Source organism: Pilimelia columellifera subsp. columellifera, assembly GCF_039532605.1.
Classification (GTDB): Bacteria; Actinomycetota; Actinomycetes; order Mycobacteriales; family Micromonosporaceae; genus Pilimelia; species Pilimelia columellifera.
Genome location: NZ_BAAARY010000017.1, coordinates 1 through 45924, shown reverse-complemented (window position 1 = coordinate 45924; position 45924 = coordinate 1). Strand labels below are relative to the sequence as shown.

The window sequence follows — 45924 nt, the reverse complement described above, 5'->3', positions numbered from 1 at the left end:
CTCCTGGACCACCCAGACCGACGTCAACAGACTACGATCCGGCACCCGCTACCAATTCAAAGTCCGCGCCAAGAACTCCGGCGGCTGGGGCGCCTGGTCAAAGGGCGTCTACGCCACCACCTCCTGGTGATCGTAAATCCGCCGACCACCGGCTGGCTCCGGGTCAGTCCGAGCCGAGGACAGCGCCGTTGTCGGCGTCGACATCGACTTCCCGTTCGCGTCCGCCGAGATCGAACTTCATCTCCCAGATCGGCCCGTCGCCACGTTCGTCGAGTTCGGCCTCGGTCACCCTGGCGCAGGGAAAGGCGTCGGCCACGATCGCCGTGGCCTGCGCGGCGTTGACCGCCGTGGACCGAACTCGGCATCGAGTTCTGGATCGATCTCCAGCTCGAACGACGCTCCGCCCCGCTGCCCGGTGACGGTAGACCGCCGGTCGTCGCGGTCATCATCCCGGTCCCCGGCGTTGGCCACTGCCGTCCCGGCGAGAAGAACCAGGCTGCTGGCCGCTATCACCATGAGTACAAACGGACGGACGCGCGAGGCGAGCCCGCCCCGGACCGGGCTCGACGTCCCCTACCGCGTCACGAACTGCTCCCGGAACGCGGTGACCTGGCGGTCCGGGAGCGGCGTCCTGTCCCTGGCCGACGCCCGTTGCCAGACCGGCGCCGGGGCCGCGGCCAGCTTGGCCAGCGCGGCGATGAGATCCTCGGTCGGCCCGTCGGGATCGAGGGTGTGTGCCTCCGCGGGGTCGAGCGCGGGCACCGCGACCTGCGAGATGAGCGGGTGCGCCGGGCGCTCGTCGACCTCGTCGACGCCGAACAGGTCCTCGTGCAGCTTCTCGCCGGGCCGGAGGCCGGTGAACGCGATCTCCACCGGTCGCTCGGCGGTGGCGGCGAGCCGGCGCGCCACGTCGGCGATCCGCACCGGGGCGCCCATGTCCAGCACCAGGGCCTGCCCGTCGCGGCCCACCAGGCTCGCCTGGATCACCAGCTGCACGGCCTCCTGAACGGTCATGAAGTAGCGGGTGATGTCCGGATGGGTGACCGTGATCGGCCCACCGGCGGCGACCTGCGCGGCGAATGCGGTGAGCACCGAGCCGCGGCTGCCGAGCACGTTGCCGAACCGCACGTTGAGGAACTGGCCGGGATTGACCAGCCCCGCGTGGGCGGTCAGCCGCTCGGTGATCCGTTTGCTGTAGCCGAGCACGTTGACCGGGTTGGCCGCCTTGTCGGTGGAGATGTTGACGAATCGCTCGACGCCGGCGCACGCGTCCAGGACTGCCAGCGTGCCCCAGACGTTGGTCTTGACCGCTTCGCCGGGCGAGCGCTGGAGCATCGGCAGGTGCTTGAGCGCGGCGGCGTGGAATACCACCTGGGGGCGCCGGTCGGCGACGATCGCGCGGATCCGGGCCACGTCCCGGATGTCGGCCAGGATCGTGTCGGGGGAGTCGAGCATGGCCCGGCCATGCAGCGCGAGCTGGACGGCGTGCAGCGCCGACTCATCCCGGTCGAGCAGCATCAACTCGGCTGGCCGCAACGCGTGCAGCTGGCGGCACAGCTCGGCGCCGATGGAGCCGCCGGCGCCGAGCACGAGGATGCGCTTGCCGGTGAGGTGGCGGTGGGCGGCCGCCAGGTCGGTCTCGATCCGCCGCCGGCCGAGCACCTCGTCGAGGTCGATGTCGGTGACGTCGCGGATGCGGCCGCGTCGGTCGAGCAGATCGTGGATCGACGGCACGGTGGTGAGGGCGGCCCCGGCGGCACGGGCGTGGGCCCGGACGTCGGCGAGCAGCATCGGGTCGAGCGCCTCGGCGGTGACCGCGATGGCCCGGGCGCCGGTGGCGGCCACGGCGGCCCCGATCTGGTCGCGACCTCCGATGACCGGCACGCCACGGATCCGGAGCCGGCGCTTTTCTGGGTCGTCGTCGAGCAGGCCCACCGGCCGGTACCGGGCCTGCGGGTCGTCGAGCATCGCGTTGAGGGTGGCCTGGCCGACCCGGCCGGCGCCGTAGAGCAGGATCGGATCGGCGGCGGTGAGCCGGGCGTGGTCGCGTTGTTCCCGTCGGGCCCGCCAGGCGCTGCGGGCCGCGCACATGAGGACCAGGGCGCAGGCGCCGCCGAGGGCCGGGGTGCTGATCGGGACCGGGCGGGGCTCCACTGTCGCGGTCGCGACGGTAAGAGCGGCGGCGGTGAGAAGGACGGCCAGGGTGATCGTCCTCGCCTCGGCGAAGCTGGCCGGTCGGTGCCGACCGCGGTACAGGCACAGCGCGTGGCCGGCGCCGACGTGCAGCAGGCCGGCGGCGGGCGCGGCGAACGCCAGCGGGCTGAGATGGGCGCTGGTGAGCGACAGTTCGTAGCGTGCGATGACGGCGGCGCTGAGCCCGGCCGCCCAGGCGGCCAGATCGACGAGCGCCCACCAGGACCAGTATCGCGTCTTGCCCTGCTTCATCCTGTTTATCCGCCAATACGCTATATCGCGCTCTGCGCGTTAGTGAGTCGGGACCTGGCCGGTCACGCGCCCGAAGCGCGACGCGGCGCCTTCCCGAGACTAAATCGATCTTTTCGGAGAATAGGTAGGAAACTGCTTTCACCTGCTTCGCGGTCTCTCCAGCCATATAGTTGTTCTGTCGTTCTATGGGGGATTTGGGGGCTGAGCTGTGGAGCTGCCGGACCTGCTACGAGCCGTCCGTAAACGCTGGTGGTGGGTTCTGGGCGCGCTATCGGCGACGCTGTCCCTGGCCGCCGTCGTCACGGTGAACACCACCCCCCGCTATGCCACCTCGCTCACCTTCTTCGTCAGCACTCCCAACAGCGGCGTCGGCGCGGCGTACGAGGGCGGGCTGTTCACCCAGCAGCGGGTGAAGTCCTACGCCAGCCTCCTCGCCAGCGACCGGCTCGCCCGTCTCGTCGCCGGGACAGCCGGCGCGGGCCTGGACGCCGAGCGGGTCCGCCAGCGGATCACCGCCACCGCCAAGCCCGAGACCGTGCTGCTCGACGCCGTCGTCGTCGACGAGTCCAGGCAACGATCGCTGGCCCTGGCTACCTCGTTGGCCCGCCACTTCAGCACCCTGGTCGAGGAGCTGGAGACACCGCCGGGGCAGAGCCGCTCGGCCGTCAAGGTCGAGCTGGTCGTCGGGCCGGCCCTGGACCCGACGCCGGTCGCGCCCCGGCGGGTCCGCAATCTGGCCCTCGCCGCGCTGCTCGGCGTCCTCATCGGGGCCGGCTGCGCGGCGCTCCGGGAGATCCTCGACACCACCATCAAGACCAGCGACGGCCTGCGGGACCTCGTCGGGGCCCCGGTGCTGGCCAGCGTGCCGTTCGACCAGGCCGCCCGGGACACCCCGCAACGACTGGTCACCCACGCCGGACACTCGCCCCGGGCCGAGGCGCTCCGGCAGCTGCGCACCAACCTGCAGTTCGTCGACATCGACCGTCCGGTCCGGACGCTGGCGGTCACCAGCGCCGTCTCCGGCGAGGGCAAGTCCTCCACCGCCTGCAACCTGGCGATCCTGTTCACCGAGGCCGGCAAACGGGTGCTGCTCATCGACGCGGACCTGCGCCGGCCTCGGATCGCCGAATACCTGGGCATCGAGGGCGCCGTCGGCCTCACCACCGTCCTGGCCGGGCAGGCTGAGCTGGGCGACGTCCTCCAACCGTGGGGGGCCGGTCTGTGGGTGCTGCCCAGCGGGTTCCTGCCGCCCAACCCCAGCGAGCTCCTCGGCTCGGAGCACATGTCCGACCTGCTGCGTCACTTCCGGGACCAGTTCGACATGGTCATCGTGGACTGTCCGCCGCTGTTGCCGGTCACCGACGGCGCGATCGCGGCGGCCCGCGCCGACGGCGCGCTGCTGGTCACCCGGGCCCGTAGGACCACCGCGGCCCAGGTGGCCGCCGCGGCCGCCGCGGTCCGCTCGGTCGACGCCCGGCTGCTGGGCTGTGTGCTCAACATGGTCACGCCCGGTGATGGCGACCCGTACCAGTACTACGGCTATGACGCCGGCGCGCCGGATCGGCGGAAGGGCCACCACCGATCCGGCGCCGGGCCCGCCGACCGGTTCGGGGCGCGTCCCGAACCGGTGAGCGCGGGGCAGGACCGGTGACCCCCGCCCAGCGGCGGGCCAAACGGGCGATGGATCTGGCGCTGCTGCTGCTGGTAGCGCCGGTCGCCGTCCTGCTGGTCGCGGTCACCGCGATCGTGGTCGCGGCCACGATCGGCCGTCCGGTGCTCTTCGTCCAGCACCGGCCCGGCCGCCACGGCGTCGGCTTCCCGCTGGTCAAGTTCCGGACCATGCGGCCGGTGGACCCAGCCGGAGCGCTGGTCGCGGACGAGCAGCGGCTGACGCCGGCCGGACGGCGGCTGCGGGCGTCGAGTCTGGACGAGTTGCCGTCGCTGTGGAACATCGCCCGCGGCCAGATGAGCTTCGTCGGACCTCGCCCGCTGCTCATGTCATATCTGGACCGGTACACCGCCCGGCAGGCCCGCCGGCATGAGGTGCTGCCGGGCCTGACCGGCCTGGCGCAGGTCCAGGGTCGAAACGCCGTGCCGTGGGACGAGCGCCTGGAGTGGGACGTCCGTTACGTCGAGGGGCGCAGCCTGCGCGGCGATCTGTGGATCCTGGCGGCGACGATCGGCGTGCTCCTGAGCCGCCGCGGCGTCACGGCCCCTGGCGCGGCGACGATGCCGGAGTTCGTCGGCGCCGGGGACCGGTCCGGTGCGCAGACGGCCCGTTGACCTCCTGGCCAGTCAGGGATGTATGGACTGTTTTAGCCGTTGTTTTCCCTGGTCGTGCGGTACCGGCGCGGTAGCGTTCAACTATGCGAATTACCTATATTGTGCCGTATTTCCGTGACGCCACGACGGGTGGCGGGGACCGCGCACAGGAATTCGCCCGCCGTCTGGTCCAACGCGGCCACCAGGTCCGCCTCGTCGCCGACGCCGCGCCGGCGGCCGCTCGCCAACCTGCTGACCTTGTCGTTGCCACGGGTCCGCTACGCGCCGCCACCGTCCGCGGCGCCCTGGCTGGCTACCGATCCCGCACGCCCCTGGTCGTCGAGGCCCCGGACCTGGGCCCGGAGCGGACGGGCGCCCGCGATGTCAGCGGTCCGGCCGGTCGCGCCATCGCCCGCGGCCTGGAAACCCTCGTCTACCGCCGCTCAGCCGCCGTCGTCGCGCTGACCCCGCGGGTCGCCGACCGCATCCGACGCCGGTTTCCCGGCCTCCCGGTCGAGATGATCCCGCACGGCTGCGACTTCGACCCGTTCGTCGGCGCGGACCGCGCCGGCGCCGCGCTGCGCGCCCGTACCCCGTGGCTCGGTGACCGTCCCCTGCTGCTCTACGCCGGACCGCTGGGCCCGGCGAACGGCGTCGAGCACCTGGCCCGCGCCTCAGCGGCGCTGGCGGAGCTGGACCCTGACGTCCGCACGGTCGTCGTCGGCGACGGCCCCCGTGCTGGCGTCGTCCAGTCCCTTGCTGCCGGTCTCGGCACGCTCGACCGCACCTTCTTCGTCCTGAACGCCGCTGCCCGACCTGACGTCGTCGCCTGGTTCGGGGCCTGCGACCTCGCCATGTCCACGCTGGCCGATCGGCCACAGCTGCGGGGCGTCGCCCCGGCCCTGGTCTTCGACGCGCTCGCCGCCAGCAAACCGGTGGCCGTCAACTACGGCGGCTGGCTGACCGACCTGCTGGTGGAGACCGGCGCCGGCGTCTGGTTGCCGCCCGACGACCCGGCGCAGGCGGCCAAGATGATCAACCATCTACTTGATGATCCGCGGGGCCGAGCCGAAGCCCGGGCGGCGGCGGCCGGTCTGGCCGCCCGCAGGTTCAACCGCGGCCGACTGTTCGAGCGCTTCCACGAGGTCCTCATGACGGCGGCCGGCCGATGAGCCGGCGCCGCCGGTGGCGACTGGTCCGCCGCCGCGCCCTCATCGGCGCGGGCCTGACCGTCGCGTTGCTGGCCCCGTGCGCGGTCTGGGCCGGGATGCGGGGACGCTCGGTACAGACACACCTCGTGGCCGCCGCCCGGCTCGCCCAGACATTGCGCCAGCAGGTCGCCGCCGGCGAACCCGCCGCCGCTGCCGCCACTTTGACCAGGTTGCGCGCTGAGACCGATCTGGCACAGGACTCCGCCGCCGATCCGCTCTGGCGGGCCGGGACCGCCCTGCCGGGCGTCGGGGACGACATCGCCGCGGTGAACACCGTGGTCGCGGTGCTCGTCGAGCTGGCCGCCGAGGGTCTGCCGGCGTTGGCGCGCGCCGCCGAGGGCGTCAACCTGACCGATCTCGCCCCCCGCGCCGGCGTCCTGCCGGTCGGCGTCATCGGCGAGGCCGCGCCAACCCTGGACGCCGCTGAACGTTCCTTCGCGCGGGCCAGCACCCGGGTGGCGGCGATCCCGCTCGACGGGCTGACGGCGCCGGTCGCGGCGGCGGTCGTGAAGCTGCGGGCCGAGCTTGCCGCCGCCGCCAGCCAGACGGCGACGGTCGCTCGCGCTGGCCGGCTCATCCCGGCGATGCTCGGCGCCGACGGTCCGCGCGTCTACCTGCTGATGTTCCAGAACCTGGCCGAGGTCCGGGCCACCGGCGGCATGCCTGGGGCGTTCGCTGTCGTCCGGGCCGACCGCGGCCGGGTCCGGGTCATCGACCAGGGTTCGGCCGCTGGGTTGCGACCATTCCCGAGCCCGGTGCTGGCCCTGGATCCCGCTCGACGCGCCCTGTACTCCGACCGACTGGGCGCCTTCCCGGCCGACGTGAACCTCACGCCGGACTTCCCGACCGCCGCGCGGCTGTTCGCTGAGATGTACCGGCGTCGCAGCGGGCGCACGGTCGACGGCGTGCTCGCGACCGACCCGGTGGCTCTGTCGTACCTGCTGCCGGCGCTGGGCCCGGTGCCGGTCGCCGGCGGCCCGACCCTGACCGCCGGTGATGTCGTGCGCACCCTGCTGTCCCGGGTCTACCTGACGATCGGCTCGACGCAGGAGCAGGACCGATACTTCGCCGCCGCCACCAGGGCCGTCTTCCAGGCGCTCACCCAGCGGCGTCCGCAGCCCAGGGCGCTGGTCGACGGGTTGGCGCGCGCCACCCGCGAGCGTCGGCTGCTCGTCTGGAGCGCCCGTCCGGCCGAACAGCGGGAGCTGGCCACCACTGACCTGGCCGGACAGTTGCCGGTCGTCGATGGTCCGCGACCGTTGCTGGGCCTCTACCTCAATGACGGAAGCGGCGCCAAGCTCGGCTACTACCTGCGTCCGGCGGCGACGGTCACCGCCGGACGCTGTTGGGCCGACGGGCGGCGGGAGCTGACGGTGCGCGTCCAGCTCAGCTCGGTGGCCCCACGCTCGGGACTGCCGCGTGCGGTGACCGGGCTGGCGCTGGCAGGCGATCCCACCACCGCCCGCACGCTGCTCGTGCTGGTCGCGCCCGCCAGGGGCGGGGTCGTGTCGGCGACGGTGGACGGTCGCCCGACGCCGCTGGGCGCCGGGCGGGAGAGCGGGCGCCCGGCGGCGGTCCTCACCCTCGACGTGCCGGCCGGCGGCGCGAGGGTGGCGCAGATCGCGGTGGTGTCCGGCCCGGGCGCGACCGGGGCGCCGCGACTGTGGACGACGCCGATGGCGACTCCGTGGAAGGTTTTGCATCGTTCGGCTGAATCGTGCACTCCCGCCACGTAGGTTCGGGCTGACAGGTGAATATCACTCATTGACCATGAAACATCACGGGGGGTAATGTGCGCTCGACCAGGATCATGGCTGCCGTGGGCGCCGCGCTGACCGCGCTGGCGCTGTTGGCTGCCCCAGTGTCCGCTGAGCCATATCCGGCGGAGGCGCCGGCGGCGACCGTATCCACTGCCGTCGTCGCGCCGGGCGGCGAGGTGACGTTCTACGCGACCGGCTTCATTCCCGGGGAGACGGTCTCCATCACCGTCAGCTACAGCGGCACGGCGATGCCGGCCCGCGCCGTGGCGATGATCCCGGTCAGCTACCAGGCTGGCGCTGCGTCCACCAGGCTGTCGGCCACTTCAGTAGCCGCCGCCGGCAAGGCCCAGAACGTCATCGCGGACGGCTCCGGCAGCATCAGCACCGGCGTCGTGCTCTCCCAGACCGGCACCGCCACGATCACCGCCACCGGCCTCACCTCCGGTGTCACGGTCAGCCAGACGGTCATCGTGGCCGCTGGCGCGGCCGGCGACGAGGCGTTGGCCGTCACCGGCGGTCGGACCAGCGCCTGGCTGCGTAACGCCCTGCTCGCGGGCGGAGCGTTGGTGCTGCTCGGCTCGTTCGCCCTGTGGATGGCGATGCGTCGCCGCCGGGCCGAGCTCGTCTGACCGAACAACAGAATCCGGCCTCGCCCACACTGGGCGGGGCCGGATTTTCGTCGCTGTTCAACCGATTCGTCGTCCGGCCCGTACTGCATGGCGTCCCCACCCCCGCATGTGAGGAGCCACTGCCGCATGAGCAGCCCGCAGTCCGCAGTCCCCGTCGCTCAGATCGGCGTCACCGGCCTGGCCGTCATGGGCGCCAACCTGGCGAGGAACCTGGCCCGCAAGGGTTTCACCGTCGCCGTTCACAACCGGTCTCCGCAGCGCGCCCGACAACTCCTCGCCGACCACGGCCACGAGGGCGCCTTCGTGCCGGCTGAGGCGCTGACGGACTTCGTCGCCTCGCTCCAGCGCCCCCGCGCGATCATCGTCATGGTCCAGGCGGGCGCGGCCACCGACGCCGTCATCGACCAGCTCACGCCGCTGCTGGACGCCGACGACATCATCATCGACTGCGGAAACGCCCACTACGCCGACACCCGTCGCCGGGAGGAGACGCTGCGGGGCCTGGGCCTACGCTTCGTCGGCTGCGGGGTCTCCGGCGGCGAGGAAGGGGCGCTCACCGGACCCTCGATCATGCCCGGCGGCGCCGCCGAGGCGTACGCCACCCTCGGCCCGATCCTCGAGAAGATCGCCGCCCGGGTCGACGGCCAGCCGTGCGTGGCCCACGTCGGATCCGACGGCGCCGGCCACTTCGTCAAGATGGTGCACAACGGCATCGAGTACGCCGACATGCAGCTCATCGCCGAGGCCTACGACCTGCTGCGGGAGGGCCTGTGGGCCTCACCGAAGCAGATCGCGCAGATCTTCCGCCAGTGGAACACCGGCGAGCTGAACTCGTTCCTCGTCGAGATCGCCGCCGACGTCCTGGAACACACCGACGCCGCCACCGGCCGGCCGTTCGTCGACATCGTCGCCGACATCGCCGCGCAGAAGGGCACCGGACGCTGGACTGTCCAGAGCGCCCTGGACCTCAACGTGCCGATCACCGGAATCGCCGAGGCGACCTTCGCCCGCGCCCTGTCCGGCAGCGTCGACCAGCGCCGCGCCGCCGCGGACGCCTTCGCCCACGCCGGCGGCGGCCACGCGCTGACGGTCAGCGACGCCGACCTGTTCGTCGAGGACGTGCGGCGGGCGCTCTACGCCTCCAAAGTGGTGGCCTACGCGCAGGGGTTCGACCAGATCGACGCCGGCAGCCAGCGGTACGGCTGGAAGATCGACCGTGGGCAGGTGGCCCGGCTGTGGCGGGGCGGCTGCATCATCCGCGCCCGGTTCCTGGACCACATCGCCGCCGCGTACACCGCCGACCCGCAACTGCCGACGCTGCTGGTCGACCCCTACTTCGCGACCGCTGTCGCCGACGGGGCGCCCAGCTGGCGTCGGGTGGTGTCCGAAGCCGTCTGGGCTGGGGTTCCGACGCCGGCCTTCTCGTCCTCGCTGGCGTACTTCGACGGCCTCCGCCGGGACCGGCTCCCCGCCGCGCTCATCCAGGGTCTGCGCGACCACTTCGGCGCGCACACCTACCGTCGGGTCGACCGGCCCGGCAGCTTCCACACCCGCTGGTCCGGCGACCGTGGCGAGGCGGCGGCGTGAGGCGGTCCCCGCGCCGACTCTGCCCGGGCGTGGGCCGCTGGCTCCGCTCGGCCATGGCGGTCCGGCCGCTCGGCCGACCTCGCAGCGCCGGGATCCTGCGACCCTGCGCCGCCCGCCGCGCCTGAACGGGCCCGCCCACCGGTCGGCCCTGGGCGCCGCCGGTCGGCGTGCCCTCTGCCGCGGCTGGCCGCCGGGGCCTACGATGGTCGCCTGACGGCTGGACCCGGGTCCGGCGACCTAACGTCCTGACAGCGGGGGGCTTCTCGTGGCGGCCGGCACATCATGACGCTGAACCTACGGGCGGTCGTGCTGTCCGACATCGGCGCCCGCCGGGCCAACAACGAGGACGCGGCGTTCGCCGGGCGCCGGCTGCTCGCCGTCGCCGACGGCATGGGCGGCCTTCCCGCCGGCGAGCTGGCCAGCGAGATAGCGATCGACTCCCTGCGGGACCTCGACGACGGCGTCGACCCAGGCGTCGACCTCGTCGAGGCGTTGCGTTCCCGGGTCGAACGGGCCAACGCCCGCATCCGGCAGGCCGTGGCCGCCGATCCCCTGCGTCAGGGCATGGGCACCACCCTGACGACCCTGCTCGTCGACGGCGCCTGCGGGGCGCTGCTGCACATCGGCGACTCCCGCGGCTACCTGTGGCGTGGCGGACGGCTCACCCAGCTCACCCCGGACCACACCTACGTCCAGGCGTTGGTCGAGCAGGGCGTGCTCAGCCCCGAGCAGGCCCGGGAGCACCCGCAGAAGGCCCTGGTCACCCAGGCGCTCCAAGGCGGGTCGGTGGCCCCGTACGTCGCCGACCTCGACCTGCTGCCCCGCGACCGGCTGCTGCTGTGCTCCGACGGCCTCTCCGACGTGGTCGCCGACGCCGACCTCGCTGCGGCCCTCGCCGACGAGCCAGGCCCGATGCGGTGCGCCCAGCGCCTGGTCGACCTGGCGCTGGCCGGCGGCGGCCCGGACAACATCACCGTCGTCATCGCCGACCTCGTCCCGGCCTGAGCCGCCGGCGCCCTGGCCACGCCGCCGGCGCCGGGCGAAGGCGGGCCGGCCGGCCCGGGGCACTAGGCTCGGTCGCGGCATCCACCCCCGACGCCTGACGAGGAGCACACATGCGTCCGGTCTACTTCGTCGCCGCCCGGCGCACCCCGATCGGCCGGCTGCGCGGCGCCCTGTCGACCGTCCGCCCGGACGACCTGGCCGCCGGGGTCGTCGCCGGTGTCCTCGCCGCCGTGCCCACGCTCGACCCGGCCCGCGTCGACGACATCTACTGGGGCGCGGCGAACCAGGCCGGGGAGGACAACCGCAACGTCGCCCGGATGGCCGCGATCCTGGCCGGGCTCCCGCACAACGTGCCGGGCGCGTCGGTGAACCGGCTCTGCGCCTCGGGTCTGGAAGCCGTGACGACCGCCGCCCGCGCCATCGGCGCCGGCGAGGCCGAAGTGGTGCTGGCCGGCGGCTCGGAGTCGATGAGCCGGGCGCCGTTCGTGCTGGCCCGCCCCGAGGACGCCCTCCCACACACCATGACCATGGCCGACACCCGGCTGGGCTGGCGCCTGACGAACCCGCGAATGAAGGACCTGCACGGCGTCCTGAGCATGGGGGAGACCGCCGAGGAGGTCGCCGCCCGCTTCGCCATCAGCCGGGAACGTCAGGACGCCTTCGCGCTGCGTAGCCACCAGCTGGCCGCCGCCGCCCGCGACGCCGGCCACTTCGCCGACGAGCTGCTCCCGGTGCCGTTGCCGGCCGGCGGCGAACTGATCGCCGACGAGAGCATCCGCGCCGACACCAGCGCCGACAAGCTCGCCCGCCTGCGCCCGGTGTTCCGCGCCGGCGGCACCGTCACCGCCGGCAACTCCTCGCCCATGAACGACGGCGCCGCCGGTCTGCTGCTGGTCTCCGAAGCTGTCCTCAACGAGCTTGGCCTGACCCCGCTGGGCCGCTACGTCGCCGGCGCCAGCGTCGGCGTCGACCCCGACATCATGGGCATCGGCCCGGTCCCGGCCACCAACAAGGCCCTGGACCGGGTCGGCTGGAAGGTCGACGACCTCGACACCGCCGAGCTGAACGAGGCGTTCGCGGCGCAGGCGCTGGCCGTGGTCGACCAACTCGGCATCGACCCGCCGCGGGTGAACCCCGACGGCGGCGCGATCGCGCTCGGGCACCCGCTTGGCTGCTCGGGGGCACGGATCCTCACCACCCTGCTGCACCGGATGTCCCGCACCGGGGCGTCCCGCGGCCTGGCGTCCATGTGCGTCGGCGTCGGCCAGGGCGCCGCGGTGCTGGTGGCCCGTGACTGACTATTCCCTCGCATCGACAGGAGAGAACGTGACCAGATTCGTCGACCGGGTGGCCATCGTGACCGGCGCCGCGCAGGGCATCGGCGCCGCGACCGCCCGCCTGCTGGCCGCGCAGGGCGCCGCTGTGGTCGTGGCCGACCTGGCCGAGCCGCAGGCCACGTCCGTCGCCGATGAGATCGTCGCCACGGGCGGGCAGGCGCTCGCTGTCGACGTCGATGTCACCGACGAGGCCGCCGTGACGTCCATGGTGGAGCGGGCGGTCGAGCGGTTCGGCCGGCTCGACGTCCTGGTCAACAACGCCGGAATCACCCGCGACAATCTGCTGTTCAAGATGCCGCGCTCGGACTGGGACTCGGTCCTGTCGACGAACCTGACGAGCATCTTCCTGTGCTGTCAGGCAGCTCAGAAGGTGATGGTCCCGGCCCGCTACGGCAAGATCGTCAACCTGTCGAGCCGGTCGGCGTTGGGTAACCGGGGGCAGGTCAACTACGCGGCGGCCAAGGCGGGTGTGCAGGGCCTCACCGCGACCCTGGCGATCGAGCTGGGCGCGTTCAACATCAACGTCAACGCCGTCGCCCCGGGTTACATCGCCACGGCGATGACCGCCGCCACCGCCCAGCGGGTCGGAGCCAGCCCCGAGGACCACCAGAAGATGGTGGCCGAGCGCACCCCGCTGGGTCGGGTCGGCCAACCGGACGAGGTCGCGTCCGTCATCGCGTTCCTGGCCAGCGACGAGGCATCGTACGTCAGCGGGCAGACACTCTACGTTAACGGCGGCGCCCGCTGAGCTGACCGGAGGCTCGCGATCCGCCAAAACGTGTGCTCCAGATCGCGAGCCGTCGAGCCTTCTGTTAGCTTGCGGAATCAGGCCCATCAATGTATTGGGTCTGGCGTCCTGGTTGAAGCGTCCTCAACGCGACGACCTGCCTGTCCGCAACGCGCAAGGGAGCACGCCATGCCCCGCACCAGCACATTCTCCGCCACCGGCGTGGTCACGGCGGCGCTGATCGCCGCCGCTGTCCCGCTGGCGGCGTCAGCGTCGGCGACCACCGACGAGATCAACCGCGTCGAGCTGGTGACCGCGGCCGGCGCCGGATGCCCGCCCGACTCGGTCGTCCTCACTCCCGAGGACGACCAGCGGATCCTCATCGGTTACGCAGCGTTGGCGCTCCGCGCCGCCGCCGGCGCCATCGGGGAGCAGGTATCCGGCTGCGCGTTGACGTTGCGACTCAAGCCCGCCGACGGTTACGGCTACCGGATCACCGGCGCCCTGGCCGATCTTGAGGTCGACCTGCCCGCCCGCGCCACCGGGACCCTCAACGTCGCGTTCGGACACGTCGACGAGGCGCCGTGGACTGGATCCCTCGTCCGAACCGGGCCGGAGTCGCGACTGAACACCGTCGCGACCCGCGGCGACAACGTGGCGCGCGGCTGTGATGTGGCCATCCCCGACTTCACCGTCACCACCGAACTGAAGCTCGCCGTCGACCCGGCCAGCGGCGCCGACGCCACCGTGACCGCGCCCCGCCAGACGCTGCAGGTCGTGTGGGAGGAATGCCCGCCGTTCTGATCGCCGCCAACTGACCGGCCGCCGGGCAACGTCAGCTGAGCAACGCCGGCGCGGCCGCGAGGATTCCCAGCGACAGCATCGTGGTCAGCAGGACCACCCGGCTGGCGAACTCCTCGCCGGCCTGGTGCTCCTGGGCGAAGATGAACGTGTTCTGCGCCGTCGGCAGCGCGGCGCACACAACCACCGCCAGCAGCTGCGCCGGCGTTAGCTGGAGCGCCAGCCCGATCCCGTACGCCACCAGAGGCTGCCCGAGCACCTTCAGCGATGTCACCGCCGCCACCTCCGTGAGTGGCACTCGGCTGGCTGGCTGGTCGCGGTGTAGGGAGGCGCCCAACGTCAGCAGCGCCAGCGGCACTGCCGCGGCAGCCAGCAGCGCCAAGGACGTCTGCGCCACCACAGGCAGAGGCACGTCGCTCACCGACACGGCCACACCGAGCGCCGAGCCGAGAATGATCGGGTTCCGCAGCGGCAGGCCGGCGACGCGGCGCAGGCGCATCCGACCACCGCCGCGGCGCCGTTCGAGCGCGATGAGGATCAGCGGCGTCACCACCAGCACCTGTAGCAGCAGCGCCTGTGCCATGAACGACGCGTCGCCGAGCACGTGCAGCGCCACCGGCAATCCCAGATTCGCGGAGTTGACGTAGCCGGCGGCCATCCCCCAGATAACCGGCTCGCCGTCGCGCCGACCGTGCCACCGTTCAGCGAGCACCCAGCCGACAACGATGACGATCGCCATGCTGGCGCCGAACGCGATCAATGCCCGCCCGGCGCCGAGATCGGTCACCGGCGTCTTCGACAGGGTCAGAAACAGCGCGGCCGGCATCGCCAAGTGGAACACCAACCGGCCGAGCGCCGCGGTCGCCTGCTGCCCGACCAGCCCCAGCCGGCGGGCGAGGTAGCCAGCGGCGGTCAGGATCCAGATCGGCCCGAAGGCCGCGACCACGCCCATCAGGTCAGCCGATGGTCCCGGAAGCGGCCGGCGTCAGATCAGAGCATCGACAGGTGGACGTGGTTGGTGTGGTCGCTCGACGGGTCGCCGAAGGCCCGGGTGTAGTTCGTCCAACCCACCGACGGCAGCCACACCTGCCGGTACCAGATCACATACATGACGCCGAGCCGGTCGGCGTTCTTTACCAGGAAAGCGGCGAGGTCGTTGCCGTACCGGCGGTCGGCGCCGGTGGCGTGTCCGCCGAAGCCCTTGCCCTTCTGCACCGAGTAGTCGCAGGCCCGGCCCTTGGGGTGCTCGAACGGCCCGCCGGTCCGGAAGCACGACACGAACCGGGTGTAGCCCAGCCGCTTGGACTCCCGCACCGCGTGCAGCGTCCGCGGAGTGATGCAGCCGCTGGTGGTCGGGTCGTCGGCGGTGCAGCTCTGCCCTGGCCAGGAGCCGTCGCGGCCCCGTGGCGCCTGTCGGGCGGTCGGCAGATTCGCCGAGACCAGACCGCCGGTGGCCTTCCCGCCGGTGATCGACAACAGCCGGACAGCGGCGTCCTTCTTCTTCGTCATCACCGCGAACTGGTGCCGTTGCTGGGCCACCTCGGAGTCGATCGCCGCCTTCGCCCGCGCGACGTCCTCCTGGGCCTGGTTGAGCTCGCGCAGCCGCTGGTCCTCGCGCGAGGTCATCCGTTCCAATGCGGCCGCCCGGTCGAGGAAGGCGTCCGGACCAGCGCTGCGCAACAGCGCCGACGCCGCGTTGAGCCGACCGGCCCGGTAGCCGGCGGCGGCGATGCGGCTCACTTCCGCGTTGATGATGTCGCGGCGCCGCTCCAGCCCGCCGAGTTCCCCGGTGAGCTTCTCCTGACGCTTCTGGGAGGCGGTCAGCTTGACCTTGGCCTCCAGATACCCGCGGCTGGCGTCCTCAAGGACGTCGCGCACCAGTGGAGTCTCGCCCTCGCCGCCGGTGTCGTCGGGGTCGGCCTGCGCGGGGGCGGGCGACGCGGCCGCGAGCACGACGGTCATCGACACCACCGTCGCCATGAGACGGCGAACAAGCACAGTGAGCACCAGCCACGCGGTCCTTCCATCGTCCGCCGGCGCTGGCGCCAGGCAGGACGTCAGCCTGGACGAGCCACGGCGGCGGTCCCGCCCGGCGCCGGGGGGCGCCACCGCAGCGAGACTGGCCGTAGCGTACCCGAACGGCGGCCGGCGTCACGACCGCCGCCTGGGACGCTGCACAGGCCCGACCGGACGGATCGGTGAGCTGGTTGGCCGGCAGGAACCGCCATCGCCCCGGCTGCGATGATCACGCCGCGACCGGCACGCCCTGGGCCGTGGTCACCGACAGCCGGGTGCGCAGCGTCCCGGCCGCCGCGACCTGCCGGTAGTAGGCCAGGCGTCGGCGCGCCACGCAACCGTCGACCTCGTCCACCAGGTCCGGGTCGAGCTGGGCGTTCATGCCGTCGCGCAGCAGCGTCAGCGCCTCGCCGCGTAGCTGCGACACCCGGGACTCGCTGACCCCCAGCTCCTCGGCGATCGCCGACATTGGACGCTCCAGCAGGAAGTAACCGGTGACCACCGTCCGCAACCGGTCCGGCAGCGCGTTGATCGCGTCGTGCAGGTAGCCGATGCGCTCGCGGTGCAGCAGCATCTCCTCGGGGCCGGCGCCGCGTTCGCGGACCAGGTCGTCGGCGGCGCCGTACGGGAAGCCGTGCAGGCTCAGGATCATCGCCCGTTGGACGTCGCCCTCGACCGCGGTGAGGTCGTCCACGGCCACGCCCATCCGGTCGGCCAGCTCCTGCGCGGTGGGGGTACGGCCCAGGGCCGCGGTGAGCTCCTGGCGAATGCCGTCGGCCTGACGGGCCCGGTGGCGCACCGACCGGGACGCCCAGTCGAGGCTGCGCAGCTCGTCGATGAGCGCGCCGCGGATGCGGGTGGCGGCGAAGCGGCCGAATGAGGCGCCCCGCTCGGCGTCGAAGGACTGGGCGGCGGTGACCAGGGCGGCCAGCCCGGCGGAGGTGAGGTCGTCGCGGTTGACGTGTGCCGGCACGCGGCCGAGGATCTCCCGGACCAGGTGGCTGACGAGGGTCATGTGCTCGCGGACAAGCGCCTCCACCTCGGCGGTCACGGTGTTCTCGGCGGTCATCGTCATCGTGGTCTCCCTCGGGGGCGGCGGCCTGCGTGCCGACCTGAGGAAGATTCGCTGTCGTGAGGTGCCGGTTCCGGTCACGGAAGGTTGCCGAATGGTTGCGGTGAGTCCGATTTCCTCAACTTGGGAGCGGCGAGCCGTTCTGGGGACAAGTCCGCAGGTCCGTCGGGTCCGTGCCGATGGGGGATTCGTTGCCGCTGCGCGAGCGAAGGGAGCCGTGGTTTGTCGATTGGCGAGGTGCAGGCCCGCATCACCCAGATCGAGTCGATGGTGGCCGCCGTACGGCAGACCGCAACCGGCGCCGCCGGCGCCAACGGCGAGTTCGCCGCCCAGCTCAAGACCGCCATGTCGCAGACCGCCGGCGCGGACAAGAGCGCCAGCGTCACCGGCGTGTCCAACGGCCAGGCGATGCTCGGCGCGACGTTGCGTCCGCCCAGCCTGACCAACCGCGTCGCCGCTAACGACCGTTGGACGCTGCCGGTGAGCGGCAGCGTCTCCAGCGAGTTCGGTCCCCGCTGGGGCACCGAGCACGAAGGCATCGACTTCGCCGCCCGCTCCGGCACGGCGGTGCGCGCGGCCAAGGACGGCGTCGTCAAGAAGGCCAGTTGGTACGGCGGCTACGGCAAGGCCGTCATCATCGATCACGGCGACGGGGTCAGGACGCTCTACGGTCACAACTCCAAGCTCGACGTCAAGCCCGGCGACCGGGTCCAGGCCGGTCAGACGATCGCGCGGGTGGGCAGCACCGGCGACTCGACCGGCCCGCACCTGCACTTCGAGGTGCAGGTGGACGGCAAGGCGGTCAACCCGCGGCCGTGGCTGAAGAAGCACGGCGTACAGCTCTGACCGGACGCTCCTGAGCCTGTCCGCCGCGCCCACCTGAGCGGCCTGCGCCGCCCCTGACGTTGGTTATAGTGGCTCCCGCGCGAGACACGCCCAGCCGACGCCGTTCACCGGCGCTGGCGGCGCGCGGACGGGAGGGGGCCTGCGGTGAGCCAACCGACCCGGCGCGTCCTCACCGTCCCCAACGTCATCAGTTTCGTCCGGCTGCTCGGCGTTCCGGTCTTTCTCTACCTGCTCCTCGTGGCGCGCGCCGACGTGGCCGCCGCGGTCGTTCTGGCGGTCGGCGGCACCAGCGACTGGATCGACGGCTACGCGGCTCGCCGGCTCCGGCAGGTCAGTCGCCTCGGGGAGATCCTCGACCCGCTGGCCGACCGGCTCTACATCGCCGCCACCCTGGTGGCGTTCACCGTGCGTGGCATTGTTCCCTGGCAGCTCACCGCGGCCCTGGTCGCCCGGGATGTGCTCATGGGCGTGGTTCTGCTCGCGCTGCGCCGCCGCGGCTACGCCCCGCCACCGGTGCACTATCTGGGCAAGGCGGCCACGTTCGTGCTGCTGGCGGCCTTCCCGCTGCTGCTCGCGGCGGCCGCCGTCCCAGCCGTGGCCATGGTCGCCGGCGTGACCGGGTGGGCGTTGGCCTGGTGGGGTCTCGGCCTGTACTGGATCGCCGGCGGCATGTACGCGGCGCAGGCCGCGGCGGCGCTGCGTTCGACGGCCGCCACGGACGGTCGTCGATGAGTCCGCCGGCGCCGCACAACTTCGGACCTGACTTCCTCACGTCGCTGTTCCGGTTCCCGTTGGATCCCGGGTACGCCGACGCCGCAGCCGCGCGCGACGAGCGCGGTCCGCGGCGCCCCGGCGTCCGGCTGGCGTTACGGGTGACCGCGGTCCTCACCACGCTGGCGATCGGTGTCCTGTTGGCGGTGGCCTACCGGAAGACCATCGAGGACCAGCCCGAGCGCGCCCGTGCCCGGGCTGCGCTGGTCGACTCCATCCAGCGCCTGCGGGCGCAGACCGACGAGCAGCAGGCGCAGGCCGCTCGCCTCCGCGAGCAGGTGAGCCGGCTGCGTGACGCCCAGCTCAGCGGGAGCGCCGCCAGCGAGCTGCGGGCGTTGGAGATGACGGCGGGCCTCACCCGGGTTCAGGGCGACGGCGTCCGGATCGAGCTGAGCGACGGCCCCGACGCCGTCGACCCGGTCACCGGCAACCGTCGCTCGGGCAACCGGGTCCGGGTCGACGACCTGCACATCCTGGTCAACGATCTGTGGACGGTCGGCGCGGTGGCGATCGAGGTCAACGGTCAGCGGCTCACCGCGATGTCGACGATCCGCGCCTCGGGGGAGGCCATCCAGGTCGACGCCAAGCCGGTCGGCAGCCCCTATGTGATCACCTCGATCGGCCCGTCGGATCTGGCCGACGACTTCGCGCGTACCACGTCGGCGGGCCTGATGCGGACCCTGGTGAAACTGCATGGCATGGGCTTCCGGGTGCGGGAGGTCGATGATCTCGTCCTGTCGGCCGCGCCGGACCAGGCGCTGCGGGAGGCTCGCCGCCTGTTGCCGCGCCCCACCGCCTCACCGCAGGCCAGCCGCCGGCCGAATGCCCCCACCCCTGCCACCGAAGCGTCCGGAGACGGCTGATGCTCGCTTTTCTCGCCCTCATCGCTGGAGTCGTCCTCGGGTTGTTGATCAACCCTGAGGTGCCGACGGTCCTCCAGCCGTATCTGCCGATCGCGGTGGTCGCCGCCCTCGACGCGGTCTTCGGCGGCATCAGGGCCAAGCTGGACCGCATCTTCGACGACAAGCAGTTCGTCGTGTCGTTCATCTCGAACGTCCTGGTCGCGGCGCTCATCGTCTACCTCGGCGACCAGCTCGGCGTCGGCGGTCAGCTCTCCACCGGCGTGGTCGTCGTCCTCGGCGTCCGCATCTTCGGCAACGTCGCCGCGATCCGGCGACACCTCTTCCGGGCGTAGGGTGGTTCGTCATGAGCACCGATGACGGCGAGGCTTCGCGGCGCTCGGGTCGCCAGCCGACCGGGGTCGGCTGGCCCGGCGGCGTCACCCCCGACCCGGCCCCTTCCCCGCCGGACGCCGCCGAGCCCTCCACCATCTCGGAGCCTGGCCCAGGACGGCGCTCCAACAGCGCCAGCGCCATGATCGCCGTCCTGTTGGCGCTGCTCGGCTTCGCGATGGTGGTGCAGCTGCGCCACGTCGCCGCCGACTCCCAGCTCTCCAGCGCCCGCGAGGACGACCTGGTCAGCATCCTGTCGGATCTGGAGGCCCGCGAAACCCGGCTGAACGTGGACATCCGGCGGTTGGAGGACAGCCAGCGTCAGCTGAACTCGGGCGCCCAGCGCCGTGAGGCGGCGCTGGCGGACGCCGCCCGTCGGGCTGACGAGCTGGGACTTCTGGCTGGCGCGCTGCCGGCCGAGGGTCGCGGGATGCGGCTGCGTCTTGAGGGCGACAGCGAGGCGCTGAGCGCCGGCACCGTTCTGGACGCGGTGCAGAGCCTGCGCAACGCCGCCGCGGAGGCGATGCAGATCCGCGGCGCCCACGAGGAGCCGGTGCGGATCGTGGCCAGCAGTTACTTCGTCGACCAGAATGGTCAGCTCAAAGTCGACGGACGGCTGCTCAGCCGCCCGTACACCATCGAGGTTATCGGCGATCCGTCGAATCTTCGTTCCTCGCTCACGATTCCGGGCGGGGTGGTCCCCAAGGTCCGTGAGCGCGGCGGTAATGTGACCATGGACGATCTTTCGATCGTTGAGGTGACGGCCCGCTATTCGCCGACAACCTTGAAATTCGCCCGGCCGGCGTCGTAGCCGCTCGGCGTGAGATCTCCGTCGGCCGCCCGGGCGTCAAGCCGGTCGGTGGGCGCCAGCGCCGGGAGACCGGCGGTAGTCGCGAGGGCAAAGGATCGATTGGCGTGGTCCCTGACGAGCTGCGGTACACGGCTGAGCACGAGTGGGTCGCCCCGGCGGCCGGCGGGGCGGTGCGGGTGGGCATCACCCATTTCGCCCAGGACGCTCTCGGCGACATCGTCTACGTCCAGCTTCCCGAGGTCGGCGCGTCATTCGGCGCCGGCGAGCCGCTCGGCGAGGTCGAGTCCACCAAGAGCGTCTCCGAGATCTACGCCCCGCTCGCCGGCGCCATCACCGCCAGCAACGACAAGCTCGCGGACGCGCCGGATCTCATCAACGCGGATCCGTACGGCGAGGGTTGGCTCATCGAGATCCAGGTCGAGCCGGACGCGCTGGCGGGCCTCCTCGACGCTGAGGCCTACCGCAAGCTCATTGCGGGCTGAGGCCCGCGGGCCCGGTTGCGCGTGGGTCTGCCCGCGCGCCTGGTTGACCCCATATTTGGGCGATGACTAGGCTCGCACAGTCGATTGACGCTTAGTATCCGAATTCGGTGATCGCGCGTAGGTGGTCGCCCCGAGGTGTGCCCCTGCCGCGCGGACCCGCGCGGCGCTGGTGTTCCGCGGGCGTCCGGCCGACGCTGATTAGTGACTCCCAACCCGCGAGGTGGTCTAGATGACGCGCCCAGACGACGAGTTCCCCCCGCTCGACGTCACGTCCACGCTCAACCTTGGATCTCTTGACGAGGTGCTCGACGGGCCCGACTCCGACGTGGTGCCCGGCCGGATGTCCGGCTCGTTGCCGCCCGGGATGGCCCTGTTGGTGGTGCGGCGTGGCCCTAATGCCGGCGCGCGGTTCCTGCTCGACCACGACGTGACGGCGAGTGGCCGGCATCCCGACAGCGACATCTTTCTCGACGACGTGACGGTGTCGCGCCGACATGCCGAGTTCCATCGCGAGGGCGGCGCGTTCACCGTTCGTGATGTCGGCAGCCTCAACGGCACCTACGTCAACCGGGAGCGGGTCGAGGCCGCGACGCTCAGCAGCGGGGACGAGGTCCAGATCGGCAAGTTCCGTCTCGTCTTCATCGCCGGTCCGCGCCCGGACCAGGGAGTCGGCCGGCAGTGACTTCGCCCGGGGCCGCGGCGGCGCGCCCCGATCCGCGCGCCCCCGCGTCGATGAGCATCGGCGAGGTGCTCGGTCTGCTGCGGGTCGACTTTCCCGACGCCACGATCTCGAAGCTGCGCTTCCTTGAGGGCGAGGGTCTGGTCGAGCCGCAGCGCAGCGCGGCCGGCTACCGCAAGTACAGCGCTGCCGACGTCGAGCGGCTCCGTTACGTCCTGACGGCGCAGCGCGACCATTACCTGCCCCTGCGGGTCATCCGGGAGCATCTGGCCGCGATGGACGCCGGCGCGCTCGCGCCGGTCGGTCGCCCGCGGCCGTCGTTGGCGTCGGTGGACGGCCGGTCCACGGGCCTGCCGGTCGAGAGCACCGGCCTGCTCGACCGTCCGGAGCTGTTGCGCCGTACCGGTCTGGACGACGGCGCTCTGCGGCAGCTGGAGCGCGACGGCCTCATCACGTCGACGTCCACGGGGCGCTATGACCTGGACGCGGTCACGGTCGCCGAGGTCGCCGCCGAGTTGGGCCGGTTCGGTATCGAGCCGCGGCATCTGCGGGCCTGCCGGGCGGCCGCTGACCGTGAGGTGGGCCTGTATGCCCAGCTGCTGGCGCCTTTGGCGCGGCAGAGCGATCCGGGGGCCCGGGACCGCGCCGGCGAGGTGGCCCGCGAGCTGGTCACGCTGTCGCAGCGGCTGCACGGGGCGCTGATCCGGGCCGGTCTGCGGGACACGGTGGGGCAGTGAGGTCCACGGACGGTCGGCCGCTGTGGCGGTCGGGGCCGACCCTTGGCATGTACGGTTCAGTCAAGACTGGGACGACACGGAGGCGGCGGTGCGCGAGCTGAGCGTGGTCGGGGTGCGGGTCGAACTGCCCAGCAACCAGCCGATCGTCCTGCTTCGGGAGGTCGACGGGGACCGTTACCTGCCCATCTGGATCGGGGCGGTCGAGGCGACGGCGATCGCCTATGAGCAGCAGGGCGTCAAGCCGGCCCGGCCGTTGACCCACGACCTCATGCGCGATGTCCTGGCCGCGGTCAAGACGCCGCTCAAGGCTGTCGAGATCATGGAGCTGAAGGACAACGTCTTCTACGCCGACCTGATCCTGGGCGATAACGTCCGGGTCTCGGCACGGCCGAGCGACTCGATCGCCTTGGCGTTGCGGGCCGGCGCGCCGATCCGGTGCGCTGAGGAGGTGCTCGCCGAGGCCGGCATCGTCATCCCGGACGAGCAGGAGGACGAGGTCGAGAAGTTCCGGGAGTTCCTTGACCAGGTCAACCCGGACGACTTCGCCAGTTGACGGCTGCGGCGGGCGTCCGATTGCCTCAACGGGCACGGTCAGTCCCTCGCGGCGTGTCGCCATGAAGCCTGCCTGTCGCCGGGTCCGGTCGGCTATAGGGTGAGCAGGTCGACGGCGCACCCCCGGGGAGGTTAGTCGGAATGGACGACCCGCACCGTACTGACGCGCACGCCAGCCAGCCCGCTCCTGACGCGGTCGCTGACGCGCCGAGCCCGCCGCCTGGAATCGAGGACGGCGATGTCGGCTACCGCGGCGTGACGGCCTGCCACGCCGTCGGGATCAGCTACCGGCAGCTCGACTACTGGGCCCGTACCTGTCTGGTCGTGCCGAGCGTGCGTGACGCGTCGGGCTCGGGCACCCAGCGGCTGTACTCGTTCCGTGACCTGGTGGTTCTCAAGGTCGTCAAGCGCCTGCTCGACGCCGGGGTGTCGTTGCAGAACATCCGTCGGGCGATCGAGGCGTTGCGTTCGCGTGGCGTGGGCGATCTGGCCGGTATCACGCTGATCTCCGATGGCGCGACGGTGTACGAGTGCCGCTCCGCCGAGGAGGTCGTCGATCTGCTCCAGGGCGGTCAGGGCGTGTTCGGGATCGCGATCGGCGGCGCCTTCAAGGAGATCCAGGGCAGTCTGTCCCACCTGCCGGCTGAGCCGGTGGTCGGTGTGGCGGTCACCGAGCGGAGCCCGGCGGCAGCGCACGCTGATGAGCTGGCCGCGCGGCGGGCCCGCCGTCGGGCGGGCTGATCTCAACGCTCGTAGCCCCACCGGACGGCCAACGCCCGTAGGTCTTCGGGCAGGCTCTCCCGTGACGTGATCTGGCGGGGCGTCTGGATGCGTCCGCTGCGGATCCGGTCGGTCCAGTCGCCCAGACCGGCTTTGATCGTTCCGTGGGGTTGTCGGCCGTATTCGAGCATCGTCGGGTCGAATTCGATGCCGAGGAACTCGCAGACGCCCCGGATGACCGGGTGGGCGTCGCGGGCCAGGTCCTCGTACCGGACTGTGTGGCCGGGCAGGGCCCGGCGGGCCTCGTCCACGGCGGTGGCGTAGCGGTCGACCTGGGCATGCACCTCGTCGGGGCTCAACTGCGGTCGGGCCCGTGCCCAGGAGGCGGCGATGGCGGCGGGGTCGCGCAGCAGGAACAGGTAGCGGGCGTCGGGCCAGCAGCGGGCGATGCGGCTCCACATGAACGTGTGGTGCGGGGTCTTCTCGACCAGGATCTTCTTACCGCTGCGGGTCAGCGCCCGTTCCAGGACCCGGTCCCAGAGCAGGTGGGTGAGTTCCTCGGCGCTGAAGCCCAGCTCGTGCATGGCGTCGGTGACGTACTGGTTGTCGAGCTTGGCGGTCAGCTGGGTGAGGTGCAGCTCGTGCGGCGCGTAGACGGCCGGGTGGCTGTTGAGGATCATCCGGAGCAGCGTCGAGCCGGAGCGCACCGAGCTGAACAGGAACACCGGCGCGTGTAGCAGGCGGCCGGGCCGGCGGACCAGTCGGGGGCGGCCGTCGCGGCCTCTGCCCAGCTGTAGTGGGGTGTGTCTCGCGAGGCGGACGCTCACGGTCTGTTTCCAGCCCATGACCGACGACTGTAGGGTCGACACGCGGTGCGAAACACCACGACACGCACTATTTGCCGTTTTTGTTACATCGCCTGACCGTGCCATCGCGTTCCACCCCGACCAGGTGGCCCTACGGCGTTGATCACGACGCTGGTAGCGTTGCGCACGCCGATTTCTCCTGCGCGGGAGAGCCCGCGTCGGGGCGGCGAGCCCCGGCCGGCGCCGAAGGGGCAACTCCTCCCCGGAACCTCTCAGGCACCAGGACCGCGTCCGGCTCGTCGGCTCTGGAGCGCGCGCCGTCAGCGGGCACAACAGACGGGGAGGGCCCGTAGTCGCCCCCCGTCGTTGGAGTGCCCAGATGACCGCACACGAGACCCCGTCCAACCGTGACGCCTTCGCCCGCCGCCACATCGGCCCGGACGTCGCCGAGCAGCAGCGGATGCTGGAGGCCATCGGCTACAGCAGCGTCGACGAGCTGATGGACGCCGCGATCCCCGAGGCCATCCGGTTCACCGGCGACCTCGACCTGCCCGCCGCCGCCACCGAGGCGCAGGCCCTGGCCGAGCTACGGGAGCTGGCCGGCGCCAACACCGTCGCCACCTCGATGATCGGCCTCGGGTACTACGGCGCCCACACCCCGGCGGTGATCGGGCGTAACGTGCTGGAGAACCCGGCCTGGTACACCGCGTACACCCCGTACCAGCCGGAGATCAGCCAGGGCCGGCTCGAAGCCCTGCTCAACTTCCAGACCATGGTCACCGACCTCACCGGCCTCGCCACCGCCAACGCCTCGATGCTCGACGAGGGCACCGCCTCGGCCGAGGCGATGACGCTGGCCCGCCGCTCGTCCAAGAGCAGGAGCAACATCTACGTCGTCGACGCCGACACGCTGCCGCAGACGATCTCGGTGATCCTCACCCGTGCCGAGCCGCTGGGCATCGACGTCCAGATCCGCGACCTGGCCGCGGGCCTGCCGGACGAGTTCTTCGGCCTGCACCTGCAGTACCCGGGCGCCTCCGGCGCGGTGCGGGACCACGCCGCGCTCGTCGAGGCCGCCCACGGCGTCGGCGCCCTGGTCACCGTCGCCGCGGACCTGCTGGCCTTGACCCTGCTGCGCGCTCCCGGCGAGATCGGCGCCGACATCGCCGCCGGCACCACCCAGCGGTTCGGCGTCCCGATGGGCTTCGGCGGCCCGCACGCCGGCTACCTGGCGGTCCGCGCCGGCCTGGAGCGTTCGCTGCCCGGCCGGCTGGTCGGGGTCTCCAGGGATGTCGAGGGCGCCCCGGCGTACCGGCTGGCGCTACAGACCCGCGAGCAGCACATCCGCCGTGAGCGGGCCACCAGCAACATCTGCACCGCGCAGGTGCTGTTGGCGGTCATGGCCTCCATGTATGCCGTCTACCACGGCCCGGAGGGCCTCAAGGAGATCGCCCGGCACGCCCACGACGCGGCGACCCGCCTCGCCGCCGGCCTGCGCGCTGGCGGGGTGGAGCTGACCGCCGTGGCGTTCTTCGACACCGTCACCGCCGTCGTTCCTGGCCGGGCCGAGGCTGTCGTGGCCGCGGCCGCCGAGCGCGGGGTGAACCTGCGCCTGGTCGACGCCGACCACGTCAGCGTCGCCTGCGACGAGACCACCACGCCTGAGCACCTGGACGCCGTCTTCGCCGCGTTCGGCGTCGCCGCCCCGACCGGCGCCGTCGCCGACGCCCTGCCGCAGGGCCTGCGCCGTACGTCGGATTTCCTCACCCACCCGATCTTCCGCACCCACCACTCCGAGACCGGCATGCTGCGCTACCTGCGCCGCCTCGCCGACGCCGACTACGCCCTGGACCGGGGCATGATCCCGTTGGGCTCGTGCACGATGAAGCTCAACGCCACCACCGAGATGATCCCGGTGACCTGGCCCGAGTTCGCCAACATGCACCCCTACGCCCCGGCCGACCAGACCGGCGGCTACGAGCGTCTGGTCGCCCAGCTCGAAACCTGGCTCGCCGAGGTCACCGGTTACGACGCCGTCAGCGTCCAGCCCAACGCCGGTTCCCAGGGCGAGCTGGCCGGCCTGCTGGCGATCCGCGGCTACCACCGCGACAACGGCCAGGCCGAGCGCGACGTCTGCCTCATCCCGTCCAGCGCCCACGGCACGAACGCCGCCAGCGCCGTCATGGCCGGGATGCGGGTGGTCGTCGTGGCCTGCGACGACGACGGCAACGTCGACATGATCGACCTCGACCGTAAGATCGCGGCAAACCGGGACGCGCTCGCCGCGATCATGGTCACCTACCCGTCGACGCACGGCGTGTACGAGACCGGCATCGCCGAGTTGTGCGAGAAGGTCCACGCCGCTGGCGGTCAGGTCTACGTCGACGGGGCGAATCTCAACGCCCTGCTCGGTTTCGCCAAGCCCGGCAGGTTCGGCGCGGACGTCTCGCACCTGAACCTGCACAAGACGTTCTGCATTCCGCACGGCGGCGGCGGCCCGGGCGTCGGCCCGGTGGCGGTCCGCGCCCACCTTGCCAGGTACCTGCCGGGCAACCCGCTGCACATCGCCGCCGGCACATCGGAAACCAACCACGCCGTCTCGGCGGCGCCGCTCGGGTCGGCCGGGATTCTGCCGATCTCCTGGGCGTACCTGCGGATGATGGGCCCGGACGGTCTGTCGAACGCCACCGCGGTCGCGGTGCTGGCGGCCAACTACGTGGCGGCCCGGCTGCGCGAGCACTACCCGGTGCTCTACAGCGGCAACAAGGGCCTGGTCGCCCACGAGTGCATTCTCGACCTGCGCACGATCACCAAACAGACCGGCGTCTCGGTCGACGACGTCGCCAAGCGCCTCATCGACTACAGCTTCCACGCCCCGACGATGTCGTTCCCGGTCGCCGGCACGCTCATGGTCGAGCCCACCGAGAGCGAGGATCTTGACGAGTTGGACCGGTTCTGCGACGCGATGATCGCCATCCGGGGCGAGATCGAGGCGGTGGCGCAGGGGCGGTGGCCGGCCGGCGACAACCCGCTGGCCAACGCGCCGCACACGGCGGCGATGGCGACGGCGGAGGTCTGGGAGCACGCGTACCCGCGTCAGGTCGGGGTCTACCCGGGCGGGGTGGTCAGCCAGGGCAAGTACTGGCCGCCGGTGCGTCGGATCGACGGGGCCTACGGGGACCGTAACCTGGTCTGCTCGTGCCCGCCGCCAACGGCGTACGAGGACTGAGCGTGACGCGCGGCGCGGTGCGGGCGGTCGGCGGCAACGTCAGCCGTCCGCACCGCGCGGGCTGGACAGATCGGTTCGGCACGCTGCCTGCGGCGCGGCAGGGCACGCGGTTCAGGCGGCGATAAGCGGCGGCCGGGTCGGACCGCGGTGCGGGGCGATGGCGCTGCCGTCGGGTAGCAGCTCGCCGGTGTCCTCGAAGAGGATCACCCCGTTGCACAGCAGGCTCCACCCCTGCTCGGGGTGTGCGACGAGGCAGCGGGCGGCTTCGCGGTCAGGGGCTTGGGCTGACGGGCACGGGGGCTGGTGTTCGCACATCGAGGGCTCCGGGGGCGGAATTGTTGCGCGGGTTGGGGAACCAGGCTGGTCGTCGTTCGGTCTTACGGGTCGTACCTGTGTCGATAACTGCGATACCGCCACCAGGGGAGTTGTGGCGTATGTCACATGACTGTGCGTCACATTAACACTGGACGCAACTGGTTTCGCAGCGGGTAGGCGTTCGCCCCACAGAGAAACGCCAAACGGATGAGACAGGTCGGTACGCTCGTCGTGACATCAACCGAAATGTATCTGGCGCCGCCCCCGGCAGCCCCGGAACTCGACAGCCACGGACTGCGGGAACGCGCCCGCTGGCAGTGGCGTCTCGGAGACCCCGGCGATCCGTTAAGTGATCTATGTCTATTCCTGGCGGACCAGGGGATACCGGTCGACGACCTGGCCCGGCCCGGCGGCGCCGCCCGACCCGGCGCCGCCTTCGGGGCCGCTGTGTTCGTCTCTGCCGCCGCGTCCGCCTGCGCCATCGGCGCCCCGCCCGGACGGGCCACCCCCGCGCCCGCGGTCCCCGACATCGTGGCCATCGCCTACGACCGCACCCGGCGGTCCGTCCCCACCCCCACCGGCACGTTCACCCGAAAGAGTGAATGGCGGGTCGGCCACTGGACACCCAGCTGGACCAGCGGGCAGCACGCCGACGCCGTCGACGCCGTCCGCGCCGCCATCGCCCGCGGCGACGTCTACCAGGCCAACGTCGTCGGCCACAGTCGCGCCCCGTACCACGGCGAACCCGACAGCGCCCTCAACGCCGTCGCCGGCCTCGCCGGCGCCCGCTACGGCGGCGCGCTCGCCGGACCCGGCTGGGCCATCGCCACGGCGTCCCCGGAAACCCTTGTCGCGGTCGCCGCCGGCCGGGCCAGCACCCGGCCCATCAAAGGCACCAGGCCCGCCACCGCCGCCGGCCGCGCCGAGCTGCTCGCCTCGGCCAAGGAACGCGCCGAACACATCATGATCGTCGATTTGGAGCGCAACGACCTCGCCGCCGTCGCCCGCACCGGCAGCGTCGTCGTCGACGAGCTCTTCACCGTCCGTCGCTGGTGCGACCTGTGGCAGGCCGAGTCCGTCGTCACCGCGGCCCTCGCCGACGGCGTCGGCCTGGCCGAGCTGCTGCGGGCGCTCGCCCCCGGCGGCTCGGTGACCGGCGCCCCCAAACGGGCGGCGCTGGCGCAGATCGCCGCCCTCGAACCGGTCGGGCGTGGCGCCAGCATGGGCGCCATCGGCTGGATCAGCCCCGGCCAGCTCGATCTCGGCCTGTCCATCCGCACCGTCGCCGTCGACGCCACCCACCTGCACCTGTGGGCCGGCGGCGGCATCACCTGGGACAGCGAGCCGGCCGCCGAGGTCGCCGAGGCCGCCGCCAAGGCCGCCCCGATCATGGCGGCGCTCGCCGCCGGCTGAGGCCCTGGCCGGCGCTAGTAGTCGCTAGTAGTACAGGGGCTGGTCCTGCGTCGGGTCGGCCGCGACGACATCCAGGCCGGCGTCGCGCACGAGCGCGTCGACCGCGGCCCGCTCGGCGCCGATGCCGGCCCAGTGCGGGTCAACGTCGCTGGCGAAACACCAGCGGCGGTCCGCCGGCCAGACGAACGCCGGCGGCGCGATCGGACTCCCGTCGCCCAGGTCGGTCTCCCAGGCGTCGATGTCGTGCGCCGCGCCGCGGAGCAGGACGTAGCGGCGGTGGGGCGTATCGACGAACGGTCCACGCTGGGCCAGCGCCGGCAGCGGGATGTTGGAGTAGCCCTCCCAGAGGCAGAAGTAGCAGTCGTCCGGGGTGGTGGTGAACCCGGCGAGCAGACGCACCGCGCGTCGCGCCTGGGCGATGTCCGAGGGGTGATCCTCGGGCAGGTGGACGTCCGCCTCGCTCTGGCCCGGCTGGCTGGGGTCGGGAATGAAGCGGAGTCGGACAAACGCCTCGAAGCCCTGAGGGCCGAACTCGATCAATTGCCAGACCGGCGTGTCGGTCCGGACGAGCCAGTCCGCGGCGGCCGTGTCCGGACAGAATCTCAGCCCCATGATCACCCTTCGTCGTGCCGGCCGGAAATCCCGGTCGTCGCTGCCGGTTCCGTGGGGCTGATCGTCACACAGGACGCTGCAGGGAGTGACCCCATGGCGACCGTTGTGGCTACCTGAAGCGATCGTCCCGTCGCGCTTAGCGGTATTCCAGCCTGCGTGGCGCCACATTGCGACCAGGGGTTGTGTCCGGGGGAGACGTCCATCACATTGGTGTTGATCAATACTTGTGGGGCCGCGACACGCGGACCCGTCTGGAGGCATGCAATGAACCGCACCGATGGTCTGGGCCGACGCGGCTTCCTCGCCGGAGTTGGGGCGCTCGCCGGCGGGGCATTGACCGGATCGGCGGCGCTTGGCCAGCCCGCCCCTGAGCCGCGCCGGGCCGCTGCCACGGACGGCCTCGGTCGGATCGACCCCGGGCCCGACGTCGTCGACGCCCGCACCGGCGCGGTCGACTGGGCGGCGGTCCGCGCCCAGTTCCGGCTCGACCCACGGAAGGTGCACCTGTCGCTGTTCCTGCTCTCGTCGAACCCCACGCCGATCCGGGACCGGATGGCCAGGGTCGCCGAGCAGTACGACGCCGACCCGATGCTCGCCTACCAGGGCGACGACGACGCCCAGTCCTCGGTCGTGCGGTACCTGGGCGGCAGCGGCGGCGAGTCGGCGCTGTGCTGGAACACCACCACCGCGCACGGCCTGGTGTGGGGCAGTTTGAAGATCAAACCGAGCCAGGAGATCCTGCTCACCAACTTCGACCACTTCGTCCACCACGGCTCGGTCGACCTGTGCTGCAACCGCAGCGGCGCCCGCAAACGGGTCATCAGCCTCTTCGCCGACCCGGCCAAGGCCACCGCGGACGAGATCGCCAGCCGCCTCAAGGCCGAGATCAAACCCAACACCCGGGCCGTCGGCACGACCTGGGGCCACTCCAGCTGCGGCGTCCGGATGCCCCTGGCGGTGATGGCCAAGGTCGTCGCCGAAGCCAACCGCGGCCGCGCCGAGGCCGACCGCTGCCTGCTCATCGTCGACGGCGTGCACGCCCTCGGCGCCGTCGACGAGAGCCCGGCCGCCAGCGGCGTGGACGTGTTCCTGTCCGGCCTCCACAAGTGGCTGTTCGGCCCGCGCGGCACCGGCATCGTCTGGTACAAGTCCGGCGTCGGGCAGAACTTCTACCCCCAGCACCACTCCTACGCCGGCGGCGCCCACAACCCCGGCGGGTTCCACGCCTCCGAAGCGCGCCTCGCGCTGCCGACAACCATCGCGTGGCACGACAACATCGGACGCCGGAACATCGCCGCCCGGATCACCGAGCTGTCCACCCGGCTCAAGGACGGGCTCTCCGAGATCCGGGGCATGCGGCTGCGCACCCCCCGGGACCCGGCCATGTCGGCGGGGATCACCTGCTTCGAGATCGACGGGATGTCCAACAGCAGCATCGTCAACGGGCTGCAGCAACGGGGCCTGATGGCCTCGCACGCCACCTACTCAGCCCAGTACGCCCGGGTGGGGACCGCCTGCATCAACACACCAGAGGAGATCGACAAGGTGATCGCCGCGGTACGGCAGCTCGCCGGCGCCCGCTACCGCTGACCGCCAGCTCACACCACGATGAGCGCGGGTTTCGGATGTCGCAGAAACTCGTGGTGCGAGATGTCCCACCCGTACGCCCCGGCCCGGCCGAACACCAGCACGTCACCGACCCGGAGGCGGTCCACCCGCTGCCCCCGGGTCAGCACGTCGCGCGGCGTGCACAGCTCCCCGACGGCGTCCACCTCGACGCCGACGACCTGCGGCCGCGCGAACGGGTACGGCCACCGGTCCACCGGCAGCACCGTGAACGGGTGCGAATACCCCCAGGCGGCGGGCAGCCGGAAATGATGTGTGCCCCCGCGCAGCACCGCGAACCACCGCCCGTGGGTGCGCTTGAGGTCCAGCACCTGCGCGGCGTACCAGCCGGCATCGGCCGCCAGGAACCGTCCCGGCTCGAACACCAGCTCCACCCCCGGCGGCAGCTCCAGACCGGCCAACCCGACCCGCAACGCGCCCAGGTCGAACCGCTCGCCCCCCGCGTAGTCGACACCCAGCCCGCCGCCGACGTTCACCATCCGCAGATCCACACCATGCTGGCCGGCCGCCGCGCCCGCCCACGCCACCGCCTCCCGGACGAACGCCGCATACGCCTTCGCGTCCAGGCTGTTGGAAACCGCATGCAGGTGGAAACCCACCAGCCGCACCCCCGGCGCCAGCCCGGCCGCTGTCACGAACTCGCCCAGCTGCGCCTCGTCCACCCCGAACGGCGTCGCCGCCCCAGTCATCTGGTGCGAGCCGGTCAGCGCGCCCCCGGCCCGGTTCACCCGCACCGCCACCGGGACCCGCCCGCCACCGGGCCACCGCGCCCCCTGACCGAGCGTCCAAGCCAACCGGCGCAGCTCACCGACGCTCTCCACATGCAACACCGCCCCGGCGCGCACCGCCGCCGCCAGCTCGTCGTCGGTCTTTCCGGGCCCGCCGAACGCCACCCGCCGGGCGCCGGCCGCCACCGCCAGCGCCAACTCCCCACCCGAGGCCACCTCAAGCCCGTCGCAACGACCGGCGAACTGCGCCACCACCTCCGGATGCCCGTTGGCCTTCACCGCGTACAGCAGCCCCGCCCCCGCCGGCAACGCCTCCCGCACCGCGGCCACGGCCGCCGCCAACGCCTGCCGCTGGTACACGTACGCGCACACCGGCGTCGACGCCGTCCGCACCGCCGCCACCACCGACGCCGGTAGCGTCATCACCACGTGCCCCGGCGCAACGGGTTCGGCGCCGGCCGGTACCGGTCCCCGCCACCGGCCAGCCGCATCCGCACCAACGCCTTGTGCGGGACCGTCGGCGCCGTCCACGCCGCGTGGTCGGCATCCGCCGCCGCCGCGGTGACCGGATCCGCCCGCAACGGCGCCAACGCCTCGTCGACGACCTGCCGCACCACCCGCCACGCCGCCCGCTCGTCCAGCCCGTGCGACCCCACCAGCTGCACCACCACCTCGCCAAGGTGCGCCTGCAACGCCGTGTACCCCACCTTCGCCCGCACCTGCTCCACCGACTCGGCCACGATCGCCGACCCCGGCCACAGTGGCGTCGCCAGACCCGCCGCCGCCAGCCGCGGCGGGAACAGCCGCAGCCCGGCGAAGTCCCGCCACACCATCCGGTACGGCGCCCCGGCGACGAACGTCGGCAGACAGTTCTGCAGATGCGCCTCCACCCCGATGCCACACCGGGACGCCAACCGCAACGCCGGCCCCAACAACAGCCGGCCGTACTCACCAACGAACGCCAACGCCGCCGCCGACCCGTCCCACAAACCCCTGGCCGCGGCGAACTCGTCCACCACTGTCGCCACCCCCGACCGCCCATCCGGGCCGACCGCGGCCAACGCCACCCCCGGCACCGCACGCTCCCCGGCGACGAGCTGACCGTCCAACCCCTCCCGCAGGATCGCCGACACCTGCCGACCATCCCCGACCGCCGGCGCCCCCGCCCCGGCCACCTCGTCGAGCAGCAGCACCCGATGCCCGTCCGGATCATCACCCAACGCCTTACGCAACGTCTGGCCGACCGGCGCGCCGTTGCGCGCGCTCGCCACCGAGATCGTCCGGCGCGTCGAGGTGATCTGCACATCCAACGACAGCTTGAGATACCTGGCCCGCCCGTCCGCGCCCGGCGGCAACAGCACGGTACGCACCGCCGCCCCCGGCCACGCCGGCAACTCGCCGTCCAGAACCGTCAGCAGACCCTCCTCGAACGCCTCCCGCTGTCCCCGCAGCAACGCGCCCAACTGCCAGGCGTGCACCGGTTGCGTCACATACCCGGGCGGCGCCGCCGGCGTCTGCGGGTACAGCCGCGCCAACGCCGCCCCCACGTCGTCGCCCCGGCTGAGCCCGCGCCGCACCCCCACGAACCGGACGCTCGTCCCCGGACCCTCCACATCGTGGGCCAACACGTCCGGCACCGACCAACCCAGCCGGGTCCGGCCACACGGGTGCAGATTGTGCCCCTGGATCGCCCAACGCTCCGCCGCGACCGCGCCAGCGTCCGCCCCGCCGCACGGCCCCGCCACCCGCCCAGCCCGCGCCGAAGCGATCGCCTGGTTGATTACCGCGTCCGCCAACTCGGTCAACAACGCCGCGCCGCCCACGGCGCCCGCCAGGCTGCCGGCCATGGACCAGCCCGCCGGCAACCGCCGCACCTGCACCCGACCGAACCCGTGCCGGACGCCCACCCCGCCGCCGGCGCCCACCCCCAGATCGTCGGCCAGGCCCTCGCGCAGCAACGCCGCCAGCAGCCGCCGACCCACCACGTCGGCGGCTACCGGCAACTGCGCCGCAAACGCCTCCGCCAACTCCGGCGCCCACCGCCGCACCTGCTCAACGGCGCCGCTCACCACGTCCCGTCCCACCCGTACGGCAGCCACGCCCACAGGTCCGCCAGCGGATCCTCAGCCAACCGCATCGCCGTGGTCGCCTTCACCGGCAACGGACCGTCCAACAGCACCCGGTCCCGCGACCCGGGCACCCGCCCGAACGCGTCCCGGGCGCTCGCCGACACCGCCGCCCACAACCGCTCCGGCGCCACCTGGCCGTGCTCGGCGAGGACCGTCACCATTTCGCCCAACGGCACCGCCACCGCCGCCGCGACCTTCGTCCGCAACTCCCGCGGGTCCTCACAGGCCAGATCGCCGTGCAGCGGCGGGGCGGCGATCCCGGCAGCGGCCAGCCGGCGGGCGCTGATCCGCACCCCGCCGGTGTCCCGGTACAGCAACCGCGTCGGACGCCCGCCCCGCACCACCACCAGCGTGTTCTGCCCGTGCGCCTCCAACGCCACCCCGGCGTGCAGCAACGCCACCACCGGCCGCAGCATCGTGGTCGCCAGGTCCGCGGCCAACGCGACGACATTCCCGCCGTACCCGACGTCCGCCAACTGCCCGGCCAACGACGCCGCGCCGGCCGGGCGCCGCGCCGTCAACGCCGCCCACGGCGCCGCCACCTCGCCCGGCGCCAGCGTCGGGGCATCCCGCAGCACCATCGCCAACTCCCGGCACGGCGCCCCGTCCACCAGCACGGCGCCCGCCGCCGACTCCGCCATCGGCGCGAACCCCGGCGTGCGCTCAGCCAACCGCGCCAGCAGCGCGCTGACCACCGGACCGTTGTGCACCGCCGCCGGCGACACGATCCGCACCGCGCTGGTCATCTGCGCCGACACCGACGTCTTCACATGCCCTCGACCCGCGCCCAGCGACAGCGTCCGTAACGACATCAGTGGACGCCCCACCACCTGCCGCCCGACGCGACGCACCCCCGGGTACCGGTCCAACACCCGCGCCACCTGCCACGGGTGCGCCAACAACCGCGGCGGCAGCCCAGCCCCGGTGCTCAACCACCGCCCCGGCGGCGCCTCCAACACCTCCAACGCCACCATCGGCCGGTGCTCAGGCCCGTAGGCCAGCACGTCGGCGGCGCTCATCGCCCCGCGGAACCGGCAACCCGGGTGCAGCGGATGCCCGTCCACCACCGACTGCTCCGCGGCCACCAACGCCTCCGCCGGCGCCATCGCCGCCAACTCCGCCCAGGTCGGCGCGGCCGCCGCGCCCGCCCGGCCCAGCGCCAGATTCGCCACGCTCCCGGCCAGCTCCGCCGCCACCGACCCGGCGCCGTGACACACCTCCGTCAGCAACGCTGCCGGATCAGCGAAAACCTCTCCGTCCAGCCACACCGTCAGACCCTGCCCGGCCACCGCGAACGGCGCCGCCGCCGCGGCCGGACCTCGCAGCGTCCGCCCGTCCGACAGCCGCACCACCAACTCGCCACCGGCCCGCCCGCGGGACGCCACCAGCGGCAACCGCTCCCGGGCGAACGCCCCCCACAGCCGCGCCAGGACCGCCGCCGCCGCCCCGGGCGCCTGGTCACGGACCCGCTCCACCAGCCCCGCCGGCGCCCCCGCCAACTCCGACTCCGCACGCGCCAACGCGCCGGCCACCGTACTCACCCATCACCGTCCCATGAACCCGCCGGCGCCCGGCGCGTGCGCCAATCCTCACCCACACCCCGCAGCCGCCCCCACCCGAGGGCATACGCGCTGGGACCCAGCGGTCAAAGCGGCCGCGGACGGACTACCAACTCGGTCAACTCAGCGTCTGCCGGTAGGTCGAGAGCGGCCGCGACCGCCAGCGCCACGCTGTCGGGCTGTATCCACCGCGCGGGATGGTAGGTCCGGCCCTCCTGGGCGTGCACCGACTCCTGCATAGCGCTCGCGGTGCGCCCCGGATACACGGAGGTGACCTTGACGCCGTTGGGCGCTTCTTCGGCGCGCAGCACGTCGGCGAGGGCGCGCAACCCGAACTTGCTGGCCGCGTAGCTGCCCCAGCCGGCGTTGGCCTGTTTCCCCGCTCCGGAGTTGATCATTACGACGTGGCCGCGGGCGGAGCGGAGCGCCGGCAGGCAGAGTCTGGTCAGCTCCGCCGGCCCGGCGAGGTTCACCGTCAGGGTCTGTTGCCAGGCTGCCGGCCCGGCGTCGGCGAGTGGTCCGAGCAGCGCGACGCCGGCGCTGTGAACCAGGACGTCCAGCCGCTCGGGGAGCGCCCCGGCGAGCGTGTCCTGCAGTGTGGCCGGCGCTGACAGGTCCGCGATCAAGGCACGCGCGCCAGGCAACCGTTTGATCAGCTGGCCCAGACGCTCGTCGTCGCGCCCACAGACGATCAACCGGTCGCCCCGCCGGCTCAGGGCGTGGGCGATGGCCATTCCGATGCCGGAGGTGGCTCCGGTGATGAGGGCAGTCCGCATTCCGGCAGAATACGCGCCACCAACAGAACTAGCCTCCTAGGACGCGTTAACGGTGGTGTCACCCGCCACACTGGTCCCCATGTCATTGCCGACCACGCTCACCGTCCCCTCTGGAGATTTCGCGCTCCGCCGGGCCACCGAAGCTGATCTCCCCGCGATCATCGGGCTGCTGACCGACGATCCGCTCGGGGCCGCACGCGACGATCCGTCCAGGCTGGCCCCGTACCGTGCCGCGTTCACGGCCATCGACGCTGACCGGTCCCAACTGCTCGTCGTGGCGTTCAGCCCGGCGCAGGCGTTGGTCGGGGTGTTCCAGCTGACGTTCATTCCCGGGCTGAGTCGCGGCGGCGCCACCCGGGTCCAGATCGAGTCGGTCCGGGTGCACACCGACCAGCGTGGCGGGGGACTGGGCGCGGCCATGATGCGCTGGGCGGTGGCCGAGGCGAGCGCCCGCGGTTGCGCCCTGGTCCAGCTCACCAGCGACCGTTCCCGGGCGGACGCCCACCGTTTCTACCGCCGACTGGGCTTCGTCGACTCCCACCTGGGCTACAAGTTAGCCGTCACGCCCCGGTGACCCTGTCCCGCCCGTTTACGAACCCCACACATAAACCTATCTTCCTAGGACGCCTTACAAGGTGTGCTCCGCACACCAAGCCCAAACAAATTAAGGCGCTTCGCACCGACCCCGCCGTCCGGGCTGACCGGTTCTGCAATCCAGTCAGCCGGGGGATGTGTACAACTACCAACGGCTGATCGACTACAAGGGAAGTGCTGAACGACGACGCAAGTCGGCGATGAGATCATCAGCTGTCAGGATGCTGGCCCGCTCTGGCGACTCACCAGCCGTGATCATGGCCCGCTCGACGACGGTAAGCACTGGTTCGACACCGCACGGGGCATACCCGGTGGACATTTCGCCCGCGGTTTGGTAGTCGCCCGTGAACGGCCCGCGTCCCCGCCATGACGCCCTGGCCACGCCATCGGCGCCGGTCAGGCGCAGCACGCCCTGGTAGCGGGCGGTGGAGCCCGCCTCCAGGTTGGCGTAGCCGACGGTGGTGGGCGTCGTCACTGCGACGGTCCAGCCTGGGCTCTGGACCGTCGCAGTGACCCGACAGGTCCGCATGCCCAGCGGTAGCCAGGTCGGCGGACCGCCGGGTCCGACCAGCCGTCCCGCTTCCACGACGAAGTGGCTCTTGGCCACCGTCAGCGCTGTGTTCCGGCAACACCGATGGCCGCCCCGGTAGTGAGTCGACGTAGCGTGGGTAGAAGATGCGTGATCATGACGGTCCCCGTTCGGTTACTGTGGACCGCCGGGGTCGACGGCCAATGAGAACTATAGGGGCGCTCATCGATACCCTGGTTGACTCTCAGCTTGAGGTCAGTTCCAGGTAGCCCAGCCGTCCGAGCATCGCCACGACGACCACGAGCAGCGCCACCCGCACGAATCCGGCGCCGTGCCGTAGCGCCATCCGCGCGCCGATGACAGCGCCGATGACGTTCGCCGCCGCCGCGGTCGCGGCGAGTTGCCACCACACCTGTCCGGCGAGCCCGAACACCACCAGCGCGCCAAGATTCGTGGCCGCGTTGACGACCTTGGCCATGGCCGAGCTACGGACGAAGTCGGTTCCCAGGATCGCGGTGAACGTCAGCACGAGGAAAGTACCGGTGCCGGGCCCCATCAGCCCGTCGTATGTGGCGATGAGCCCTCCACAGAGCAGCACGGCCGTGGCGGTGCGCGCGGTCGTGCGTGGATGCGGGGTGACGTTCACCCCGGCTACGGGTCGCAGCGTGACGTAGGCGGCGACCGCGGCCAACGCACCGAGGACCACCGGCCGGAAGGCGTCGGCGGGGATGTTGGCCGCGAGCGCCGCGCCGATGCCGGAGCAGACGGCGGCGAGGGCGGCGGTGGGCGCTGCGGTGGTCCAGTCGATGGTGGTCTTGCGGCTGTAGGTGATGGCGGCGGCGGTGGTGCCGGTGATGGCGGTGGCTTTGTTGGTGCCGAGCGCGGTGGCTGGTGGGAGTCCGGCGAGCAGGTAGGCCGGTAGGAGCAGGAGTCCGCCGCCGCCGACGACGGCGTCGATCCAGCCGGCGGCGAGGGCGGCGATGATGATGAGCAGGGCGAGCCCGAGGGTTAGGTCGGGGTGGGCGAGGTCTGCGGTCGGGCTAATGTTCTCGCTCCTTGTTGGTTCTGTTCTCGAAGGTGGTGGCGATGGCGGGGCAGCGGCCGTGTGCGTCGTTCCGGTTTGATCTTGTGGCGTCGTTGTTGTCGGCGTGGTTCGCGGCGGGTCTGTTCCTGGATTCCTGGGCTCATAACAACATCCCGGAGTTGGAGACGTTCTTCACCCCGTGGCATGCGGTGTTCTATTCGGGCTTCGTGGCGTCGGCGGGGTGGTTGTGTTGGCCGGCGTTGGGTCGGTTGTTGGCGGGGGAGCGGGGCGCGGCGGTGGCCCCGGTGGGTTATGGGGCGTCGTTGGTGGCGGCGCCGGCGTTCGCGGTGGCGGGGGTCGCTGACTTCGCCTGGCATGAGGTGTTCGGGATCGAGCAGGGGTTGAGCATTCTGTTCAGCCCTACACATCTGGTGTTGGTGATCACGATGGGTGTGATCGTGACGGGTCCGGTGCGGTCGCGGTGGGATCGGCCCGAGGGTGGGTGGCGGGAGCTGCCGTTGTTGTTGTCGTGGGCGTTCGCGTCGTTGTTGGCGTTGTTGTTCCTGCAGTACGGCAACGCGTTGGCGTGGTCGCCGGCGGCGGTGGTGGCGGTGTTGTCGCATCCGTCGGAGGCGCCGGGCGCTGATGATGGGGCGGTGCGGTTCCTGACCGGCGTGGTGGTGACGACGGTGGTGTTGTTGTCGGCGTTGTTGCTGTTGGCGCGGCGAGGGCGGGTGCCGGTGGGGGCGGCGTTGTTGTTGTTCGCGGTGGCGGCGTTGTTGTCGGGGGCGGTGACAGGGTTCGGGTCGTGGGTGTGGACGGTGGCGGTGTTGGTGTGTGGGGTGTTGGTTGAGGGTCTGGTGTGGTGGCTACGTCCGGGGGTTGGCGGTCTGCGGGGGTGGTTGTTGTTCGGGGCGGCGGTCCCGTTGGTGTGGTGGTCGGTGTTGATGGGTGTGACGGTGGTGTCGGCCGGGTTGCCGTCGGTGGTGGAGTACTGGACGGGCGCGCCGGTGGTGGCGTCGGCGGTGGGGTTGTTGTTGGCGGCGGTGGTGGGGGCGCGGCCGGTGGCGCGGGTGTCGTAGCTCGGTGGTAGGAATCCGGGGTTGTTGTCGCTGCTACGAGGGGTTTGTTGATGGGCGCGCGTGGGTCTGGTCTGACTGCCGATGATCTGGGTTCGATTCGTGATTCGCTGGCGGCGGGTCGTCGGCCGAGGGTGATGTTCACCGATGCGGCGGGTCAGGTGGCCGGGCAGGTGGGGCAGGTGGTGTCGGTGGCCGATGACGACGCGGAGGTGGTGGTGCGGTTCGGCCGGGATGAGCTGCCGTTCGGTCTGTCGGACGTGATGATCGCCCCGCGTGGCGCTGGTCGGCCGAAGGCCCAGCCGCCGGTGGCTGTTGTCGAGGAGCCGCTTCCGGGTCCTGGTTTGTTGCCGCCGGTGGTGGAGGCTCCGGTGGCGGTCGTGGCTCCGCAGCAGCGGGCGCAGGAGGAGTCTGGTCGTGTGCGGCGGGTTCCGAAAGCGGGGCGGGCGAAGGGGCCGGCTGGTTTGACGATCACGGTCGGGTATGCGGAGGGTGAGTGGTCGGTGTCGGCGCAGCAGGGTTCGCGGGTGTTGGCGAAGCCGTGTGTGATCCGTCCGGCGGAGGCGTTGCGGTTGGTGGGGTTGTTGGAGGTTCCTGCGGTGCAGGAGGCAGTGGAGCAGATCGTGGTGGTGGAGCGGGATCGGGCCCGGGAGCGGGCGGAGCAGTTGCGGGCTGAGTTGGCTGAGGTGGAGGCCCGACTGGCTGAGTTGCCCGGGTCGTGACGGTGGTGTCGCGGTGGCGTCCGCCGCGGTTGTGGCGGGCGTCGTTGTGGCTGGCGGGGGTGGTGGTTGCGGTGTTCGCCCGGCTGCGGGTGTCGGGTGGTCTGCCGCCCGGTTGGTCCGGCGGGCCGTTGTTGTTGGCGGCGAACCACCTGGGTTTGGCCGACCCGGTGGTGTTGGCGGCGGCGGCGCGTCGGTTGGGGGTGGCGCCGCGGGTGATGGCTACGGCGGGTGTGTTTCGGGCGCCGGTGTTGGGTTGGTTCATGCGTTCGTGCGGTCATGTGCGGGTGGATCGGCGGCCGGGCGCGGCCGCGGCGGCGGTTGACGCGGCGGCGGTGGCGTTGCGCGGCGGGTCGGTGTTGTTGGTGTATCCGGAGGGTCGGATCGGGTTGGATCCGGGTCTGTGGCCGGAGCGAGGCAAGACGGGTGTGGCCCGGTTGGCGTTGACGTTGGGTGTTCCGGTGGTGCCGGTGGCGCAGTGGGGGGCGCAGGAGTTGCTGCCGTACGGGGCGCCGCGTCGGGTGGTTCGTACGTTGCTGCGGGCGTTGTGGCGGCGTCCGGTGGCGCGGGTGTGGTTCGGGCCGCCGGTGGATCTGTCTGGGTTGTCGTTGTCGGTCACCGGCGACGCGGCCCGCGCCACGGAGCGGATCATGGATGCGGTGACGGCTGGCCTGGTTCCGTTGCGCGCGGGTGAGCCGCAGGGCCCTCGTTGGGTTGATCCGACCCGCCCGGTGACCAGTGAGCGTTCGCGTCAGGCGCCTGTTCACCGGCGTTGACTGCCCTCGGGTGGGTGGCCGTGCCGGGCATACTTCCTGCGTGTCGCCTCGTAGAGCGTTCTACGACTGTTGGCCGGGCCGGGTGTGGTTTGGCGGTTTCCGGTGGTCGGGATCATGACGGATGGGTTTGAGGTGTTGGGGGCGGTGCTGGTGGGTCGTGGGGTGTGGGCTCGGTGACCGCGTCGGCGTCGGTGTCGTCGCGTCGGGAGCGGGTGGGTTGGTACTTCTACGACGTCGCGAACTCCGCGTTCTCGACGACGGTGGTGACGGTTTTCCTGGGCCCCTATCTGACTTCGGTCGCGGAGCGGGCGGCGGGTTGCTCGGGTGAGGTGGCGTGTGTCGGCCGGGTGAGTTTTTTCGGCATGGCGCAGATCGCCCCGGGGGCGTTGTTTCCTTACATGACGTCGTTGTCGGTGTTCCTGACGGTGTTCGTGTTGCCGGTGGTCGGCGCGATGGCGGACCGGTCGGCGCACAAGAAGAAGCTGATGGCGTTGTTCGCGTATGTGGGCGCGGGGGCGACGGCGGCCCTGGTGTTCATGACCGGGGACCGGTATCTGTTGGGGGCGTCACTGTTCCTGGTGGCGAATATCGCGTTCGGGGCGAGTGTGGTGGTGTACCACTCGTTCCTGCCGCAGATCGCCGGCCCGGATGAGCGGGACTCGGTGTCGAGCGTCGGGTGGGCGTTCGGTTATCTGGGTGGCGGGGTGCTGCTGGCGGTGAACGTGGCGGCGGTGTTCTTCAAGGATTCGTTGGGGTGGGACACCGCTGAGGTGGCCCGGTACAGCATTGTGTCGGCGGGTGTGTGGTGGGCGGCGTTCACGACCGTGCCGATGGTGTTGTTGCGGAACCGTCCGGCTGCGGCTGGTCCGGCACAGGGTTCGCTGCTGGTGGACGGGTTCCGTCAGCTGTGGTCGACGGTGCGGAGTTTGAAGGCGTACCCGTTGACGTTGTTCTTCCTCATCGCCTATCTGGTGTACAACGACGGCATCCAGACGGTGATCGCGTTGGCGTCGGTTTACGGGACGAAGGAATTGCGTCTTTCTGATGAGGTGTTGGTGCCGACGATCCTCATGGTGCAGTTCCTGGCGTTCGCCGGGGCGCTGGGGATGGGCGCGTTGGCGAAGCGGATCGGTGCGTGGAAGACGATTCTGTTGTCGTTGGCGTTGTGGACGGTGGTGGTGATCGTGGCGTACCGGCTGCCGGCGGGGCAGGCGGTTCCGTTCATCGCGTTGGGTGGGGCGATCGGGATTGTGCTGGGCGGTTCGCAGGCGTTGAGCCGGTCGTTGTTCTCGCAGCTCATCCCGAAAGGCAAGGAGGGTGAGTACTTCGGCCTGTATGAGATCTCCGACAAGGGGACGAGCTGGTTGGGCCCGTTGTTGTTCGGTTTGGCGTTCGACACGACGGGTTCGTACCGGGTGGCGATCGTTTCGTTGTTGGTGTTCTTCGTGGTGGGGTTCGTGTTGTTGTTGGCGGTGCCGATCCGGCGGGCGATCGTGGCCGCGGGCAACGTCCCGCCCCGGGTGTTGTAGCGGCCGGTCGGGGTGGTCGGCTATTTGCCGCGGCGGGCTCTGGCTGCCCAGATGGCGTAGGCGGGGTCCCGGTCGAGGTTGTGGCGGTCGCGGTCGTAGCGGCGGGTGGTGCGCGGGTCGGCGTGGCCCATGGCGTCCTGGACGTCTTCCAACGGGACGCCTTCGCCGCGGGCGGTGGTGGCGAACGCGTGCCGCAGGGAGTGCGGGGACAGTTTCTGCCAGGTGGGGATGCCGGCGGCGTGGGCGAGTTGGCGTACGAGTCGGAAGATGGCGTGCCGGTCGAGGGCTTTGCCGGTGTTGGTGGCCAGCAGCGGGCCGCGCAGGTCGCTGGGGGCCACACCGGCGAGCGCCGCCCGTTGCGCCAGGTAGGTGTCGATAGCGGCGGCGGCGGGTGGGGTGAGGGCGCGGCGGCGGGCTTTGCCGCCTTTCCCGGTGAAGCGGATGCTGCGGTGTCCTTGTTCGGTTCCGAGGTCTTCGATGGTGAGGGAGACGAGTTCGCCGACGCGCAGTCCGAGGTCGGCCAGGAGGGTGATGGCGGCGAGGTTGCGGGCGTTGGCGGTTCCGGGGGTGTGGCGGGCGGCGTGGATGAGGGCGTCGACTTCGTCGGGGGACAGGCCGATGGTGGCGGAGTGGTCGCGGTCGAGGCGGGGGCGGTCGGCGGCGGCGACGGGGTTGTTGGCGATGACCCCAAGCCTGTGGAGGAACGTGTACCAGCTGGATAGGGCGGACATTTTCCGGGCGACGGTGGTGGGGGACAGGGGTTTGTCGGTGCGGGGGTCGGTGGTGTTGTCGAGGTCGCGGGCGTAGGTGTTGATGTTCAGGAAGGTGGCGTGCAGCGGGTTGAGGTTGTGGCTGGCGCACCAGGCGAGCCAGCCGGTGAGGTCGTTGCGGTAGGCGGCCCGGGTGTTGTCGGACAGTCGCCGGTTGGCGAGCCAGGCGTCGACGATGTCGGTGGCTTCGGCGGGCAGGGCGGGGGGGTGGTAGGTAATGGGGACGACGTCAGCCATGTCCTGAATCTTATGGTGTCGGCGGTGGTGCGGTGGGTGTCGGTTCGGGTGTGGGCCGTTCGGCGTGGCGGGGCGCCCGGGTGGCCGGCTACTGCTCTGCAACCTGCGTGCGACGGGGATGCGCTCGTGGAGGCGTTTGCTGATGGTCAGGCAGGTTTGGTTCGTAGGACAGCTTCGGAGGCGATCATGGTCGGCACGTGGAGTGAGCTGATTGTCGAGGCGTTGTTCCTGTCGGACCTGCAGCCGTCGGAGCGGCCCAGCGTCGGGGCGGCACGGGCGGCGGTGAAGCGGTCCCTGCTGCGGCACGGGCGTGAAGGCTGCGCGGCCGCGGCGGCGGCCGAGTTCTTCGACCACCTCGACACTGCGGTGCCGCGTATGTGCTGGGCGCGGGGCATGGCCGCCGAGGCGTTTCCCACGATGTGCCTGTCCAAAGCCCCCGTCGCCGCCTGACCCCACTGACCTGCGGCCACTGCGCCGCTGGTCATCCGGGCTCGCCCAGCGGAAAGTCGCAGAACGCCCCGCCGACCCGGCTGAGCACCGGGTCATTCGCGTAGTCGGGCCCGGGTAGGTCGGCGGGGATGCCGGCGGCGAACTGTTCGGCGTCGTCGTGTGGCTCGTACCCCAACGCCCGGCCCTCGGCCAGGGACCACCAGCGGCGGGTGTTCGCGCTCACCCCCCACACCTGCCGGTAACCGAACCCAGCTGGCGCGCCCAGGACCGCCTCGACGAGACGACCGCAGTCGTCCGGCGACAGCCAGGTCCCCAGCCCGCGCACGTCGGACGGTTCGGGGAAGCAGCTGCCGATGCGCAACGCGGCCACGTCCATGCCGTACCGGTCGGCGTACAGGCTGCCCAACGCCTCCATGGTCGCCTTGGACACCCCGTAGTAGGTGTCCGGGCGGTGCGGACAGCCGGCGGGCAGGTCGGAGCCATCGGCGGGTCGGGTGTGGAAACCCACCGCATGGTTTGACGACGCGAGCGCCACCCTGGTCACCGCGGCGCGGCGGGCGGCCTCCAACGCGGCGCGGGTTCCGTCGATGTTGACCCGCGCGATGTCCTCCCACGTCCCTTCGGTGGCGATGCCGGCCAGGTGTACGACGGCGTTGACGCCGTCGCAGACCTCGGCGAGGGCGTCGACGCCGCATATGTCGAGGACGAAGCACGCCTCCGCCGGCCCGACCGGGGTGATCGGTCGCACGTCTACCAGCCGAAGGGTCCGGCCCTGCCTGGCCAGGCGGGAACGCAGCATGCCGCCGACAAGACCCGCGGCGCCGGTGATGAGGATGGTGGTCATCCCGTAGTTCTACGCGAACGCCCAGCGACCAATGCGGGCGCTCACCTTACCGTGACCCCTGGAGCGCGGCGGGCAGGTGGCCGGTGTCGTTGAAACACAGCGATGTCGGCGGGGCGTTGTCGCGCCACTGGACGATCGTCAGGCCACAATTGGCCTGGTTCAGGCCGAGCCACCTCCACCAGGGGGCGTCGAGCGCGTGCCGGACCACCAGCTCGTGCCGGTCGACGCTGCCTACCTGCCCCAGCCGGCGGACGGCCTCATCGACCCGCCCCGCCCCGAGATCACGTTCCCGGGGCGGGGTCGATGCCAGGAACTCGGCGTATCGAGACGGCACGTCTTGGTCGCCGTCTGGATTCGGCATCGGGGTCACGTCGGCGGCCAGGTCACACTCGTGCCAGCCTAGTACGACAGCCGTACTTTTCGGTTACGTGATCAACTCGGCGGTCTCGCGGCGTCGGTAGTGGGCTTTTCGGGCTCGGTGTTGGTGTCGGCGTCGCC

46 protein-coding genes, 1 pseudogene and 1 riboswitch are annotated in these 45924 nt (G+C 71.7%); of the genes and pseudogenes, 30 read left to right on the top strand and 17 right to left on the bottom strand.

Going from position 1 to position 45924, the window contains the following annotated elements; translation table 11 throughout:
• Nucleotides 1-130: fibronectin type III domain-containing protein (locus ABD287_RS18590; RefSeq protein WP_425565548.1), on the top strand; the 130-nt coding region annotated here is incomplete at its 5' end.
• A gap of 33 nt (nucleotides 131-163) precedes the next feature.
• Here the strand turns inward: ABD287_RS18590 and ABD287_RS15590 are convergent.
• A pseudogene (locus ABD287_RS15590) lies at nucleotides 164-331 on the bottom strand (PepSY domain-containing protein); the annotation flags it as partial.
• A gap of 242 nt (nucleotides 332-573) precedes the next feature.
• Nucleotides 574-2445 carry a polysaccharide biosynthesis protein gene (locus ABD287_RS15585; protein WP_344173737.1) on the bottom strand — a complete coding sequence of 624 codons (1872 nt, stop codon included), beginning with the start codon at nucleotides 2443-2445 and terminating at the stop codon, nucleotides 574-576.
• A gap of 208 nt (nucleotides 2446-2653) precedes the next feature.
• Between ABD287_RS15585 and ABD287_RS15580 the strand changes: the two genes are divergently transcribed.
• From ABD287_RS15580 to ABD287_RS15535, 10 genes are all read left to right on the top strand, one after another.
• Nucleotides 2654-4096: a tyrosine-protein kinase domain-containing protein gene (locus ABD287_RS15580; RefSeq protein WP_344173736.1), complete on the top strand. Its 1443-nt coding sequence runs from the start codon at nucleotides 2654-2656 to the stop codon at nucleotides 4094-4096.
• A complete protein-coding gene (locus ABD287_RS15575; RefSeq protein ID WP_344173735.1) occupies nucleotides 4093-4728 on the top strand; it encodes a sugar transferase in 636 nt (211 codons plus the stop codon). The genes ABD287_RS15580 and ABD287_RS15575 overlap by 4 nt, the downstream gene beginning before the upstream one ends.
• An 83-nt stretch (nucleotides 4729-4811) precedes the next feature.
• Nucleotides 4812-5879, top strand: a complete 1068-nt coding sequence (locus ABD287_RS15570; RefSeq protein WP_344173734.1) for a glycosyltransferase — start codon at nucleotides 4812-4814, stop codon at nucleotides 5877-5879.
• The gene (locus ABD287_RS15565; protein WP_344173733.1) at nucleotides 5876-7654 is read left to right on the top strand and encodes a DUF4012 domain-containing protein; all 1779 of its coding nucleotides are present in this window, start codon (nucleotides 5876-5878) and stop codon (nucleotides 7652-7654) included. Before ABD287_RS15570 ends, ABD287_RS15565 begins: the two co-directional genes overlap by 4 nt.
• 83 nt (nucleotides 7655-7737) lie before the next feature.
• On the top strand, nucleotides 7738-8307 hold the full coding sequence (locus ABD287_RS15560) for a hypothetical protein (protein WP_344173732.1): 570 nt from the start codon (nucleotides 7738-7740) through the stop codon (nucleotides 8305-8307).
• 126 nt (nucleotides 8308-8433) lie between these two features.
• Nucleotides 8434-9894: an NADP-dependent phosphogluconate dehydrogenase gene (gene gndA, locus ABD287_RS15555; RefSeq protein ID WP_344173731.1), complete on the top strand. Its 1461-nt coding sequence runs from the start codon at nucleotides 8434-8436 to the stop codon at nucleotides 9892-9894.
• Nucleotides 9895-10176: 282 nt separating this feature from the next.
• Entirely contained in the window at nucleotides 10177-10899 is a 723-nt protein-coding gene (locus ABD287_RS15550; protein ID WP_344173730.1) for a PP2C family protein-serine/threonine phosphatase, read from the top strand.
• A gap of 110 nt (nucleotides 10900-11009) precedes the next feature.
• Nucleotides 11010-12197, top strand: coding sequence for a thiolase family protein (locus tag ABD287_RS15545; RefSeq protein WP_344173729.1), 1188 nt, complete (start codon nucleotides 11010-11012; stop codon nucleotides 12195-12197).
• 28 nt (nucleotides 12198-12225) lie between these two features.
• Nucleotides 12226-12984 carry a 3-oxoacyl-ACP reductase FabG gene (gene fabG / locus ABD287_RS15540; protein ID WP_344173728.1) on the top strand — a complete coding sequence of 253 codons (759 nt, stop codon included), beginning with the start codon at nucleotides 12226-12228 and terminating at the stop codon, nucleotides 12982-12984.
• Between the two features lie 168 nt (nucleotides 12985-13152).
• Nucleotides 13153-13767 (top strand): DUF4360 domain-containing protein, encoded by a 615-nt coding sequence (locus ABD287_RS15535; RefSeq protein WP_344173727.1) that lies wholly within the window; start codon nucleotides 13153-13155, stop codon nucleotides 13765-13767.
• A 31-nt stretch (nucleotides 13768-13798) separates the two neighbouring features.
• Here ABD287_RS15535 and ABD287_RS15530 read toward each other — a convergent pair whose 3' ends face one another.
• From ABD287_RS15530 to ABD287_RS15520, 3 genes are all read right to left on the bottom strand, one after another.
• Nucleotides 13799-14716: an AEC family transporter gene (locus ABD287_RS15530; RefSeq protein ID WP_344173725.1), complete on the bottom strand. Its 918-nt coding sequence runs from the start codon at nucleotides 14714-14716 to the stop codon at nucleotides 13799-13801.
• A gap of 38 nt (nucleotides 14717-14754) precedes the next feature.
• On the bottom strand, nucleotides 14755-15813 hold the full coding sequence (locus tag ABD287_RS15525; RefSeq protein WP_425565639.1) for a coiled-coil domain-containing protein: 1059 nt from the start codon (nucleotides 15811-15813) through the stop codon (nucleotides 14755-14757).
• Nucleotides 15814-16009: 196 nt separating this feature from the next.
• Nucleotides 16010-16855, bottom strand: coding sequence for a sigma-70 family RNA polymerase sigma factor (locus ABD287_RS15520; RefSeq protein WP_344173721.1), 846 nt, complete (start codon nucleotides 16853-16855; stop codon nucleotides 16010-16012).
• A gap of 219 nt (nucleotides 16856-17074) precedes the next feature.
• On the opposite strand from ABD287_RS15520, the gene ABD287_RS15515 reads away from it, so the two are divergent.
• From ABD287_RS15515 to ABD287_RS15470, 10 genes are all read left to right on the top strand, one after another.
• Nucleotides 17075-17698 carry a M23 family metallopeptidase gene (locus tag ABD287_RS15515; protein WP_344173719.1) on the top strand — a complete coding sequence of 208 codons (624 nt, stop codon included), beginning with the start codon at nucleotides 17075-17077 and terminating at the stop codon, nucleotides 17696-17698.
• Nucleotides 17699-17842: 144 nt separating this feature from the next.
• Nucleotides 17843-18430, top strand: a complete 588-nt coding sequence (gene clsA / locus ABD287_RS15510) for a cardiolipin synthase ClsA (RefSeq protein ID WP_344173717.1) — start codon at nucleotides 17843-17845, stop codon at nucleotides 18428-18430.
• Complete coding sequence (locus ABD287_RS15505; protein ID WP_344173714.1) at nucleotides 18427-19332, top strand: DUF881 domain-containing protein; 906 nt, start codon at nucleotides 18427-18429, stop codon at nucleotides 19330-19332. The genes clsA and ABD287_RS15505 overlap by 4 nt, the downstream gene beginning before the upstream one ends.
• Complete coding sequence (locus ABD287_RS15500) at nucleotides 19332-19664, top strand: small basic family protein (protein WP_344173712.1); 333 nt, start codon at nucleotides 19332-19334, stop codon at nucleotides 19662-19664. Before ABD287_RS15505 ends, ABD287_RS15500 begins: the two co-directional genes overlap by 1 nt.
• 11 nt (nucleotides 19665-19675) lie before the next feature.
• Complete coding sequence (locus ABD287_RS15495; protein WP_344173711.1) at nucleotides 19676-20512, top strand: DUF881 domain-containing protein; 837 nt, start codon at nucleotides 19676-19678, stop codon at nucleotides 20510-20512.
• Nucleotides 20513-20616: 104 nt separating this feature from the next.
• On the top strand, nucleotides 20617-20994 hold the full coding sequence (gcvH, locus tag ABD287_RS15490) for a glycine cleavage system protein GcvH (RefSeq protein ID WP_344173708.1): 378 nt from the start codon (nucleotides 20617-20619) through the stop codon (nucleotides 20992-20994).
• A 229-nt stretch (nucleotides 20995-21223) separates the two neighbouring features.
• Nucleotides 21224-21676: an oxoglutarate dehydrogenase inhibitor Odhl gene (odhI, locus tag ABD287_RS15485; protein ID WP_344173706.1), complete on the top strand. Its 453-nt coding sequence runs from the start codon at nucleotides 21224-21226 to the stop codon at nucleotides 21674-21676.
• A 50-nt stretch (nucleotides 21677-21726) separates the two neighbouring features.
• A complete protein-coding gene (gene ftsR, locus ABD287_RS15480; RefSeq protein WP_344173741.1) occupies nucleotides 21727-22410 on the top strand; it encodes a transcriptional regulator FtsR in 684 nt (227 codons plus the stop codon).
• A gap of 88 nt (nucleotides 22411-22498) precedes the next feature.
• Nucleotides 22499-22963, top strand: coding sequence for a bifunctional nuclease family protein (locus tag ABD287_RS15475; protein ID WP_344173704.1), 465 nt, complete (start codon nucleotides 22499-22501; stop codon nucleotides 22961-22963).
• 140 nt (nucleotides 22964-23103) lie between these two features.
• On the top strand, nucleotides 23104-23703 hold the full coding sequence (locus ABD287_RS15470) for a MerR family transcriptional regulator (protein WP_344173702.1): 600 nt from the start codon (nucleotides 23104-23106) through the stop codon (nucleotides 23701-23703).
• A gap of 2 nt (nucleotides 23704-23705) precedes the next feature.
• Here ABD287_RS15470 and ABD287_RS15465 read toward each other — a convergent pair whose 3' ends face one another.
• Entirely contained in the window at nucleotides 23706-24527 is an 822-nt protein-coding gene (locus ABD287_RS15465) for a sulfotransferase family protein (protein ID WP_344173700.1), read from the bottom strand.
• Between the two features lie 155 nt (nucleotides 24528-24682).
• Nucleotides 24683-24786, top strand: a riboswitch (glycine riboswitch).
• Nucleotides 24787-24867: 81 nt separating this feature from the next.
• Between ABD287_RS15465 and gcvP the strand changes: the two genes are divergently transcribed.
• Nucleotides 24868-27717, top strand: coding sequence for an aminomethyl-transferring glycine dehydrogenase (gene gcvP, locus ABD287_RS15460; protein WP_344173698.1), 2850 nt, complete (start codon nucleotides 24868-24870; stop codon nucleotides 27715-27717).
• A 111-nt stretch (nucleotides 27718-27828) separates the two neighbouring features.
• Here gcvP and ABD287_RS15455 read toward each other — a convergent pair whose 3' ends face one another.
• On the bottom strand, nucleotides 27829-28032 hold the full coding sequence (locus ABD287_RS15455; RefSeq protein WP_344173696.1) for a DUF5999 family protein: 204 nt from the start codon (nucleotides 28030-28032) through the stop codon (nucleotides 27829-27831).
• Nucleotides 28033-28278: 246 nt separating this feature from the next.
• On the opposite strand from ABD287_RS15455, the gene ABD287_RS15450 reads away from it, so the two are divergent.
• Nucleotides 28279-29445, top strand: a complete 1167-nt coding sequence (locus ABD287_RS15450) for a chorismate-binding protein (RefSeq protein ID WP_344173740.1) — start codon at nucleotides 28279-28281, stop codon at nucleotides 29443-29445.
• 24 nt (nucleotides 29446-29469) lie between these two features.
• On the opposite strand, the gene ABD287_RS15445 is transcribed toward ABD287_RS15450, so the two are convergent.
• Entirely contained in the window at nucleotides 29470-30057 is a 588-nt protein-coding gene (locus ABD287_RS15445) for a hypothetical protein (RefSeq protein WP_344173694.1), read from the bottom strand.
• Nucleotides 30058-30321: 264 nt separating this feature from the next.
• On the opposite strand from ABD287_RS15445, the gene ABD287_RS15440 reads away from it, so the two are divergent.
• The gene (locus ABD287_RS15440; protein ID WP_344173692.1) at nucleotides 30322-31647 is read left to right on the top strand and encodes an aminotransferase class V-fold PLP-dependent enzyme; all 1326 of its coding nucleotides are present in this window, start codon (nucleotides 30322-30324) and stop codon (nucleotides 31645-31647) included.
• Between the two features lie 8 nt (nucleotides 31648-31655).
• On the opposite strand, the gene ABD287_RS15435 is transcribed toward ABD287_RS15440, so the two are convergent.
• The 4 genes from ABD287_RS15435 to ABD287_RS15420 all read right to left on the bottom strand — a co-directional run bounded on the left by ABD287_RS15435 (nucleotide 31656) and on the right by ABD287_RS15420 (nucleotide 36875).
• The gene (locus ABD287_RS15435; protein WP_344173739.1) at nucleotides 31656-32834 is read right to left on the bottom strand and encodes a type III PLP-dependent enzyme domain-containing protein; all 1179 of its coding nucleotides are present in this window, start codon (nucleotides 32832-32834) and stop codon (nucleotides 31656-31658) included.
• Nucleotides 32834-34480: an IucA/IucC family protein gene (locus ABD287_RS15430; RefSeq protein WP_344173690.1), complete on the bottom strand. Its 1647-nt coding sequence runs from the start codon at nucleotides 34478-34480 to the stop codon at nucleotides 32834-32836. Before ABD287_RS15430 ends, ABD287_RS15435 begins: the two co-directional genes overlap by 1 nt.
• The gene (locus ABD287_RS15425; RefSeq protein ID WP_344173688.1) at nucleotides 34477-36081 is read right to left on the bottom strand and encodes an IucA/IucC family protein; all 1605 of its coding nucleotides are present in this window, start codon (nucleotides 36079-36081) and stop codon (nucleotides 34477-34479) included. The genes ABD287_RS15430 and ABD287_RS15425 overlap by 4 nt, the downstream gene beginning before the upstream one ends.
• A 104-nt stretch (nucleotides 36082-36185) precedes the next feature.
• Nucleotides 36186-36875 carry an SDR family oxidoreductase gene (locus ABD287_RS15420; protein ID WP_344173686.1) on the bottom strand — a complete coding sequence of 230 codons (690 nt, stop codon included), beginning with the start codon at nucleotides 36873-36875 and terminating at the stop codon, nucleotides 36186-36188.
• A 79-nt stretch (nucleotides 36876-36954) separates the two neighbouring features.
• On the opposite strand from ABD287_RS15420, the gene ABD287_RS15415 reads away from it, so the two are divergent.
• A complete protein-coding gene (locus ABD287_RS15415) occupies nucleotides 36955-37449 on the top strand; it encodes a GNAT family N-acetyltransferase (RefSeq protein WP_344173684.1) in 495 nt (164 codons plus the stop codon).
• Nucleotides 37450-37632: 183 nt separating this feature from the next.
• Here ABD287_RS15415 and ABD287_RS15410 read toward each other — a convergent pair whose 3' ends face one another.
• Together ABD287_RS15410 and ABD287_RS15405 are read right to left on the bottom strand one after the other, a co-directional pair.
• Nucleotides 37633-38076, bottom strand: coding sequence for a DUF4360 domain-containing protein (locus ABD287_RS15410; RefSeq protein ID WP_344173682.1), 444 nt, complete (start codon nucleotides 38074-38076; stop codon nucleotides 37633-37635).
• 166 nt (nucleotides 38077-38242) lie between these two features.
• The gene (locus ABD287_RS15405) at nucleotides 38243-38980 is read right to left on the bottom strand and encodes a sulfite exporter TauE/SafE family protein (protein ID WP_344173738.1); all 738 of its coding nucleotides are present in this window, start codon (nucleotides 38978-38980) and stop codon (nucleotides 38243-38245) included.
• Between the two features lie 104 nt (nucleotides 38981-39084).
• Here ABD287_RS15405 and ABD287_RS15400 point away from each other — a divergent pair, with 104 nt between their 5' ends.
• The 4 genes from ABD287_RS15400 to ABD287_RS15385 all read left to right on the top strand — a co-directional run bounded on the left by ABD287_RS15400 (nucleotide 39085) and on the right by ABD287_RS15385 (nucleotide 43125).
• Nucleotides 39085-40104 carry a hypothetical protein gene (locus ABD287_RS15400; RefSeq protein WP_344173680.1) on the top strand — a complete coding sequence of 340 codons (1020 nt, stop codon included), beginning with the start codon at nucleotides 39085-39087 and terminating at the stop codon, nucleotides 40102-40104.
• Nucleotides 40105-40154: 50 nt separating this feature from the next.
• Nucleotides 40155-40823, top strand: a complete 669-nt coding sequence (locus ABD287_RS15395; protein ID WP_344173677.1) for a hypothetical protein — start codon at nucleotides 40155-40157, stop codon at nucleotides 40821-40823.
• On the top strand, nucleotides 40820-41596 hold the full coding sequence (locus tag ABD287_RS15390) for a lysophospholipid acyltransferase family protein (RefSeq protein WP_344173675.1): 777 nt from the start codon (nucleotides 40820-40822) through the stop codon (nucleotides 41594-41596). Before ABD287_RS15395 ends, ABD287_RS15390 begins: the two co-directional genes overlap by 4 nt.
• A 164-nt stretch (nucleotides 41597-41760) precedes the next feature.
• Nucleotides 41761-43125: an MFS transporter gene (locus ABD287_RS15385; RefSeq protein WP_425565637.1), complete on the top strand. Its 1365-nt coding sequence runs from the start codon at nucleotides 41761-41763 to the stop codon at nucleotides 43123-43125.
• Between the two features lie 20 nt (nucleotides 43126-43145).
• Here the strand turns inward: ABD287_RS15385 and ABD287_RS15380 are convergent, their stop codons facing one another.
• A complete protein-coding gene (locus tag ABD287_RS15380; RefSeq protein ID WP_344173671.1) occupies nucleotides 43146-44132 on the bottom strand; it encodes a tyrosine-type recombinase/integrase in 987 nt (328 codons plus the stop codon).
• 186 nt (nucleotides 44133-44318) lie between these two features.
• Between ABD287_RS15380 and ABD287_RS15375 the strand changes: the two genes are divergently transcribed.
• Nucleotides 44319-44582: a hypothetical protein gene (locus ABD287_RS15375; RefSeq protein ID WP_344173668.1), complete on the top strand. Its 264-nt coding sequence runs from the start codon at nucleotides 44319-44321 to the stop codon at nucleotides 44580-44582.
• A 31-nt stretch (nucleotides 44583-44613) separates the two neighbouring features.
• On the opposite strand, the gene ABD287_RS15370 is transcribed toward ABD287_RS15375, so the two are convergent.
• Entirely contained in the window at nucleotides 44614-45426 is an 813-nt protein-coding gene (locus tag ABD287_RS15370) for an NAD-dependent epimerase/dehydratase family protein (RefSeq protein WP_344173666.1), read from the bottom strand.
• A gap of 46 nt (nucleotides 45427-45472) precedes the next feature.
• On the bottom strand, nucleotides 45473-45760 hold the full coding sequence (locus ABD287_RS15365) for a histidine phosphatase family protein (RefSeq protein WP_344173664.1): 288 nt from the start codon (nucleotides 45758-45760) through the stop codon (nucleotides 45473-45475).
• Nucleotides 45761-45924: the final 164 nt, after the last annotated feature.

Excerpts from the sequence above, each read along its gene's own strand:
- ABD287_RS15505 (WP_344173714.1), top strand. The coding sequence starts at position 18,427 with ATGAGTCCGCCGGCGCCGCACAACTTCGGACCTGACTTCCTCACGTCG.
- ABD287_RS15380 (WP_344173671.1), bottom strand. The coding sequence starts at position 44,132 with ATGGCTGACGTCGTCCCCATTACCTACCACCCCCCCGCCCTGCCCGCC.
- gcvP (WP_344173698.1), top strand. The coding sequence starts at position 24,868 with ATGACCGCACACGAGACCCCGTCCAACCGTGACGCCTTCGCCCGCCGC.
- ABD287_RS15470 (WP_344173702.1), top strand. The coding sequence starts at position 23,104 with ATGGACGACCCGCACCGTACTGACGCGCACGCCAGCCAGCCCGCTCCT.
- ABD287_RS15435 (WP_344173739.1), bottom strand. The coding sequence starts at position 32,834 with ATGACGCTACCGGCGTCGGTGGTGGCGGCGGTGCGGACGGCGTCGACG.
- ABD287_RS15455 (WP_344173696.1), bottom strand. The coding sequence starts at position 28,032 with ATGTGCGAACACCAGCCCCCGTGCCCGTCAGCCCAAGCCCCTGACCGC.
- ABD287_RS15565 (WP_344173733.1), top strand. The coding sequence starts at position 5,876 with ATGAGCCGGCGCCGCCGGTGGCGACTGGTCCGCCGCCGCGCCCTCATC.
- ABD287_RS15375 (WP_344173668.1), top strand. The coding sequence starts at position 44,319 with ATGGTCGGCACGTGGAGTGAGCTGATTGTCGAGGCGTTGTTCCTGTCG.
- ABD287_RS15545 (WP_344173729.1), top strand. The coding sequence starts at position 11,010 with ATGCGTCCGGTCTACTTCGTCGCCGCCCGGCGCACCCCGATCGGCCGG.
- ABD287_RS15535 (WP_344173727.1), top strand. The coding sequence starts at position 13,153 with ATGCCCCGCACCAGCACATTCTCCGCCACCGGCGTGGTCACGGCGGCG.
- ABD287_RS15400 (WP_344173680.1), top strand. The coding sequence starts at position 39,085 with ATGGCGGGGCAGCGGCCGTGTGCGTCGTTCCGGTTTGATCTTGTGGCG.
- ABD287_RS15495 (WP_344173711.1), top strand. The coding sequence starts at position 19,676 with ATGAGCACCGATGACGGCGAGGCTTCGCGGCGCTCGGGTCGCCAGCCG.
- ABD287_RS15450 (WP_344173740.1), top strand. The coding sequence starts at position 28,279 with ATGTATCTGGCGCCGCCCCCGGCAGCCCCGGAACTCGACAGCCACGGA.
- ABD287_RS15370 (WP_344173666.1), bottom strand. The coding sequence starts at position 45,426 with ATGACCACCATCCTCATCACCGGCGCCGCGGGTCTTGTCGGCGGCATG.
- ABD287_RS15440 (WP_344173692.1), top strand. The coding sequence starts at position 30,322 with ATGAACCGCACCGATGGTCTGGGCCGACGCGGCTTCCTCGCCGGAGTT.
- ABD287_RS15570 (WP_344173734.1), top strand. The coding sequence starts at position 4,812 with ATGCGAATTACCTATATTGTGCCGTATTTCCGTGACGCCACGACGGGT.
- ABD287_RS15420 (WP_344173686.1), bottom strand. The coding sequence starts at position 36,875 with ATGCGGACTGCCCTCATCACCGGAGCCACCTCCGGCATCGGAATGGCC.
- ABD287_RS15550 (WP_344173730.1), top strand. The coding sequence starts at position 10,177 with ATGACGCTGAACCTACGGGCGGTCGTGCTGTCCGACATCGGCGCCCGC.
- ABD287_RS15415 (WP_344173684.1), top strand. The coding sequence starts at position 36,955 with ATGTCATTGCCGACCACGCTCACCGTCCCCTCTGGAGATTTCGCGCTC.
- odhI (WP_344173706.1), top strand. The coding sequence starts at position 21,224 with ATGACGCGCCCAGACGACGAGTTCCCCCCGCTCGACGTCACGTCCACG.
- ftsR (WP_344173741.1), top strand. The coding sequence starts at position 21,727 with ATGAGCATCGGCGAGGTGCTCGGTCTGCTGCGGGTCGACTTTCCCGAC.
- ABD287_RS15465 (WP_344173700.1), bottom strand. The coding sequence starts at position 24,527 with ATGGGCTGGAAACAGACCGTGAGCGTCCGCCTCGCGAGACACACCCCA.
- ABD287_RS15395 (WP_344173677.1), top strand. The coding sequence starts at position 40,155 with ATGGGCGCGCGTGGGTCTGGTCTGACTGCCGATGATCTGGGTTCGATT.
- gndA (WP_344173731.1), top strand. The coding sequence starts at position 8,434 with ATGAGCAGCCCGCAGTCCGCAGTCCCCGTCGCTCAGATCGGCGTCACC.
- ABD287_RS15445 (WP_344173694.1), bottom strand. The coding sequence starts at position 30,057 with ATGGGGCTGAGATTCTGTCCGGACACGGCCGCCGCGGACTGGCTCGTC.
- ABD287_RS15530 (WP_344173725.1), bottom strand. The coding sequence starts at position 14,716 with ATGGGCGTGGTCGCGGCCTTCGGGCCGATCTGGATCCTGACCGCCGCT.
- ABD287_RS15500 (WP_344173712.1), top strand. The coding sequence starts at position 19,332 with ATGCTCGCTTTTCTCGCCCTCATCGCTGGAGTCGTCCTCGGGTTGTTG.
- ABD287_RS15585 (WP_344173737.1), bottom strand. The coding sequence starts at position 2,445 with ATGAAGCAGGGCAAGACGCGATACTGGTCCTGGTGGGCGCTCGTCGAT.
- ABD287_RS15520 (WP_344173721.1), bottom strand. The coding sequence starts at position 16,855 with ATGACGATGACCGCCGAGAACACCGTGACCGCCGAGGTGGAGGCGCTT.